General features: G+C 25.9%; 58 protein-coding genes, 2 tRNA genes and 1 pseudogene (2 of these 61 only partly in view). 31 read left to right on the forward strand and 30 right to left on the reverse strand.

Annotation, left to right across the window (positions count from 1 at the left end; all coding sequences use genetic code 11):
- Positions 1–39, reverse strand: partial view of a methylenetetrahydrofolate reductase [NAD(P)H] gene (gene metF / locus H0H57_RS00990; protein WP_185863976.1) — the 5' portion only. It extends 924 nt beyond the left edge of the window; the window shows 39 of its 963 coding nt (coding positions 1–39); the start codon lies at positions 37–39; its stop codon lies beyond the left edge, outside the window.
- Positions 40–53: 14 nt separating this feature from the next.
- Positions 54–1,322 carry a serine--tRNA ligase gene (gene serS, locus H0H57_RS00995; RefSeq protein WP_185863977.1) on the reverse strand — a complete coding sequence of 423 codons (1,269 nt, stop codon included), beginning with the start codon at positions 1,320–1,322 and terminating at the stop codon, positions 54–56.
- A gap of 74 nt (positions 1,323–1,396) precedes the next feature.
- Here serS and rsmA point away from each other — a divergent pair, with 74 nt between their 5' ends.
- From rsmA to H0H57_RS01010, 3 genes are read left to right on the forward strand one after another with little or no spacing between them, the layout of a single operon-like run.
- Complete coding sequence (gene rsmA / locus H0H57_RS01000) at positions 1,397–2,182, forward strand: 16S rRNA (adenine(1518)-N(6)/adenine(1519)-N(6))-dimethyltransferase RsmA (RefSeq protein WP_185863978.1); 786 nt, start codon at positions 1,397–1,399, stop codon at positions 2,180–2,182.
- Positions 2,182–3,042: a bifunctional 5,10-methylenetetrahydrofolate dehydrogenase/5,10-methenyltetrahydrofolate cyclohydrolase gene (locus H0H57_RS01005; RefSeq protein WP_185864075.1), complete on the forward strand. Its 861-nt coding sequence runs from the start codon at positions 2,182–2,184 to the stop codon at positions 3,040–3,042. The genes rsmA and H0H57_RS01005 overlap by 1 nt, the downstream gene beginning before the upstream one ends.
- Before the next feature lie 4 nt (positions 3,043–3,046).
- The gene (locus tag H0H57_RS01010; RefSeq protein WP_185863979.1) at positions 3,047–3,667 is read left to right on the forward strand and encodes a 7-carboxy-7-deazaguanine synthase QueE; all 621 of its coding nucleotides are present in this window, start codon (positions 3,047–3,049) and stop codon (positions 3,665–3,667) included.
- Here the strand turns inward: H0H57_RS01010 and hisIE are convergent.
- The 8 genes from hisIE to hisG are packed head-to-tail and all read right to left on the reverse strand — an operon-like array spanning position 3,664 to position 10,824.
- On the reverse strand, positions 3,664–4,248 hold the full coding sequence (gene hisIE, locus H0H57_RS01015; protein WP_185863980.1) for a bifunctional phosphoribosyl-AMP cyclohydrolase/phosphoribosyl-ATP diphosphatase HisIE: 585 nt from the start codon (positions 4,246–4,248) through the stop codon (positions 3,664–3,666). The genes H0H57_RS01010 and hisIE overlap by 4 nt on opposite strands.
- Before the next feature lie 6 nt (positions 4,249–4,254).
- Entirely contained in the window at positions 4,255–5,031 is a 777-nt protein-coding gene (gene hisF / locus H0H57_RS01020; protein ID WP_185863981.1) for an imidazole glycerol phosphate synthase subunit HisF, read from the reverse strand.
- 3 nt (positions 5,032–5,034) lie between these two features.
- Entirely contained in the window at positions 5,035–5,772 is a 738-nt protein-coding gene (gene hisA, locus H0H57_RS01025) for a 1-(5-phosphoribosyl)-5-[(5-phosphoribosylamino)methylideneamino]imidazole-4-carboxamide isomerase (RefSeq protein WP_185863982.1), read from the reverse strand.
- A gap of 11 nt (positions 5,773–5,783) precedes the next feature.
- Positions 5,784–6,374: an imidazole glycerol phosphate synthase subunit HisH gene (gene hisH / locus H0H57_RS01030; protein ID WP_185863983.1), complete on the reverse strand. Its 591-nt coding sequence runs from the start codon at positions 6,372–6,374 to the stop codon at positions 5,784–5,786.
- A 15-nt stretch (positions 6,375–6,389) separates the two neighbouring features.
- Positions 6,390–7,553, reverse strand: coding sequence for a bifunctional histidinol-phosphatase/imidazoleglycerol-phosphate dehydratase HisB (gene hisB, locus H0H57_RS01035; RefSeq protein ID WP_185864076.1), 1,164 nt, complete (start codon positions 7,551–7,553; stop codon positions 6,390–6,392).
- The gene (gene hisC, locus H0H57_RS01040) at positions 7,553–8,638 is read right to left on the reverse strand and encodes a histidinol-phosphate transaminase (protein ID WP_185863984.1); all 1,086 of its coding nucleotides are present in this window, start codon (positions 8,636–8,638) and stop codon (positions 7,553–7,555) included. Before hisC ends, hisB begins: the two co-directional genes overlap by 1 nt.
- 10 nt (positions 8,639–8,648) lie before the next feature.
- A complete protein-coding gene (gene hisD, locus H0H57_RS01045; protein ID WP_185863985.1) occupies positions 8,649–9,950 on the reverse strand; it encodes a histidinol dehydrogenase in 1,302 nt (433 codons plus the stop codon).
- A gap of 16 nt (positions 9,951–9,966) precedes the next feature.
- The gene (hisG, locus tag H0H57_RS01050) at positions 9,967–10,824 is read right to left on the reverse strand and encodes an ATP phosphoribosyltransferase (RefSeq protein WP_185863986.1); all 858 of its coding nucleotides are present in this window, start codon (positions 10,822–10,824) and stop codon (positions 9,967–9,969) included.
- Positions 10,825–11,001: 177 nt separating this feature from the next.
- Between hisG and H0H57_RS01055 the strand changes: the two genes are divergently transcribed.
- Positions 11,002–11,763: an exodeoxyribonuclease III gene (locus tag H0H57_RS01055; protein WP_185863987.1), complete on the forward strand. Its 762-nt coding sequence runs from the start codon at positions 11,002–11,004 to the stop codon at positions 11,761–11,763.
- 11 nt (positions 11,764–11,774) lie between these two features.
- Here H0H57_RS01055 and H0H57_RS01060 read toward each other — a convergent pair.
- Positions 11,775–11,847 (reverse strand) — tRNA-Lys (locus H0H57_RS01060).
- 66 nt (positions 11,848–11,913) lie between these two features.
- On the opposite strand from H0H57_RS01060, the gene H0H57_RS01065 reads away from it, so the two are divergent.
- Genes H0H57_RS01065 through H0H57_RS01080 form a run of 4 tightly spaced genes read left to right on the forward strand, consistent with a single transcriptional unit; the run spans position 11,914 to position 15,573 of the window.
- Complete coding sequence (locus tag H0H57_RS01065; protein WP_185863988.1) at positions 11,914–12,429, forward strand: shikimate kinase; 516 nt, start codon at positions 11,914–11,916, stop codon at positions 12,427–12,429.
- A gap of 7 nt (positions 12,430–12,436) precedes the next feature.
- Positions 12,437–13,786, forward strand: coding sequence for a tRNA lysidine(34) synthetase TilS (gene tilS / locus H0H57_RS01070; protein WP_185863989.1), 1,350 nt, complete (start codon positions 12,437–12,439; stop codon positions 13,784–13,786).
- Positions 13,787–13,846: 60 nt separating this feature from the next.
- Complete coding sequence (serC, locus tag H0H57_RS01075) at positions 13,847–14,911, forward strand: 3-phosphoserine/phosphohydroxythreonine transaminase (protein WP_185863990.1); 1,065 nt, start codon at positions 13,847–13,849, stop codon at positions 14,909–14,911.
- Positions 14,911–15,573, forward strand: a complete 663-nt coding sequence (locus H0H57_RS01080; RefSeq protein ID WP_185863991.1) for a YggS family pyridoxal phosphate-dependent enzyme — start codon at positions 14,911–14,913, stop codon at positions 15,571–15,573. The genes serC and H0H57_RS01080 overlap by 1 nt, the downstream gene beginning before the upstream one ends.
- Here the strand turns inward: H0H57_RS01080 and trpA are convergent.
- The 7 genes from trpA to H0H57_RS01115 all read right to left on the reverse strand — a co-directional run bounded on the left by trpA (position 15,566) and on the right by H0H57_RS01115 (position 21,973).
- Positions 15,566–16,339, reverse strand: a complete 774-nt coding sequence (gene trpA, locus H0H57_RS01085) for a tryptophan synthase subunit alpha (protein WP_185863992.1) — start codon at positions 16,337–16,339, stop codon at positions 15,566–15,568. The genes H0H57_RS01080 and trpA overlap by 8 nt on opposite strands.
- Positions 16,323–17,525: a tryptophan synthase subunit beta gene (gene trpB, locus H0H57_RS01090; RefSeq protein ID WP_185863993.1), complete on the reverse strand. Its 1,203-nt coding sequence runs from the start codon at positions 17,523–17,525 to the stop codon at positions 16,323–16,325. Before trpB ends, trpA begins: the two co-directional genes overlap by 17 nt.
- Positions 17,522–18,112, reverse strand: coding sequence for a phosphoribosylanthranilate isomerase (gene trpF, locus H0H57_RS01095; RefSeq protein WP_238784334.1), 591 nt, complete (start codon positions 18,110–18,112; stop codon positions 17,522–17,524). Before trpF ends, trpB begins: the two co-directional genes overlap by 4 nt.
- Positions 18,113–18,177: 65 nt before the next feature.
- A complete protein-coding gene (gene trpC, locus H0H57_RS01100; protein ID WP_185863994.1) occupies positions 18,178–18,975 on the reverse strand; it encodes an indole-3-glycerol phosphate synthase TrpC in 798 nt (265 codons plus the stop codon).
- Positions 18,975–19,973: an anthranilate phosphoribosyltransferase gene (trpD, locus tag H0H57_RS01105; protein ID WP_185863995.1), complete on the reverse strand. Its 999-nt coding sequence runs from the start codon at positions 19,971–19,973 to the stop codon at positions 18,975–18,977. The genes trpC and trpD overlap by 1 nt, the downstream gene beginning before the upstream one ends.
- Positions 19,966–20,556, reverse strand: coding sequence for an anthranilate synthase component II (locus H0H57_RS01110; RefSeq protein ID WP_185863996.1), 591 nt, complete (start codon positions 20,554–20,556; stop codon positions 19,966–19,968). Before H0H57_RS01110 ends, trpD begins: the two co-directional genes overlap by 8 nt.
- A 7-nt stretch (positions 20,557–20,563) precedes the next feature.
- On the reverse strand, positions 20,564–21,973 hold the full coding sequence (locus H0H57_RS01115; RefSeq protein WP_185863997.1) for an anthranilate synthase component I family protein: 1,410 nt from the start codon (positions 21,971–21,973) through the stop codon (positions 20,564–20,566).
- Between the two features lie 186 nt (positions 21,974–22,159).
- Between H0H57_RS01115 and H0H57_RS01120 the strand changes: the two genes are divergently transcribed.
- The 10 genes from H0H57_RS01120 to H0H57_RS01165 all read left to right on the forward strand — a co-directional run bounded on the left by H0H57_RS01120 (position 22,160) and on the right by H0H57_RS01165 (position 33,687).
- Positions 22,160–23,968, forward strand: coding sequence for a putative porin (locus H0H57_RS01120; RefSeq protein ID WP_185863998.1), 1,809 nt, complete (start codon positions 22,160–22,162; stop codon positions 23,966–23,968).
- A gap of 55 nt (positions 23,969–24,023) precedes the next feature.
- Positions 24,024–24,683, forward strand: a complete 660-nt coding sequence (locus H0H57_RS01125) for a glycoside hydrolase family 73 protein (RefSeq protein ID WP_185863999.1) — start codon at positions 24,024–24,026, stop codon at positions 24,681–24,683.
- A 49-nt stretch (positions 24,684–24,732) separates the two neighbouring features.
- Complete coding sequence (gene gcvH / locus H0H57_RS01130) at positions 24,733–25,131, forward strand: glycine cleavage system protein GcvH (RefSeq protein WP_185864000.1); 399 nt, start codon at positions 24,733–24,735, stop codon at positions 25,129–25,131.
- A gap of 18 nt (positions 25,132–25,149) precedes the next feature.
- Positions 25,150–27,390, forward strand: a complete 2,241-nt coding sequence (locus tag H0H57_RS01135) for a heavy metal translocating P-type ATPase (protein WP_185864001.1) — start codon at positions 25,150–25,152, stop codon at positions 27,388–27,390.
- 3 nt (positions 27,391–27,393) lie between these two features.
- Positions 27,394–27,543, forward strand: coding sequence for a cbb3-type cytochrome oxidase assembly protein CcoS (gene ccoS / locus H0H57_RS01140; RefSeq protein WP_185856946.1), 150 nt, complete (start codon positions 27,394–27,396; stop codon positions 27,541–27,543).
- 8 nt (positions 27,544–27,551) lie between these two features.
- A complete protein-coding gene (gene ccoN / locus H0H57_RS01145; RefSeq protein ID WP_185864002.1) occupies positions 27,552–29,747 on the forward strand; it encodes a cytochrome-c oxidase, cbb3-type subunit I in 2,196 nt (731 codons plus the stop codon).
- Between the two features lie 21 nt (positions 29,748–29,768).
- Positions 29,769–29,969, forward strand: coding sequence for a CcoQ/FixQ family Cbb3-type cytochrome c oxidase assembly chaperone (locus tag H0H57_RS01150; RefSeq protein ID WP_185864003.1), 201 nt, complete (start codon positions 29,769–29,771; stop codon positions 29,967–29,969).
- Positions 29,959–30,846, forward strand: a complete 888-nt coding sequence (locus H0H57_RS01155; protein WP_185864004.1) for a cbb3-type cytochrome c oxidase N-terminal domain-containing protein — start codon at positions 29,959–29,961, stop codon at positions 30,844–30,846. Before H0H57_RS01150 ends, H0H57_RS01155 begins: the two co-directional genes overlap by 11 nt.
- Before the next feature lie 62 nt (positions 30,847–30,908).
- Complete coding sequence (locus H0H57_RS01160) at positions 30,909–31,355, forward strand: FixH family protein (RefSeq protein WP_185864005.1); 447 nt, start codon at positions 30,909–30,911, stop codon at positions 31,353–31,355.
- 49 nt (positions 31,356–31,404) lie between these two features.
- Positions 31,405–33,687 (forward strand): NADP-dependent malic enzyme, encoded by a 2,283-nt coding sequence (locus H0H57_RS01165; protein ID WP_185864006.1) that lies wholly within the window; start codon positions 31,405–31,407, stop codon positions 33,685–33,687.
- Here H0H57_RS01165 and murI read toward each other — a convergent pair.
- The 3 genes from murI to H0H57_RS01180 form a co-directional block, all read right to left on the reverse strand.
- The gene (gene murI / locus H0H57_RS01170; RefSeq protein ID WP_185864007.1) at positions 33,679–34,485 is read right to left on the reverse strand and encodes a glutamate racemase; all 807 of its coding nucleotides are present in this window, start codon (positions 34,483–34,485) and stop codon (positions 33,679–33,681) included. The genes H0H57_RS01165 and murI overlap by 9 nt on opposite strands.
- 326 nt (positions 34,486–34,811) lie before the next feature.
- On the reverse strand, positions 34,812–35,054 hold the full coding sequence (gene rpsT / locus H0H57_RS01175; protein WP_185864008.1) for a 30S ribosomal protein S20: 243 nt from the start codon (positions 35,052–35,054) through the stop codon (positions 34,812–34,814).
- A gap of 12 nt (positions 35,055–35,066) precedes the next feature.
- A tRNA-Glu gene (locus tag H0H57_RS01180) sits at positions 35,067–35,138 on the reverse strand.
- Between the two features lie 254 nt (positions 35,139–35,392).
- Here H0H57_RS01180 and H0H57_RS01185 point away from each other — a divergent pair.
- Positions 35,393–35,869: a C40 family peptidase gene (locus H0H57_RS01185; protein WP_238784335.1), complete on the forward strand. Its 477-nt coding sequence runs from the start codon at positions 35,393–35,395 to the stop codon at positions 35,867–35,869.
- Here H0H57_RS01185 and H0H57_RS01190 read toward each other — a convergent pair.
- From H0H57_RS01190 to H0H57_RS01205, 4 genes are read right to left on the reverse strand one after another with little or no spacing between them, the layout of a single operon-like run.
- Complete coding sequence (locus tag H0H57_RS01190; protein WP_185864010.1) at positions 35,846–37,099, reverse strand: 3-phosphoshikimate 1-carboxyvinyltransferase; 1,254 nt, start codon at positions 37,097–37,099, stop codon at positions 35,846–35,848. The genes H0H57_RS01185 and H0H57_RS01190 overlap by 24 nt on opposite strands.
- A 5-nt stretch (positions 37,100–37,104) precedes the next feature.
- Entirely contained in the window at positions 37,105–37,434 is a 330-nt protein-coding gene (locus H0H57_RS01195) for a nucleotide pyrophosphohydrolase (RefSeq protein WP_185864011.1), read from the reverse strand.
- A 10-nt stretch (positions 37,435–37,444) separates the two neighbouring features.
- Complete coding sequence (locus H0H57_RS01200) at positions 37,445–38,422, reverse strand: transketolase family protein (RefSeq protein ID WP_185864012.1); 978 nt, start codon at positions 38,420–38,422, stop codon at positions 37,445–37,447.
- 16 nt (positions 38,423–38,438) lie between these two features.
- Positions 38,439–39,296, reverse strand: coding sequence for a transketolase (locus H0H57_RS01205; protein WP_185864013.1), 858 nt, complete (start codon positions 39,294–39,296; stop codon positions 38,439–38,441).
- A gap of 70 nt (positions 39,297–39,366) precedes the next feature.
- Between H0H57_RS01205 and smpB the strand changes: the two genes are divergently transcribed.
- Complete coding sequence (gene smpB, locus H0H57_RS01210) at positions 39,367–39,816, forward strand: SsrA-binding protein SmpB (RefSeq protein ID WP_185864014.1); 450 nt, start codon at positions 39,367–39,369, stop codon at positions 39,814–39,816.
- A 56-nt stretch (positions 39,817–39,872) separates the two neighbouring features.
- Complete coding sequence (locus tag H0H57_RS01215; protein WP_185864015.1) at positions 39,873–41,249, forward strand: OmpA family protein; 1,377 nt, start codon at positions 39,873–39,875, stop codon at positions 41,247–41,249.
- 29 nt (positions 41,250–41,278) lie between these two features.
- Here the strand turns inward: H0H57_RS01215 and tatC are convergent, their stop codons facing one another.
- Positions 41,279–42,079, reverse strand: a complete 801-nt coding sequence (gene tatC / locus H0H57_RS01220) for a twin-arginine translocase subunit TatC (protein WP_394798855.1) — start codon at positions 42,077–42,079, stop codon at positions 41,279–41,281.
- 76 nt (positions 42,080–42,155) lie between these two features.
- Here tatC and H0H57_RS01225 point away from each other — a divergent pair, with 76 nt between their 5' ends.
- A complete protein-coding gene (locus H0H57_RS01225) occupies positions 42,156–43,178 on the forward strand; it encodes a redox-regulated ATPase YchF (protein ID WP_185864079.1) in 1,023 nt (340 codons plus the stop codon).
- On the opposite strand, the gene H0H57_RS01230 is transcribed toward H0H57_RS01225, so the two are convergent.
- The gene (locus tag H0H57_RS01230; protein WP_185864016.1) at positions 43,171–44,259 is read right to left on the reverse strand and encodes a zinc-binding metallopeptidase family protein; all 1,089 of its coding nucleotides are present in this window, start codon (positions 44,257–44,259) and stop codon (positions 43,171–43,173) included. The genes H0H57_RS01225 and H0H57_RS01230 overlap by 8 nt on opposite strands.
- Positions 44,252–45,082, reverse strand: a complete 831-nt coding sequence (dapF, locus tag H0H57_RS01235; protein WP_185864017.1) for a diaminopimelate epimerase — start codon at positions 45,080–45,082, stop codon at positions 44,252–44,254. Before dapF ends, H0H57_RS01230 begins: the two co-directional genes overlap by 8 nt.
- Positions 45,083–45,167: 85 nt before the next feature.
- Between dapF and H0H57_RS01240 the strand changes: the two genes are divergently transcribed.
- A complete protein-coding gene (locus H0H57_RS01240) occupies positions 45,168–46,670 on the forward strand; it encodes a Do family serine endopeptidase (RefSeq protein WP_185864018.1) in 1,503 nt (500 codons plus the stop codon).
- An 8-nt stretch (positions 46,671–46,678) separates the two neighbouring features.
- On the opposite strand, the gene H0H57_RS01245 is transcribed toward H0H57_RS01240, so the two are convergent.
- Both H0H57_RS01245 and tgt read right to left on the reverse strand, forming a co-directional pair.
- Complete coding sequence (locus H0H57_RS01245; protein WP_185864019.1) at positions 46,679–47,761, reverse strand: LptF/LptG family permease; 1,083 nt, start codon at positions 47,759–47,761, stop codon at positions 46,679–46,681.
- 4 nt (positions 47,762–47,765) lie between these two features.
- Positions 47,766–48,890, reverse strand: a complete 1,125-nt coding sequence (gene tgt / locus H0H57_RS01250) for a tRNA guanosine(34) transglycosylase Tgt (RefSeq protein ID WP_185864020.1) — start codon at positions 48,888–48,890, stop codon at positions 47,766–47,768.
- An 84-nt stretch (positions 48,891–48,974) separates the two neighbouring features.
- On the opposite strand from tgt, the gene rsmH reads away from it, so the two are divergent.
- The 8 genes and pseudogenes from rsmH to murG form a co-directional block, all read left to right on the forward strand.
- The gene (gene rsmH / locus H0H57_RS01255) at positions 48,975–49,871 is read left to right on the forward strand and encodes a 16S rRNA (cytosine(1402)-N(4))-methyltransferase RsmH (protein ID WP_185864021.1); all 897 of its coding nucleotides are present in this window, start codon (positions 48,975–48,977) and stop codon (positions 49,869–49,871) included.
- A gap of 25 nt (positions 49,872–49,896) precedes the next feature.
- Positions 49,897–50,247: an FtsL-like putative cell division protein gene (locus H0H57_RS01260; protein ID WP_185864022.1), complete on the forward strand. Its 351-nt coding sequence runs from the start codon at positions 49,897–49,899 to the stop codon at positions 50,245–50,247.
- Positions 50,247–52,220: a penicillin-binding protein gene (locus H0H57_RS01265; protein WP_185864023.1), complete on the forward strand. Its 1,974-nt coding sequence runs from the start codon at positions 50,247–50,249 to the stop codon at positions 52,218–52,220. Before H0H57_RS01260 ends, H0H57_RS01265 begins: the two co-directional genes overlap by 1 nt.
- On the forward strand, positions 52,217–53,692 hold the full coding sequence (locus H0H57_RS01270) for a UDP-N-acetylmuramoyl-L-alanyl-D-glutamate--2,6-diaminopimelate ligase (RefSeq protein ID WP_185864024.1): 1,476 nt from the start codon (positions 52,217–52,219) through the stop codon (positions 53,690–53,692). The genes H0H57_RS01265 and H0H57_RS01270 overlap by 4 nt, the downstream gene beginning before the upstream one ends.
- A gap of 1 nt (position 53,693) precedes the next feature.
- Positions 53,694–54,878: a phospho-N-acetylmuramoyl-pentapeptide-transferase gene (gene mraY, locus H0H57_RS01275; RefSeq protein ID WP_185864025.1), complete on the forward strand. Its 1,185-nt coding sequence runs from the start codon at positions 53,694–53,696 to the stop codon at positions 54,876–54,878.
- 17 nt (positions 54,879–54,895) lie between these two features.
- Positions 54,896–56,259 (forward strand): annotated as a pseudogene (gene murD, locus H0H57_RS01280) (UDP-N-acetylmuramoyl-L-alanine--D-glutamate ligase).
- The gene (locus H0H57_RS01285) at positions 56,246–57,448 is read left to right on the forward strand and encodes an FtsW/RodA/SpoVE family cell cycle protein (RefSeq protein ID WP_185864026.1); all 1,203 of its coding nucleotides are present in this window, start codon (positions 56,246–56,248) and stop codon (positions 57,446–57,448) included. Before murD ends, H0H57_RS01285 begins: the two are co-directional and overlap by 14 nt.
- Positions 57,438–57,671: the beginning of an undecaprenyldiphospho-muramoylpentapeptide beta-N-acetylglucosaminyltransferase gene (gene murG / locus H0H57_RS01290; RefSeq protein WP_185864027.1), read on the forward strand. 876 nt of this gene lie beyond the right edge of the window; only the first 234 of its 1,110 coding nucleotides appear in the window; its start codon is at positions 57,438–57,440; the stop codon falls past the right edge of the window. Before H0H57_RS01285 ends, murG begins: the two co-directional genes overlap by 11 nt.

Raw genomic sequence — 57,671 nt, forward strand, 5'->3', positions numbered from 1 at the left:
ACTTTTCTTTGCTTTAGCTATATGCTCTATCACTTTCATAACATAAAAATTTTTTACTTGATATGATCAAATTCTGTGTAAGGAACCAAAACTTTGGGAATAGTAATTTTATTTTCAGTTTGATTATTTTCTAGTATAGCAGCCATAATTCTTGGTAAAGCTAAAGCGCTACCATTCAGAGTATGACAAAATTCTATGTTACCTGTAATAGTTTTATATCTAAGATGTAATCTATGAGATTGAAAATTAGTACAATTTGATATAGAACTGACTTCTAACCATTTTTTTTGTGCTATAGAATAAACTTCAAAATCATAAGTTATAGAAGAAGAAAATCCAAGATCTGGAGCACTTAAACGAACAAGACGAAAGGGTAAGTTTAAAGATTGTAAAATATTTTTTACATGTAAAATCATTTCTTTCAAAGAATAAGAAGAAGAATCTGGTGTAGTAATTTGAATAATTTCCACTTTTTCAAATTGATGCAATCTATTCAATCCTCTAACTTTTGAACCATAAGAACCTGCTTCTCTTCTAAAACAAGAAGTATAAGTTGTGGCTTTAATAGGAAGATCTAAATCGGTAAGGATTCTATCTCTATAACAATTCATAATAGGAATTTCTCCAGTTGGAATCAAATAAAAGTTATTTTTTTCTATGAAATACATTTGATTTTCTTTATCCGGAATTTGTCCTGTAGCATATCCAGATTTTTCATTAATAAGATAAGGTAAACTATATTCTTTGTATGAAGCTCGTATATTTTGATCTAGAAAATATTGAATTAAACTTCTTTGTAATTTTGCTCCTTTTCCTATATAAACGGTAAAACCAGAACCACATATTTTTGTACCTAAATTTGAATCAAATAAACAAAATTTTTTTGATAATTCCCAATGAGGTAAAGGATTTATGATGGAACAAGAAAATTCCCCTTCCTGAAAAAGAATCTCATTTTTTTCATAATTTTTCTTGATTTTTTCATCAGGAACATTAGGAATCTGATTTAATTTATTTTCTAAAATTTTAGAAATTTTTTCTAATTGAATATTGATTCTTTTTCTTTCTTTTTTTAGAAAAAAAGATTTTTCTTTTAAAGATTTGATTTGATAGTCATCATTATATGAACTGAAAATTTCACCTATTTTTTTGGATATCAAATTTTCTTTTTCCAATATTTTGTTGAGAACGTTTTGAGCTATTTTTTTTTTTTCGTCTAAAGTTAATACTTCATTTATTAGATGTAGTTTTTTAAAGTTCCGTTTTTTTAATCCCAATAAAACTTTTTCTTGATTTTTTCGTATAAAAGAAATTTGAAGCATATCATATGAAAAACTAAAATCGTACTAATTTACTACTATGCACACAAGATACAAATAATATTTTCTATATTTGCATGAGACAAATCATAAACTTTTTTTTGAAAAAAAAATTTGATCAATATTTTTTAAGAGACCAGAATATAGCAAAAAAAATTGTAAACTATCTTTCTTTTGAAAATTACAATACAGTTGTAGAGATCGGTCCAGGGTTAGGTGTTTTAACTCAATATTTATTGACTAATAATCCATATCATCATATTTTTTTAATAGAAATTGATGAAGAATTAGTTTCTTTTTTAAGAAAAAATTTTCTAATTTCTAAAAATAGAATTATTCACAGAGATTTTTTAAAATGGAATCCTGAGGAAATCAATTTACAAAATTTTGCAATTATTGGTAATTTTCCTTATAATATTTCTTCTCAAATCTTATTTCATATATTGAGATATAATCAATACATTCCAGAATGTATTGGAATGTTTCAAAAAGAAGTAGCAAAACGGATCACGTCACATCAGGGTAAAAAAACTTATGGAATTTTATCAGTTTTAGTTCAGACATTTTATGATGTAAAATACCTTTTTACTATAAGAGAAAAAGTGTTTTTTCCCATTCCCAATGTACAATCTGCAGTGATTTCTTTAAAAAGAAAAAATGAAAATACCAATTTCAATAAAAATATGTTGTTTCAATGCGTTAAAATGGCTTTTAATCAAAGAAGAAAAAAATTAAAAAATTCTTTACAATTATTTAAACATATTCCAAATTTTCAAAAAATACCATTTTTAAACAAAAGAGCAGAAGAATTATCTGTAAAAGAATTTCTTCAATTAACAAAAGAAATAGAAATTAGGAAATGATTACTCAATTATTAGATGGAAATCTATTGGCTAAAGAAATAAAAAATGAAATATGCAAGATTATAGAGAAAAGAATATTAAACAAAAACAAACGTATTCCTCATCTTGGGATTATTTTAACGGGAAATAATAATTCTAGCATAACATATGTTAATAACAAAATTAAAGAGTGCAAAAATATTGGAATCAAATCTTCTTTGATTCATTTACCTATAAATACTTCAGAAAAAGAATTATTAGAAAAAATAAAAGGAATGAATCAAAATCCATATATAGATGGTTTTATTGTGCAATTACCTTTAGAAAAACACTTGAATCAAGATAAAATAATTTTATCCATCAACCCTAAAAAAGATGTAGATGGATTTCATCCTGAAAATTTTGGAAAAATGGCTTTAGATATGAAAGCTTTTTTTCCTGCTACTGCATTAGGAATATTAACTCTTTTGGAAAAATATAAAATACAGATATCTGGAAAATATACTGTGATAATTGGAAGAAGTAGGATAGTAGGAAGACCAATTAGTATACTCATGAGTAGAAAACATAATCCTGGAAATAGTACAGTAACACTTACTCATAGTAAAACTCCCAACATAGAATTTTATACTAAACAAGCTGATATTATTATAGTAGCAGTAGGAATTCCAAGATTTCTTAAAGGAAAAATGATTAAAAAAGGAGCCATAGTTATAGATGTAGGAATCCATAATCATGAAAAAAAAATATTAGGAGATGTTGATTTCTACAGTGTTTATGGAAAGGCTTCTTATCTGACTCCTGTTCCAGGGGGAATCGGCCCTATGACTCGTATTATGTTACTTAAAAATACTTTAATAGCAGCATTAAATAACAGATAAATAAATGAATGAACAAAATCAATATCCTATAACAGAATCATTTTATTCTATTCAAGGAGAAGGACATTATTATGGAATAGCTGCATATTTCATTCGTTTCGGAGGATGTAATATAAAATGTGATTGGTGTGATACGAAAAAAAGTTGGAATATAAAACAAAAAGATTTCGTTCCAATTCATAAAATTATTGCTAATGTTGTTAACAACATTCATAAAGTTAAAACTGTTATAATTACTGGAGGGGAACCTACAATGTGGAATTTGTATCCTTTAATTAAAGAACTTAAAAAAAAAGGATATCGGATTCATATTGAAACTTCAGGATCTTATCCTATAAAAGAAAAATATGTGGATTGGATCACAATTTCTCCTAAAAAAATAAAACTCCCTATACAAGAAAATTACAAAAAAATAAACGAATTAAAAATTGTGATTTCGGATGAAAACGACTTTTCCTTTGCGGAAGAACAAGCTACTTATATTGAATCTCCTAATTGTTTTTTGTTTTTGCAACCAGAATGGAATAACACTTTCAGGATTCTTCCTGAAATAATTTCTTACATTAAAAAAAATCCTAAATGGAGAATTTCTCTTCAAATTCATAAAATGTTAAATATTCCTTAAGATTTTGAATGTCTATTCTCCAGAATATTAATAACGTCTTGTATTTCACATCCTTTTTTTTTCAAAAGAATAAGATAATGAAAAAGTAAATCTGCAGATTCATTTAAAAATAAATTTTTATTATTATCTTTAGATTCAATGATTAGTTCTACTGCTTCTTCTCCTAATTTTTGTGAGATTCTATTGACCCCTTTTTTTAATAATTGATATATATAAGAATTTTCTTGTTTTTTTTTAATTTTGTCCGATATTATATTTTCCAAATGAAATAAAAAATTTTTATTGTTTATTTCTTTCCAACACGTATCCGATCCTTTATGACAAATAGGTCCTGCTGGTTTTGCTTTAATTAATAATGTATCTTTGTCGCAATCTACTAATATCTCTTTGATAAAAAGATAATTTTTACTAATTTCTCCTTTAGTCCACAATTTTTCTTTAGATCTACTATAAAAAGTAACTTTTTTTTCATTAATGCTCTTTTTATAAGCTTCTTGATTCATATAACCCATCATTAATACTTTATCTGTATTTGAATCTTGAACAATCACGGGAATTAACCCTTTTTTAAAATTTATCATGTTTTTTTATCCGTTTGTATTTTTGACTGTAGTTCTTACAGGTATGTGAAGTTGATTTAAATAATATTTTAATTTTGGAATCTCTATTTCTTTATAATGGAATATACTGGCGGCTAAAGCAGCATCAGCTTTTCCTTTTTCAAAAATTTTATAAAAATCTTCTAATTTTCCAGCTCCACCTGAAGCAATAACCGGTGTAGAAATATTTTTGGATATCTTTCTAGTGATATCTAATGCAAATCCATTTTTTGTTCCATCATGATTCATTGAAGTTAATAATATTTCTCCTGCTCCTCTATTGGTTCCTTCCTTAGCCCAATCTAGGGTTTTAGTTTGAGTTGAAATTCTTCCTCCATTTAAATATACCCACCATTCATTTGATTCATATTTAGTATCAATAGCTAAAACAATACATTGACTTCCGAATCTTTTAGAAAATTTTTCTAAAAGATTCGGATTTTTAAAAGCAGCCGTATTGATCGATATTTTATCTGCTCCCGCATTTAACAAAAGTTCAATATCTCTTTCCTCTCTAATTCCTCCACCAACCGTAAAAGGAATATTAATATGACGGGAAATTTCCTTGACTAAGCTAATTAATGTTTTACGTTTTTCATTTGTTGCTGTAATATCCAAAAATACTAATTCATCTGCTCCTTGTTTTGTATACCAACAAACTAATTGTATTGGATCTCCAGCATCTTTTAAATGTTTAAAATTTATTCCTTTTACGGTTCTTCCATTTTTTATATCTAAACAAGGTATGATACGTTTAGCTAACATATTTTAATTTTTATTATTTCTTTTTTTTTTCCAATTTCTAAGATTGGATAATGATATTTTATTTTCATATATAGCTTTTCCAATAATGACTCCACCGCAACCTAAATCAAATAATTTGTATACATCATCCATATTCCTAATTCCTCCACTTGCTATAAATTCAATATTTGGAAACTTTTCAAGAATTTTTTCATATAAAAGAAAAGAAGGACCTGATAAAACTCCATCTTTAGATATATCTGTACAAAAAATTTTTTTAACTCCATGATTACTTTTTTCTTGTAAAAAATCAAAAAATGGAAAATCACTAAATTTAGTCCATCCATTGGATGCTATTTTATTGTTCTTAACGTCTACTCCTAATAAGATCTTATCTCCTCCATAAGTATCAATCCATTTTTTGAAAAGAAAAGGTTTTTGAAGAGCAATACTTCCCACAGTCACCATATGACCTCCGTTTTCAAACACAGTACGAATATCTTCTTCAGAATGAATTCCCCCTCCAAAATCTATAATTAGACGTGTATTTTTGGCTATTTTTTCTAAAATTTTCCAATGAACTACTTTTCTTTTTCTTGCTCCATCTAGATCCACTAAATGTAATCTAGATATTCCATGATTTTCCAATAAAAAAGCGACTTCTAATGGATCTTTATTATAAATTTTTTTTCTTTTAAAATCACCTTGTATTAATCGGACACATTTACCGTCAATTAAATCTATAGCTACTATAATATCCATTGTCATAAATTTTATAATCGGATAAAATTTTCTAATATTTTATGTCCTACATAAGAAGATTTTTCGGGATGAAATTGTACAGCATAAAAATTATTTTTTTGCAGTGCAGCACTGTAAGTGATTATATATTCCGTTTTTGCTGTTGTGTATTTTCCTAAAGGAACATAATAACTATGAACAAAATATTGATAACTCCCATTTGGAATATTTTCAAATAAAGGCCCTTTCAGTTTTTGTATTGTATTCCAACCTATTTGAGGAATTTTTTCATTTTTATCTATAGATTGAAATTTTTTTACAAATAAATCAAAAATTCCTATGCATGGAGTACTGCTTTCTTCTGAAAACTTGCAAAGTAATTGCATGCCTAAGCATATTCCTAATACAGGTTGTTTTAATTCATATAAAAGTAAATCCAATTTTTTTTCTTTTAAATATTTCATAGCAAAATTTGCTTCTCCAACACCAGGCAAAATAATTTTTTCTGCATTTTGAATCAACTCTTTGGAATCTGTTACCTTCGCTTGTATTCCTATTCTATCTAAAGAAAAAAGAACCGATTGTACATTTCCTGCAGGATATTTTATGATAATCGTTTTCATAATATTTTAAAATTTTTACAATATACCTTTCGTGCTAGGTATTTTAGTAGAAAAGTTTTTTTGCATTGCCATTTTTATAGCTCTTCCAAAACATTTAAAAATAGATTCTATTTTGTGATGATCATTTTTTCCTATAGCATGAATATGTAAATTACATTTAGCCGATAAAGAAAAGGATTTAAAAAAGTGAAAAAACATTTCAGTGGAAATTTTTCCTATTTTTTCTCTGAAAAATTTGACCTTCCATATCAACTGACTTCTTCCTCCAAGATCTAATGAAATTGTAGCTAAACTCTCATCCATAGGAAGAGAATAAAATCCATAACGCTCTATTCCTATTTTATTTTCCAAAGCTTGATAAAAACTTTCACCTAAAGTAATTCCGATGTCTTCTATAGTATGATGATCATCTACATAAAGATCTCCTTTTGTTTGAATATTCAAATCTATAGAACTATGAAAAGCTATTTGTTGTAGAAGATGATCAAAAAAACCCAGTCCTGTTTGAATATGAGATTTACCCTTTCCATAAATAGAAATAGTAATTTTAACATTTGTTTCTAATGTTGTTCGTTGATGACTAAATTTTTTAGTTGTGATAGATGATAAATATTCATAAATTTTTTTCCAACTATCTGTTTTTAAGGATATTATTTTTTTAAGATATTTTTTATCTATACTAGAATAGTAATCTTTTTCTTCTTTTGTTAAATTTTGATAATGATGATTATTTTTTATCCATATAGACTTACATTCTAGATTTTTAGCTAACAAAACATCTGTTAATCTATCTCCAATTACAAAAGATTTTGAAATGTTGTAAAAATCAGATTTTAAATAATTTTTAAGCATTCCGATACCCGGTTTTCTATTGGGTGATTTTTCTTCTGGAAAAGTCCTATCTATATGAACAGAAGTAAAATGAATTCCCTCAGTTTTTAAAATATTTAATATATGATTATGTATAGGCCAAAAAATTTTATCAGGAAATTGATCTGTCCCCAAACCATCTTGATTAGTTATCATAACTAAATCGTAATTCAATTCTTGCACGATTTTTGACAAAAAAAATATTACTTTGGGATAAAAATGAATTTTATCAATAGAATCAATTTGATAAGTGGGAGGATTTTCTTGTATTAAAGTTCCATCTCTATCAATAAACAATATTTTTTTCATCATATTTCTATTTTTTGAATGGAATATTTTCGAATTTGATCTATTAAATACTCATTTTCTTCATGAGTTCCTACTGTGATTCTTAAACAATTTTTACATAAAATGATTTTTGAACGATCTCTAACAAAAATTTTCTTTTTTATAAGATATTGATAAAGATTTTTTGAAGAGAAATTGATTTTCGCTAATAAAAAATTAGCAGAACTAGGATATACTTTTTGTATGATAGGAATTTTTCTTAAGGACTTTTTCATATATTCTCTTTCTGCAAGAATGTTTTTTAAATGAAAAAAAAATAAATCTCTATTTTCTAAAGCTTTTAAAGCTATTTCTTGAGAAAGAAGACTGATATTGTATGGATATTTTACTTTATTCATCCACCGAATGATGGATTCAGAAGCAATGGCCATTCCTATTCTTAATCCTGCTAAACCCCAAGATTTAGAAAGCGTTTGTAGAATGATTAAATTGGGATATTTATCAATTTCCATTGATAAAGATTTTTGATTTGAAAAATCTATATATGCCTCATCTAAAACAACAATTCCTGTAAATTTTTTTGTTATTTTTTCTATATCTTCTCTTTTTATATCATTTCCAGTAGGATTATTGGGAGAACAAATAAAAATAATTTTGCTATTTGGATTCAAAACTTTTTTTATTTTATCTAAATTTAATTGATAATATTTTTCTGTAAGAAAAATTTTTTTAACATCGACTCCATGAATTTTTCCACTTATTTCATACATACCGTAAGTAGGAGGAAAGATAATGGCGTGATCTACTTTTGGACGAGAAAAAATACGATAGACCAAATCAATAATTTCGTCACTTCCATTTCCTAAAAATATCTGAGATGGAGAAACATTTTTAAAATCTGATATTTTTTCTTTCAATTCCTTTTGTAAAGGATCCGGATATCTGTTATAAGAATTTAAAAAAGATAAAGGAGAACCAAAAGAATTTTCATTAGCATCCAAAAAAATAGAATTTTTTTCTTTATGATGTTCTGTTCTAGCAGATATATAAGGATCCAGACTTAAAATATTCTCTCTGATTAGAGAATTCAAATTAAACTTATTCATGCATTGACATTTAAAACTCATTTTTTAATCGAATATTAATAGATTTTTTATGTGCCAATAATCCTTCTTCAGAAGATAAAATATTGATGCATTCTGATAAATTTTTCAATCCTTTCTTAGATATTTTTTGAAAAGTGATTTTTTTTATAAAACTATCTATAGATACTCCACTATAAAATTTGGCATAACCATAGGTAGGAAGAACATGATTGGTTCCGGAAGCATAATCTCCTGCACTAACTGGAGAATAATTTCCTAAAAAAACAGATCCAGCGTTAGTTACTTTTTCCCCCCAATAAGAAGCATTTTTACAATTTATGATTAAATGTTCTGGAGCAATTTGATTGATTAGAGTCAAGCATTCATCTAAAGATGTAAGAACAATTATTTTGCTTTTTTTCAAAGATTTTTTAACAATATCTTGTTTTTTATCAATATCTAAAAATTGTTTTTTTAATTCTTTTTTCACTTTTTCTATCCAAAATTGATTGTTTGGAGTGACCAATAGAATATAACTATCTGGATCATGTTCTGATTGGGACAATAAATCAGACGCAACAAATTCTGGATTTGCTGTCTCATCAGCCATAATTGCTACTTCTGAAGGACCAGCAGGTATATCTATGGATACAATTCCTCTTTGGGATACAATTTGTTTCGCTATTGTAACATAAGAATTTCCTGGACCAAATATTTTATATACAGAAGAAATGCTTTCTGTTCCATAGGCCATAGCTGCAATAGCTTGAGCTCCTCCTACTTTATATATACGTGTAATTCCTACATATCTAGCTGTATAGAGAATAGACGGATGAATTTCTCCATTTTTATTTGGAGGACTACATAATATAATGTTTTTACATCCTGATAAAATTCCAGGAATTCCTAACATTAATACAGTGGAAAACAAAGGAGAAGAACCTCCTGGGATATAAAAACCGACTTTTTCTATGGGAATAATTTTTCTCCAACAAAAAACTCCTTTTGAAATTTCTATTGGAGTTTCTTCATGTATTTGTTTTTGATGAAAACATTGTATATTCTGATAGGCGATTTCAATAGATTTTTTGAAACAATTTGAAATTTGCATATCAGCTTTATTGAAATCTTCTTCTGTTACTTGAATCTGTTTTATATCTGTATGATCATATTTTCTTGTATAAGTTTTTAAAGCGACATCTCCGTAATTCTTAACATTATCAATAATAGGAGTAACTGAATTCTTTAAATGAGAAATATTTTGTAAGGTTCTATTTGAAATAGAATTCCATATTTCGCATGTGGGATGAATATATACTTGAATCATATCCATATTTCTATTTTATTATTTATAGTATAATTTTTTCTATCGGGAGTACTAATATATCTTGAGCTCCAAGTGATTTTAAGTTTTCTATTATTCCCCAAAAATCATTTTCATTGACGACAGAATGCACGGAACTACATTTTGTATTTGCTAAAGGTAGAATAACTGGACTTTTAATTCCTGGAAGATAAGATATTATTTTTTCTAATTTTTCATTAGAAACGTTTAATAGAATATATTTATTATTTTTAGCTTTTTTTACAGCTCTAATTCGGAATAAAAATTTTTCCATTATGATGTTTTGTGTAGAGTCTAAATGGAGATGTGAAGCCAATACTGCTTCAGATTGAAGAACCGTTTCTACTTCTTTTAATCCGTTCATAAAAAGTGTGGAACCACTACTTACTAAATCACAAATACAATCGGCTAACCCTATTCCAGGAGCGATTTCGACTGCTCCAGATATTTCGTGAATTTCTGCATTTATATATCTTTTTTTAAAAAATTCCCTAACCAAAAAAGGATAACTTGTAGCAATTCGTTTTCCATCCAAATCTTGGATATTATTATAAGATAAAGATTTAGGAACAGCTATAGAAAGTCTGCATTGTCCAAATCCCAAAGTTTCTTTGATTTTTATCCTTTTTCTTTTTTCTAAAAGAACATTTTTTCCTACAATTCCTATATCAGCTACTCCATCTTCTAAATATTGAGGAATATCATCATCTCTAAGAAAAAGGATTTCTAGTGGAAAATTAAGAGCCGTTGTTTTTAACTTATCTATTCCAATATTAATTTCAATACTGCAATCTTTCAGTAATTTGATAGAATCGTCATAAAGACGACCTGATTTTTGAATTGCTATTTTAAGTTTATCCATAATCCAATACAGGAAAAAATAATAAAAGCTTACTCTTGTAAGCTTTTGATTTTAGTAGATTCATGCATCTTAATGCATCACAACAAATATAAAAACTATTTTGAATATTTTATAATTAATATAATTAACCTTGTTGAATTACTTAGTCTATTTTTTTAAATTAAAAATTAAAAAAAAATGAAAATTATCAGTTATAATATAAATGGAATTCGATCTGGAATTAATAAAGGATTATTAAATTGGATTGAAACAAATCAACCAGATGTTTTATGTTTACAGGAAATAAAAGCTTTTCCAGAACAAATAGATACAAATATTTTTGAAAAATTAGGCTATAATCATTATTGGTGTCCTTCAAAAAGGAAAGGATATAGTGGAGTAGGGATTTTATGCAAAAAAAAACCTATTCATGTAGAATACGGAATAGGATTGAATTCTATAGATGAAGAAGGAAGAGTATTACGTATAGATCTAAAAAATCTATCAATAATTAGTCTTTATCTTCCTTCAGGAAATGATATGATGAAAAGACTGAATTTTAAATTTTTTTTTATGAAAAAATTTTTTTTACATATAAAAAAAATAAAAGATCAATTGAATAATCTTATTATTTGTGGAGATTATAATATTTGTCATCATGAAATTGATATTTATGATCCTATTCGGAATCAAAACATTTCTGGTTTTTTACCAAAAGAAAGAAAGTGGATGACTCATTTTATGAATTTAGGATTTATAGATAGTTTTAGAAATTTTGTTCAAAAAGCGCATCATTACAGTTGGTGGAGTTATCGTTATAACGCTAGAAAAAATAATAAAGGGTGGAGAATTGATTATGCTATGGTTAGTAATTCCTTAAAAAAAAAAATGAGAAAAGCTTATCTCCTTCCGGAGGTTAAGTATTCCGATCATTGTCCTGTTGTGCTAGATATTTGTTAATAATGAAATAATGACCTGACTGGGATTCGAACCCAGGACCCTTACATTAAAAGTGTAATGCTCTACCAGCTGAGCTATCAGGTCTTGAATATTTATTTTTATCAAATAGTGATTAATTAAAAGCAAATATACTATAATTTTTATGTTTTTATGAAAATCACTTTAATTGGATATATGGGAAGTGGAAAAACTACTATAGGAAAAATGTTATCCCAAGAATTAAATTTGAATTTTTATGATTTGGATGCTATTCTTGTTGAAGAAAGTAAAAATGATTCTATTTTTAATCTTTTTAAAAAGAAAGGAGAACTTTTTTTTAGAAATAGAGAACATTCTCTGTTAAAAACAATTTTAAAACAAAAAAATAAATACGTTTTATCGGTTGGAGGAGGGACTCCTTGTTTTTATAACAATATTTATTTGTTAAACAAATATTCAAATACATTTTATTTGAAAACGGATAGTTATACTTTATTTAAAAGGTTATTCTTAGAAAAGGAGACAAGACCTTTAATTTCTCATTTATCTAAAAATGAATTATTTATATTTATTATCAAACATTTATCGAAAAGATCATATTTTTATGAAAAATCTTTGGAAAAAATAAATGTATACGGAAAATCCAAATACGATATAGTTCAAGAAATTGTTAAATCTGTTAGTTGAAATAGTCATGAAAAAAATATCATATAATCATTTTTTTATAGATAAAATTAAAAAATATTTTTTTTCGAATTCTTTGAATAAAATGAAAAAGAAAGTCTGTGTGGCTGTTAGCGGAGGATTAGACAGCATGGTTCTTATAAATTTGTTACTTGATATTCCTGAAATCGAATCAGAAGTAGCACATTGTAATTTTTCGTTAAGAGATCAAGAATCTAATGAGGATGAATTTTTTATAAGAAATTTTTGTGATAAACAAAATATAATATGTCATGTAAAAAAATTTGATACTTTAAATTTTTCTAAAAAATATAAATTATCTATACAAATGGCCGCTAGAAAACTTAGATATGATTGGTTTTCAAAATTGTTAGAAACAAATTCATATGAATACATGGTATTAGGACATCATTTTGATGATTCTATAGAAACTTTTTTTATAAACGCTTTTAGGGGAACTGGAATTAAAGGATTATTGGGTATTCCCAAAAAAAATAAAAAAATTATTCGTCCTCTTTCTGATTTCAATAAAAAAGAAATTTTACATTATGCAAAAATAAAAAATATAAAATGGAGATTAGATCGTAGTAATCAAAATTTTAAATATTTAAGAAATAAAATTCGTTCAGTTTTATCTAAATTTTCTTCTTTTTCTTTTCACAATGGATTAAAAAAAACTATAAATCATCTTTATGATGAAAACTTTTTCATCGAACAAAAAATAGAAGAAATTCGTAAAGAAATTACAATAGAAAAAAAAGATGATCCATTTTTTTGGAAAATAGAATGTAAAAAGATAAAAGAATTGAATCCTTTGTCTTTTTATTTGTTTAAATTATTTTCTCCATATGGATTTAATGATATTCATAGTATGAAACATATGATTCATGCACAATCTGGAAAACAACTTATATCCAAAATCTATCGAATTATTAAAAGCAGAAATAATTGGGTTGTAATTCCCCATAAATCCTTATTAGAAAATATAAATAAGACTTATATAATCCCAAATCTAAAAATTTCTAAAAAAATGTTTTTACCTATTGATATCGAATTTTTTTTGAATCCAAAAAAAGAAAGTAAAAAAAATATGTGTTTAATAGATTTTAATAAAATTCAATTTCCATTATTATTAAGAACATGGAGAAAAGGAGATTTCTTTTATCCTTTAAAAATGAAAGGGAAAAAAAAATTAAGTAAATATTATAAAGAAAAGAAATTTTCTATTTTGAAAAAAGAACACACATGGTTATTAATTAACGGAAATGGATCTATAATTTTAATTCTAGGAAATCGTTTAGATGATAGATTCAAGGTTACAGAAAACACAAACAAAATATTAGGTATAACAAAAATATAATTGAGTTATTGTCTATCCATTTTACAATTTCAATTAGTATTTTTTTTAATTTTGATTTATATGAAAATACACAATTTCAATGCAGGACCTTCGGTTCTACCGAAAGAAGTTGTAAAAAAATCAGCTCAATCTATAATTAATTTTAATGGTTCGGGATTATCTTTACTTGAGATTTCTCATAGAAGTATAGATTTTTTAGAAATCATAGAAAAAGCTACTTTTTTAATAAAACGTATTATGAATTTAAATGACGATTATGCTATTTTATTTCTTCAAGGAGGAGCTACATTACAATTTTCAATGATTCCATACAATTTAATGAATCAAAAAGCTGCTTATTTAGATACAGGATTTTGGGCTTATAACGCGATTAAAGAAGCAAAAAAATTTGGAAAAGTAAAAGTTTTATTTTCCGGTAAAAATAAAAACTATACATATATATCAACAAATTATCATATACCATGTGATATGGATTATTTTCATTGTACATCTAATAATACAATAGTTGGAACACAAATGAAAATATTCCCTAAAACATCTATTCCAATAGTTTGTGATATGTCTTCCGATATTTTTAGTAGAAAATTAAATTTTTGTCAGTTCGGGTTAATCTACGCCTCGGCACAAAAAAATGTAAGTTCTGCAGGAATGACTATTGTAATTGTGAAAAAAAATATTTTAGGAACAATCAGGAAAAACATTCCTTCTTATATGGATTATAAAATTCATATACAAAATAATAGCATTTTAAATACTCCAAATGTTTTTTCTATTTATACTTCTATGTTGACTTTGAAATGGATAGAAAATAAAGGTGGTCTTTCTATTTTGGAAAAACACAATCAGAAAAAAGCTCAATTATTATATGATGAAATAGATCAAAATAATTTATTTGAAAATAAAATACATAAAAAAAATCGTTCTAATATGAATGTTACCTTTTTTTTAAAAGAAAAAAATTTAGAAAAAGAATTCAATAAAATGTGGAAAAAAGAAAATATTGTAGGATTAGATGGACATAGATATTTAGGGGGATATCGTGCTAGTATATATAATGCACTTCCATTAGAAAGTATTCAATTTCTCATTGAAATCATGAAAGAATTCGAAAGAAAATTTTCATAATGAATCACATAATAGAAAATAGATTTTTTGGCATAAAAAAAATAATTCCAAAAAATGTGAAAATTTTAGCCGTTTCTAAAAATCAAGATATTTCTTCCATAAAACAATTATATAGACTAGGACATAGAGATTTTGGAGAAAATTATATTCAAGAAATAGTGAAAAAATATAAAAAATTACCCAAAGATATTCGATGGCATATGATTGGAAGAATCCAAAGTAATAAATTAAAATATATAATACCTTTTATTCATTTAATTCATAGCGTACAAAATATAAAACAAATTAATATAATAAATAAAATAGCATTAAAACATAAAAAAACGATCAATTGTCTTTTACAAATCAAAATTTGTAATGATAAAAAGAAATCAGGAATCACTTTTCAAGAAGCTTCAAAAATATTGGAAAACAAAACTTTTAAAGAGATGAAAAATATAAAAATAATAGGAATAATGGGGATAGCTTCTTTTCAAGAATTAAAAAAAGTACATAATGAATTTTCATATTTACGTAAATTATATAATGAATATCAAAATAAGTACGGACATAACATTCTTTCTATGGGAATGAGCAGAGATTATAATATAGCTATAAAATATGGAAGTACAATTATTAGACTAGGTACTTTAATTTTTGGTAATCGAAAAAAAACTATCTAATAGATTTTATATATTTTTTTATACTTTCTTCCAATTTATTCTTATCCAATGATTGAATAAAAGAACTTCCAATGATTCCTCCATTAGCATATTGACATGATAAATCAAAAGTCTTTTTATCTTTTATACCAAACCCTATCAATTTTGGAATGTTGAAATACAATTTTTTGATACGTTTGAAAAATGATATTTGTTCTTTTCCAAAAGGATTAACATTTACTGTACCTGTAGTAGAACTAGAAGAGGCTATATATAAAAATCCATTACTGATTTGACTTAACATGAATATTCTATCGGAACTGGTTTTCGGAGTAATTAAAAATATCATAGATAACATATATTTTTCAAATATATTTTGATACTTATGTAAAAAAATTTCAACCGGAAGATCCGGTAAAATTAATCCTGAAACACCTGATTCTTTGCATCTTTTTAAAAATTTATCTTCTCCAAATTGATAAAATTGATTATAATATCCCATAAAAATAATAGGAACTTTTATTTTTTCCTTAATTTTTTCGATTTGATTAAATAATAAAGAGATATTCATTCCATTACTCAACGAAATTTGATTACTTTTTTGGATAATCATTCCATCTGCCAAAGGATCAGAATAGGGAATTCCTATTTCAATTAAATCTACAGAAAGATTTTGCAAAATTTTTATTATTTTTTCTGTACTATTTATACAAGGAAATCCTGCTGTAAAATAAATGCATAATATGTTTTTATTTTTATTTTTAAATAAATTATGTATTTGATTCATTATTTGAAAATTTAAAAAAGAATTTATCGTAAATATTAATATCTTTATCTCCTCTTCCAGATAAAGTCACAATTACTATATCCTTTTTATGAAATGGTATTTTTTTTAATGCAGCTAATGCATGGGCACTTTCTAAAGCAGGAATAATTCCTTCTGATCGAGTTAATTCATATCCCGCTTGTAAAGCTTCTTCATCTTTGGAATGCAAAAAATTGACACGTTTTTTTACAAAAAGATGAGCAAACATAGGTCCAATTCCTGGATAATCTAATCCCGGAGATATAGAATAAGCGGGAAAAATTTGACCATATTTGTCTTGTAGAATCAATGTCATACTACCATGTAATACCCCTTTTGATCCACAGTGAATAGCCGAAGCTGTTTTTTTTGTTCTAATACCTAAACCTGAAGCTTCTACAGCTATAAGATTAACGGAGTCATCATCCAAAAAATGATAAAAAGATCCTGCAGCATTGCTTCCTCCTCCTATGCAAGCTATCACATAATTAGGAGAAGAAGACCCTTCTATTTTTTCTAGTTGCATTTTAATTTCTTCACTGATAATAGATTGAATATCTGCAACCATTTGAGGATAAGGATGAGGCCCCACTGTAGAACCTATTAAATAATAACTTTCAGGATAATTAATCCAATAACGAATGGATTCATTAACAGCATCTTTGAGTGTTTTCTCTCCACTAAAAACTGGAATGACTTCAGCTCCAAGAGATTTCATTCGAATAACATTACTATATTGACGTTGCATATCTGTTTTTCCCATAAAAATTACACATTCTAAATGCATTAATGCACAAATCGTAGCTGTTGCTACTCCATGTTGTCCCGCACCTGTTTCTGCAACAACTTTTCTTTTTCCTAACTCTTTTGCCAGTAAAGTTTGACCAATCGCATTATTGATTTTATGAGATCCTGTATGATTTAGATCTTCTCGTTTAAGATAAATTTTAGCATTATATTGATCGGAATATTTTTTGCAAAAAAATAAAGGAGTTGGTCTTCCAACATAGTTTTTTAGCAATTTTCTATATAATTTTTGATATTTATTACTCGTAATAATTTTTTTATATTTACCCTGTAGTTCTGTTATATTATCATGTAACATTTCAGGAATAAAAGCACCCCCAAACTCTCCATAATATCCATTTTTATCAACAAAAAATTTCATAATGTTCTTATTTTTTTTATAAAGGCATTTAACTTTATATCATCTTTTTTTCCTGGAAAAATTTCAAATCTACTATTAACATCGATTCCAAATATTCTCGCATGAGAAAAATTTTTGATTGTATCAAAATCTTGTATTCCAATTCCTCCACTTAAAAAAAATGGAACTTGAAAAGTATATTCATAAAGTTTTTTCCAACAAAATTTTTTTCCACTTCCTCCATAATAAATTGTATTGCTATCAAATAAAAAATAATTACAAAAAGGAATATAATTCACAATTTTTTTAAAATCAAAAAAATCATTTATTCTAAAAGCTTTAATTAATTTCAATCCTTTTTTGAATAGTTTTTCACAATAAAAAGGACTTTCTGTCCCATGTAATTGAATAAAATCTAGTTGATTTTTTTTTTTTATTTTCAATATGTTTTCTTCTGATTCGTTTACAAAAACTCCTATTTTTATAATTTCTTTTTTTAGTTTTGGAATCACAAAATCAAAACCTACAAATCTAGGAGAATTAGGATAAAATATAAAACCCATAAAATCAGGTAATAAGTCAGAAATTTTTTGTATGTTAAATTTCATTCCGCATATTTTTATTTTTAATAGCTGGAATTTGATATTGATCTGATCAACCAATTTCATTTCATTCAATTCAATTTTTTTGATAAAGATTCTATAAAATATTTACAAATTTTTCCGGGATCCTTTTTTTTCATAAAATATTCTCCAATTAAAAAACCTTCAAATCCTTGCTTTTTTAATTTCAATATATGATTGATATCATTAATTCCACTTTCTGCAATTTTTACATAACTATTAGAAATTTTCGAAGATAAATTCAAACACCGATTATAATCCACAATAAAAGTTTGTAAATTTCTATTATTAATTCCTACAATATCAATATCCAAATTTTCTGTTATTTTATCTATTTCAAATTCATTATGAATTTCAATAATAACTTCTAAATCAATACTTTTTGATAATTTAGAGAAGTTATATATTTGGTTTTTAGAAAGAATTCCGGCAATTAATAAGATCACATCAGCTCCTATCGATTTAGATTCTATAATTTGATATTCATCAATAATAAAATCCTTTCTTAATATAGGAATCGAAACTATAGATCGTGATTTTTTTAAATTTTCATTTTTACCAAAAAAAAAATGTTGATCTGTAAGAATAGATATTCCACTCACTCCTGCAGATTCATAATCTTTTACTACTTTTTCTATTAATGCCGTATTATTAATAACTCCTTTAGATGGAGATTTGCATTTAAATTCGGCAATGATCCCCGTATGGCTACTCCTTATCTTTTTTACAAGAGAAAAGGTTTTTCTTTGAAAAAGAAAACTTTTTTCCAATTTTTTTATAGGGTGTATAATTTTTTTATTGGATACCTCTTTTTGTTTTACCGATACAATTTTTTCAAGAATATTCATTATAAGCTTAATAATTTTTTTAGAATATTCTTTGCTTTTCCACTTTTTAACGAACGTTTTGCTTTATCATAATTATTTTCAAGACTATCTTGATTTAACAAACATAATGCAAATGTGGCATTTGTTAAAACTACTTCATTTTGAGCTAAAGTTCCTTCTCCAGATAAAACGCTAATAAATATACGAATATTTTCTTCTGTATTTTTTCCTCCTTTTAATTCATATGGATTTACTTTAACCTTTTTTTTTCCTATTTTTAATTCTTCTATAGAATAAAATCGTTCCCCTTTTGGGGAATAACATTTTACATCACTAGTAAGCGTAATTTCATCGTAACCATCTAAACTGTGAATAATCGCATAATTATTTTTCGTATTTTGATACATATAATAATATATTCTTGCCAATTCTAAATTATTGACTCCTAATAATTGATTTTTTGGTTTTCCTGGATTTAACAATGGACCAAGTGTATTAAAAATTGTTTTAACTCCTAATTTCTTTCTTATTCCAGATATAATATTTAATACGGGATGAAATATAGGAGCATGTAAATAACAAATTCCTACTTTATCTAATTGATTTTTCAAATTTTCTTCTTTATTAGTAAAATGATATCCTAATCCTTTTAATATATTGGAAGATCCAGTAATAGAGGTAGAATTAAAACTTCCATGTTTAATCACTTTTTCTCCTGTTCCTGCTACTATAAAACATGCTAAAGTAGAAATATTAAAAGTATTTTTTCCATCTCCACCCGTTCCTACAATGTCAATAGCATTAAACTCTGTAAGATTAATTTTTATAGATAGTTCCATCATAGCTTGTTTAAAACCTACTATTTCTTCTAAAGTAGGATATCTCATATGATATATAGTAGCTATAGCTACAGCTTGTGTTTGATTAATTTTTCCTTTTGATAATTCTATCAAAAGATTTTTAGCTTCCTGTTTTGTCAATGTTTTTTCTACAAAAAGACTTTCTAATATTTTATTCATAATATATTTTTAAATTCAACCAATTATCTATAATTTTTTCTCCATATGGAGTTAAAATAGATTCTGGATGAAATTGTACCCCACACACATCATAAAATTTATGACGTAAAGCCATAATTTCTCCCTTATTTCCAATAGCTGTAACTTTGAGTTCTTCAGGAAAGTTATGTGGAGATATAATCCAAGAATGATAACGTCCAACTTTAATTTTTCTAGGTAATTGTTGAAACAAAATTTCTTGTGTATCCACAATTTTGATTAAACTAGATATTCCATGATAAACCTTTTTTGTATTTAGAAGACAAGCTCCAAAAACTTCTCCTATCGCTTGTTGACCTAAACAAATTCCAAAAATACTTTTAGTAGAATAAAAAGTTTTTACTAAAGGTTTCAAAATATGCGCTTCATCAGGGATTCCAGGTCCTGGGGAAAGAATAATTTTATGATATTTCTCTATATCAGAAAGTTTAATTTCATTATTTCTAGATACTTGTACAGGATTTTTTGTTAATTTTTTTACAGTATGTACAAGATTATAAGTAAAAGAATCATAATTATCCAAAATCAGTATTTTATTCATCATAAATACTTCATATATTTTTAGCTAGTTCTATAGCTTTAAATAAGGCCATTAGCTTATTATTCACTTCTTCCAACTCTTTTTCTTCTTTAGAATCAGAAACAATTCCTGCACCAGCTTGAAAAAATAAAGTATTATTTTTACTTACAAAAGAACGAATGACTATAGCCGTATTAATACAAGAATTATTTAATCCAAAAAAACCAATTGCTCCCCCATATATACCTCTATGTTGATTTTCAATTTTATCAATCAATTCCATCGCTTTATATTTAGGAGCTCCAGAGAGAGTTCCTGCAGGAAAAGTATCTCCAAATACTTTTATAATTGATAGATTTTTTTCTAGTTTTCCGGAGACTTTAGATACCATATGAAATACATGAGAAAAAACTTGAATTTCTTTAAATTCTTCTATTTTTACGTTAGAAGAATTTTTACTCAGATCGTTTCTCGCTAAATCTACTAACATGACATGTTCTGCATTTTCTTTTGGATTTTTTGCAAGATTTTCTGAAAGTTTTTTATCCTTTTCTTTATTTCCTGATCTTTTGATTGTTCCTGCAATTGGATTTATATAGGCAATTTGGTTATTAATAATGAGTTGTGATTCTGGAGAAGATCCAAATAATTTATAATTTCCATAATCGAAATAAAAAAGATATGGAGAAGGATTTATAAATCGCAAAGCACGATACACATTAAACTCATCTCCTTTAAATTTTTGTTGAAATTGACGAGATAATACTATTTGAAAAACATCTCCACGTAAACAAGCTTTGATTCCTAGAGATACCATCTTTTTGTATTCTACATCTGTTACATTTGAATAACGATTTCCAACAGATTTAAATGGAAAAGATAGAAAAATTTTTTTTTGAATCAATTCTATCAATTGATTTATGTAAGTTTTTTTTTTAAAATCAGAAAATTGATGTTCAATAACATATATTTCATGATGAAAATGATGGAACACTATCAAGTTTTTATAAAAACACAATCGTATTTTTGGAATATTATATATTTCTTGAATGGGAGCATGAAATTGAATATTTTCAAAATATTGAATACTATCATAAGATAGATATCCATATAAACCGGAATAAGAAAAAGTTGTATTTTCATTCTCAAACTTTTGAAAAAAATCCTCAATGAAAATTTGAATGTCTAACTTTTCGTTTAGAAAAATATGTTTCTGAACACAATTAGGATATGATATTCGTAATACATCTCGATCTAAAATCAGTTCAGAAATAGGATTAATACAAAGAATAGAAGAATTTTTTTTGGTAATCTGATAATCAAAAGATTCTAATAATAATGTATTAGGAAAAATATCTCTTAATTTGAAATATAATTCTATTGGTGTAGTACGATCAGCCAAAATTTTTTTATGAATAGTTCTAAAATTAAATTTTAACATGGCTTAGTGGGATTTTGATATGAGAAAAAAAATTGTCATAAAAACAATCCTAAAACAAAAATATTGCATAAACAATATTGAAGAATACACCATTTAAATGACATTTACATTATGCAAATATAAATAAACTTTTCCTATTTTTTTTTGATTTTAATTATCGATCATTCAATTTATCATTCAATTAATATGAAAATATTCATTTTTATTGTTTTTCTTTTTGTCTCTTTTGATAACATGGAAGAAAAAATGATGAAAATACATATTGATGAAAAAAAAACAGAAAATATGGAGTTTTATCATCCTACTTATCAAGATTATAAATATTGGACGGAAGAAAAAGACATAAAAAAATGTTTTTTAGAAAAATCTTTTTCCATAAAAAAATATCATTCTCATAATTTTTTGAAATCTGATGAAATCGGATTATTCAATAATGGAAAAGATTTGTTTGTTCCTATAGATGAAAAATTTCTTATAGAAAATTTTAATAAACAAATGCCTAAAAAAATGTTTTTTTTTAAGGATCCTTTTTTTTATCGTGAAAAAATTCAATATTTCGATGTTCGAACTCCTATTTCGGAAATTCTTTATATAAATGACTTTTTGAAAAAAGAAAAAACATTAGGTGTTTTTTTTTCTCAAAGTTTTAATGAAAAAATTAATTATTCTATAGATTATAGAAATTTTCATTTACATAACGAACCTGACTTAAAAAAAAGGAAAAATTTAGTACTAACTACTTTCAATTTTAAAGATCATCATAATGATTATAATTATAAATCTTGGGGTCATTATCTTTTACAAAAATTGGATACAGAAGAAAAAGAAGAATTTCCAAAATGGAATATTAGAAATTATAAAAATGCTTTCTTATCTCATAAGAAATTAATTCATAGTCGATTTTATATAAGTTTTATTCAAAAAATTTTGGATTTCAAAGAAAAAAACAGGTCATTTTTCTTGAAAACTTATATAGAATACGAAAAATATTTTAAAAATCATTCGTTTCAAAATTTTCAAAAAAAAATAAATCATTCTTATTTAAGAAATGGTTTATTTCTAATATTCAATCAAAAAAAAATCCATATAGAAATCGGATCTATTTTTGATAGAATACATTATCAATTATTTAATAATAATTATAATAATAAAAATAAATATATCAATGGGTTATCAATACAAACTAAAATTCATTATCCCATTAATAATATTTTCGAATTGTATTCAAACGGAAAATGGATTGTAGAAAATAATAATATTAAAAAGTCTTTATTTCAGACTAATGTTATGTTATATGCATTTTTATTTCCAAAATTTGAGATTCTCACTCAATTGAGTATTGATGAAAATGATAATGGGATTTACAATAATTTTATTCCTATTTATGTTTTAAAAAAAAATAAAGATTGTTATAATAATTATTATAATCATGAACGAAAAAAAACAATGAATTTTTCTTTAAATTTTGACAAAGAAAAATATTATATTTCCTTTTATGTTTCTAGATTGAATCATTTTTTTCAACATCAGGAAAAAAAAATGGAAAAATTTTTTTCATATGGATTTAATATCAAAACAACACATGATATATGGAAATTTCAATTAAATAATATTTTATTATATCAAAAATATAATTCTGATTCATTAATTTATTCTATTCCAAAATTTTTATCGAGAAGTACAATTTTTTATCAAGATAGTTACTTTCATAAAGCTTTATTTATACAAACAGGTTTTTCTTTTCATTATTTCAGTAAATTTTTTTATCCAAAACAAGATAATCTTTTTGATTTTCAGTCATTTTCTTTTGAAAAAGAGTGTTTTTCTCCTCCTCAAATTGGAGGAATTCCTTTTGTGGATTATTTTTTCAATTTTAAAATCCATAGAACTATGTTTTATTTCAAGATCCAAAATATAGGATTTTATGATATTTATAACCCTCATGATAATAAATTAGTTATTAAAACTGGTTTATTGTGGAATCTTTTTACTTGATAAAAAAAATTAATCTGTAAAAAAACGTAATTTTATTTGTCAAAAATGAATGAAAATGAAAAAGTTTTTTTATTTCGGATTATTTTTTTTGATGTCATTGTTTTCTTTTTCACAAAATTCACAAGAAAAAAATAAAGAAATAGAAAATGTAATTGAATATGTTAAAAAATATGCTGTTTTTGCTATTGAAGAAATGGAAAAATTTGGGATTCCAGCTAGTATTAAGTTGGGTCAAGGAATTTTAGAATCTTCTAGTGGAAAGAGTTGTTTATCCAAAGCAACGAATAACCATTTTGGAATTAAATGTGGAAAAAATTGGATGGGAGATATTTATTACCATGATGATGATCTTCCAAAAGAATGTTTTCGAAAATATAATTCTGTGAAAGAATCTTTTCATGATCACTCCAAATTTTTACAACAACCACGTTATTCTAAATTGTTTCTTCTTAAAAAAGATGATTATCAAGCTTGGGCTTCGGAACTTAAGAAAGCAGGTTATGCTACATCCTTAAATTATGAAAATTTGCTAATTGATCAAATAAAAAAATATGATTTATGGAAATTTGATCAAAGTACTTCTTTCAAGATAGAAAAAGAAATCAATCAATATTTAAATTACATAATGAAAAAAAATAAAGATTCTTTTTTCAGAAGATTGAGTAAAAAATTACGTTTTTTTATAGAATTTTTTTTTCAATACAAAAAAAATTGAATGGGGTGAAAAACAATCATTTTTGGTTGAGAATTAAAATTTATTGAATATGAATCCTAATAATTTAAGGTATAGTAAAAATCATGAATGGATAGGTATACCAAATGAAAAACATCAAGCTTATGTAGGCATCACTCATTTCGCTCAAAATGAGTTAGGAGATATTGTTTATTTAGATGTAGAAAATTCTATAATAGGAAGAACAATAAAAGTAGAGAATTCATTTGGAACAATAGAAGCGGTAAAAACTGTTTCAGATTTGTTTATGCCTGTTTCGGGATGTATTCTTGCAATTAATAATAAATTATTATCCAACCCAGAACTTATTAATAAAAGTTCTTATAACGAAGGATGGATTATTCAAATAAAAATTATAGAATTCAAAGAATATGATAAATTAATGTCCTCAAAAGAATATCAAAAATACATACAACAGGAATCCAATTAACCAATCAGGAAATACAATATGAAAAAACAGAACATTTTTGATTTTCTTGATGATGAAAAAATTTCAGAAAAAATCATTGATTATCATCATAAAAACATTACTACAGTTCGTTTTTTCATTCCTTCTATTCACTGTGTTTCTTGTGTTTTGATTTTGGAAAGTTTACCGAAACTATATAAAAATATTTTGAATTCTACTGTTGATTTTTCAAGTAAAAAAATTTGGATTACATATAATAATATTGAATTTAAATTGAGTGATATAGCTCAATTACTTGATAGTATGGGATATAAACCTTCTATTAATTTTGAATCTATAGAAAACAGAAAATCATTGGGTAGAAAATTAATAGGAAAACTAGCTATTTCTTTTTTTTGTTTCGGAAATATTATGCTTTTAGCTATTCCAGAATATGTTGGAGCTCTTAAAGAAGATATATGGTTTATGAACCATCGTAATTTTTTTCGCTATCTCATGATGATTTTATCTTTACCTGTCGTCGTGTTTTCTTTTACTGATCATATCAAATATGCTGTATTGGGATTAAAAAAACATGTTTTGAATATGAATGTTCCAATTTCTATTGGAATATTAGTTCTTTTTTTATGGAGTTGTTATGAGGTTTTCTTGGATTTAGGTTCGGGTTATTTTGATAGCCTTTCTAGTTTTTCATTATTTCTACTTATAAGTAAAATATTTCAAATACAGACTCATAATAAAATTCTATCTTTTGATAAAAATTACAAATCTTTTTATCCCGCTTTAATAACAAAAATACATAGTAATAAAAAAGAAGAAAAAATTATGCTTTCTTATTTGAAAAAAGGAGATTTGATTTTAATCAGAAATGAAGAAATTGTTCCTGCTGATTCTATATTAATGAAAGGGAATGCTATATTAGATAATAGTTTTATTACAGGAGAATCTGATTTGATCAGTAGTACAAAAATGGGAGAACGAATTTATGCTGGTTCTAAACAAAAAGGAGAAGCAATTCTGATAAAAGTAATCAAAAATATGGATCATAGTTATTTGAGTTTATTATGGAATAAGAATAAATCTAATCGTCTTCGTCATAAGAAATTATTTGATTTAAATTCAATCTCTACTAGATTCAGTCAATATTTTACTCCTATTATTTTGATAATTACGATTGTAACTGGAATATACTGGTCTTTTAGTCATGATGTTTCAAAAATTTTTCATACAGTTTTTTCCGTTTTGATTATTACTTGTCCTTGTGCTTTAGTTCTTTCTACTCCATTAATTTTCGGAAATATGATACGTGTTTTTTCCAAAAAGGGTTTTTATGTAAAAGATATTTTCACAATGGAAAGAATTTCGTCATCTAAAACTTTAATTTTTGATAAAACTGGAACTATAACTGATCCCAATAAAGAAAAAATATTTTTTGTAGGAAATATGAAAAATGAAGAAAAAAAAATGATAGCTTCTTTATTAAAAAATTCAAGTCATCCTTTAAGTCAAAAAATATTATCAGAATTATCGATAAAAGATTTTTATTTTATAAAAAATTTTAGAGAAATTATAGGGAAAGGATTAGAAGGGATCATAAGAGATGTACCGGTTAAAATTGGATCTTCCAAATATTTAGGGATTACAAATAAAATAATTAATGAAAATGAAATTAATCAAACTACAGTTTTTATTTCGATAAATCATAAGTTCGTAGGGTATTTTCTATTTAGGAATTATTATCGTGAGGGTATAGAAAAAATGTTTCAAAATTTAAAAGAATATAAAATTGTTATTCTTTCTGGAGATCATAATGATTTAGAAAAAAAATATTTAAAATCTATTTTACCAAAATCAAGTCAGGTTTTTTTTAGTCAAAGTCCAGAAGATAAATTAAATTATGTGAAAAAATTACAAGAAAAAGGAGAAACAATTATAATGTTTGGAGATGGAATTAATGATTGTGCTGCGTTAAATCAAAGTGAAGTAGGAATTTCTGTATCCGAAAATCCAACTAGTTTTTTTCCAAGTTGTGATGCTTTTATGCAATCCAATTGTATGAATCAAATTTTTTTATTTTTGAAAATATCCAAAGTATCTACAAAATTAGTATTCATAAATTTGATGATTAGTTTACTTTATAATAGTATAGGAATTTTTTTTGCAGTCACCGGAAATTTAAACCCTTTTATAGCCGCTATTTTAATGCCTTTAAGTTCTTTTTCTGTTATTTTTTTTTCGATGATATCAACTTGGATCGTTTCACGAAAATTAATATTTTAGTTTATGGATATAATAATTATTATGATCTTATCTAGTATTTCTTTAGGAGCATTTTTTCTCATATTTTTTTTAATTTGTCTTTATTCTGGACAATTTGATGATTATGAATCTCCTAGTATTAGAATTTTTATTGATGATTTTGAAAAAAATTAAATTTTCTGATGAAATTCAAAACATATTATTATAATAACAGTATTGTAAAAGCTTTTTTGTATGCTACTATGTTTTGGGCAACAATTGGATTTTTAGCTGGGTTATTTGTAGCTCTATTATTATTTTATCCTGAAATTCCTGAGATTTTTTTTGGTAAAAATCTGAAAGATACTCAAGGGATCATGGGGTTCGGTAGATGGAGAATGTTACATACAAGTACGGCTGTTTTTGCTTTTGTAGGAAATGTGATTTTCACTGGTTATTATTATGCTTTACAACGTTTATTAAAAACAAGAATTTACAGTGATCTCCTGAGTTGGATTCATTTTTGGGGATGGCAAATATTTATTATTTCTACTTGGATTACTTTTTTATTAGGAATTAATACAAGTAAAGAATACGCTGAACATGAATGGCCTATAGATATAGGAGTATTTTTTATTTGGATCATTTACGGAATAAATATGATTGGAAGTATTCTGAAAAGAAAAATTAAACATTTATATGTTAGCATTTGGTTTTTATTAGGAACATGGGTAGCTGTGGGTATGTTACATGTATTTAACAATCTTGAATTACCTATATCTCTTTTATCTTTTAAAAGTTATTCTATATATGCTGGAGTACAAGATGCTTTAATGCAATGGTGGTATGGACACAATGCTGTGGCATTTATTTTAACTACCCCTATACTGGGTTTGATGTATTATTTTGTTCCAAAAGCGTCTAATCAACCAATTTTTTCTTATAAACTTTCCATTATACATTTTTGGTCATTAATATTTATATACATTTGGGCAGGTCCTCATCATTTAATGTACACATCTCTTCCTAATTGGGCTCAAATGTTGGGTACTATTTTTTCAATTATGTTAATCGCTCCTTCTTGGGGGGGGATGTTGAATGGGTTACTTACTTTAAGAGGAGCTTGGGATCAAATGAAAAAAAATCCTATTTTGAAGTTTTTTGTAGTTGGAATTACATGTTATGGAATGGCTACTTTTGAGGGCCCAATGTTAGCAACGAAAACTCTGAATTCAATAGGACATTTTACAGATTGGGTCATCGCTCATGTTCATTTAGGTACTTTGGGATGGAATGGATTTATGGCTTTTGGAATTATATATTGGTTAACACAAAAAATGTGGAATACAAAATTGTATTCTATTTCATTGGCTAATATTCATTTTTGGCTAGGTGTTTCTGGTCTTATTTTATACATTTTTCCCATGTATTGCGGATCTATTTTACAATCTATCATGTGGAAGAAATTTAATCCTGATGGTACTTTAGCTTATAAAAATTTCTTAGATTCTGTTTTATCTATTATTCCATTTTATAAAATGAGATTTGTAGGTGGAATGATTTATTTTTTAGGTTTTGTTTTAATGATTTATAATATTTTTAAAACAATAAAACAAGGTTCTTCATTAGATAATGAAGAATTTCAATGCGATCCTTTTTATGGAAGTTCTGTAAAAGAAGATCAAGGGGATACATTTCACGGATGGTTAGAAAAGAAACCAATACAATTGACAATTCTTTCTTTTATAGCAGTAGCTATTGGAGGTTTTATAGAAATTATACCTACTTTAGTGATTAAATCGAATGTTCCTACAATTCATAATGTTAAACCTTATAAAGCTCTAGAATTAGAAGGTAGAGATTTATTTGTAAGAGAAGGATGTAACGCTTGTCACAGTGCACAAGTTCGTCCGTTTAGAGATGAAGTAGTTCGTTATGGAGAATATTCTAAAGCTGGAGAATTTGTGTACGATCATCCATTTCTTTGGGGTTCTAAACGAACAGGCCCTGATTTGGCTAGAGAAGGAGGAAAAAATCCTAATTCTTGGCATTTCAATCACATGTATAATCCTCGTTCTACTTCTCCTGGATCTATTATGCCAAGATATCCTTGGTTAATTTATAATGAATTGGATAGATCTAATACAGAAAAAAAAGTGAAAGCCATGATAAAATTAGGAGTTCCATATACTTTGGAATACATAAAAAATGTAAATCAAGATATGAATCATCAAGCGAGTCAAATTGTGTATGAAATTTATCAAGAACATCCAAGTTTGAGAAAGAAAATAGATCAACAAAAAAAAAGAGAAAAAGAAAAATTTATTCCATTAGAAAAAAGAGAAATTATAGCTCTTATTGCTTATTTACAACGATTAGGTAAAGATATAAAATCCTAATACGAAAATAAAAAAAAGTTCATGATAAGTTTTTTTAAGCAATACTTTACAGGAGAAAAAAATATAGGGATCTTTCAATCTGTTATGTTAATTTTGTTTTTATTGTCATTTGTTTGTTTAATATTTTTTGTGTTTTCAAAATCTAAGAAATATTATCATAAAATCAGTTTAATTCCTTTAGAATTAGAAAAAGAAAAAAAAAGGAAAGATTATGAGATCTAAAATTCCTTCTTTTATTCTGATTCCTTCTATTTTATCTGTTATCATATTCATGTTTTATGTGTTTTTTGTAAGTTATAATCATATATCTTATTTAGTCCATCCTATTACTATATTTTGTTTTATTATAATTACGGTATTATTGTATATTTTGGAATCTATCAATCATTTGATTTTTAGAATAAAATTGCAATTTCTTTCAAAAGAAAAAAGAAAAAAGATTTTTGAAGAAAATGAAGGAAATTATTTTTATAGACTTTACAGATTTATATTTTATGATTCTAAAAAAATCAATCATGATGAAGTAAAAAAAATAGATCATGGATTTGACGGAATTATAGAATTAGATAACAAATTACCTATGTGGTGGGTTCATCTTTTTTATCTAACAATTGTTTTTTCCGCAATTTATTTTTTTTCTTATTTATTCATAGATTTTTCTAATCCTTATAAGGAATATGATATAGCTTATAAAAATCAATTAAAAGAAATTGAAATTTTTGAAAAAAACACCCCACAAGTAACTATAACAAATGCATGTTTTCAGGAAAAATTAATCAATCATGGTAAAATTCTTTTCAAGGAAAATTGTGCAACTTGTCATCAATCGGATGGAAGTGGAAATATAGGTCCTAATTTAACAGATGATTATTGGATCAATGTAAAAGAAAAAGATTTATTTAAAAACATATATTCTGTAATATGGAATGGGAGCGATAATAATCCGACTATGCGTGCTTTTGGTCAATTAGGAGAAATTAAAGGAAATGATATTGAAAAAATATCCAGTTATGTTTATTTTATAAACCAAAAATATAAAAAACCTTTAATAGGAAAAGCTCCTCAAGGAATAAAAATAAAAAAATGGAATCAGATATAAGTCAAATTATCTTATCCATAGTTAATTTTCTTTTTTTTGATAAAAAACTCAAAGTTTGAATTATGAAAATGAAATTCAATTGGGATACTGGAATCGTGTTATCTTTAGTTTTTTTTATAATCTTTATCACTTATATTGCTTTCTTTTTTCCACATGTAGGAAGTCAACTTGTATCAGATAGATATTATGAAGAAGAAATGAAATATCAAGAAATTATAAATGAGAAAAAAAATGTGTCAAAACTTCCTATCAAAATCAAAGTTTTCATTTTAAATTCTGGAATTAAAATAATATTTCCTCCTGTTAACAATGATATTCATGGTTTTTTTACTTTATTTAGATCTTCTTCTAAAGATTTAGATTTTACGCAGTTTTTCAAACTTTTGAAAAATTCCAAAAAAATATTATTGATTCCTAAAAGATTTTTGAAAAAAGGATATTATAAACTGATAATTCGATGGAAAACAGATAAAAAATTTTTTTTTGAAAAAGATATTTTTTGGAATTAACATAGATAGATATTTTTATCTGTTTCAACATTTTAATATTTTAAACATAATGAGAAAAAATATAAGTAATCTTCGTGAAGAATCTTTAGATTACCATAGCCAATTTCCTTCTGGAAAAATACAAATAACCCCTACAAAAAAATATAGAAGTCAAAAAGATTTATCTCTTGCTTATTCTCCAGGAGTTGCTGAACCTTGCAAGGAAATTGCTCGTTCTTCTATAGAAGTATATAAATACACATCTAAAGGAAATCTTGTAGCAGTGATTACTAATGGATCTGCTGTATTAGGTCTTGGTGATATTGGAGCATTAGCCTCTAAACCAGTTATGGAAGGAAAAGCTCTTTTATTTAAAATATTTTCCGGAATTGATGTTTTTGATATAGAAATAGATGAATCTGATCCAGAAAAATTTATAGAAACAGTAAAAGCTATTGCTCCTACTTTTGGAGGAATTAATTTAGAAGATATCAAAGCTCCAGAAGCTTTCGAAATAGAAAAAAGACTAAAAAAAGAACTTAATATTCCTGTCATGCATGACGATCAACATGGAACAGCTATTATTTCAGGAGCAGCATTACTGAATGCGATTACTTATGTAGATAAAAAAATTCATAAAATTAAAATGGTAGTAAATGGAGCCGGTGCGGCAGCTATTTCTTGTGCAAGAACATATAAACAACTTGGAGTAAAACCTGAAAATATTTTGATGTTTGATAGTAAAGGGTTATTACATGCTTCAAGGAAAGATTTAAATAAAGAAAAAAAAGAATTTACCGTAAATACTTTTCCCATTAAAAAATTGGAGGATGCTATTTATAATGCAGACGTTTTCATAGGGTTATCTATAGGAGGAATATTAACGCCTAAGATGTTAAAAAGTATGGCTAAAGATCCAATTGTATTTGCTATGGCAAATCCTGATCCAGAAATCAATTATAATTTAGCTATTAAAGTACGTCCAGATGTGATTATGGCTACAGGAAGAAGTGATTATCCCAATCAGGTGAATAACGTATTAGGATTTCCTTATATATTTAGAGGAGCATTAGATGTTCATGCTAATGTAATTAATGATGAAATGAAACTTGCGGCAGTACATGCGATAGCTTCTTTAGCAAAAGAACCTGTTCCAGAACAGGTCAATATTGTTTATAATAAGAAAAATATTTCTTTTGGAAAAGAATATATCATTCCGAAACCTTTTGATAATCGTTTAATAACTCGTGTTGCTCCTGCTGTTGCAAAAGCAGCTATGGATTCTGGAGTAGCAAGAAATCCTATTTTAGATTGGAAAATTTATCAAGAAAAATTGCTTGATAGAATGGGTTATGAAACTAAAATACTTCGAATGATTCAAAACCGAGCCCGTACAAATCCTAAAAAAATTGTTTTTTGTAATGGAGAAGAATATGATATTCTTAAATCGGTTCAAATTCTTCACGAAGAAGGAATTGTTTCTATTTCCATAGTTTTAGGAAATGAAAATCGTATCAAACGTTTAATTCATGAAAATCATTTAGATGTTGAATTAGAAATTATAGATCCAGAAAAAGAAGAAAATATAAAAAAAGTAGAAGAATTTTCCAAAATTCTTTGGAAAAGAAGAAATAGAAAAGGGTTAACTTTATATGATTCAAAAATTCGTATGCGTACGAATGATCATTTTGGAGCTATGATGGTGGATCAAGGAAAGGCAGATGCTGTTCTTACAGGGTATTCTAAAAGTTTTTCATTAAGTTTACGTCCTTTGTTAGAAGTAATAGGAAAAGCTGATTTTATACACAACAAAACGGCAGGAATGATGATTTTATTAACAAAACGTGGACCTCTATTTTTAGCAGATACAGCCGTGATTCCAGATCCAACAAGTGAGGAGTTAGCTAGAATAGCTTTAATGGTTTCTCACGTGGTGCAAGGTTTCGATATAAAACCACGTATAGCTATGTTATCTTTTCAAAATTTTTCATCTAATCCTAAAATATCTTCTAAAGTTTCTCAAACAGTCTCTTTTTTACATAAAAAATATCCAGATTTGATAGTATATGGAGAAGTTCACCCTGATTTTGTTTTGAATGAATTTTTGTTATATAGAAAATTTCCTTTTTCTAAACTTGTTAAAAAAAGAGCAAATATTTTTATTTTTCCAAATTTAGAATCAGGAAATTTGACTTATAAATTTATTAGAGGATTAGGAGATGTTCAAACTATTGGTCCTGTCATGTTAGGAATGCGGAAACCAGCACATATTATGCAAAAGCAATCTAGCATAGAAGAAATAGTTAATCTAGCTACTTTGGCTGTAATAGATGCACAAATGAGATCAAATTAAAAAAATGTGTTTTAAAAACACATTTTTTCCAAAAAGAATTCGTACTTTTTTTTCAAAAAAAATGGGAATAGAGCTAGACGTATAAAAAATAGGAAATTTATTATAGATAGGATGGAAGCATAATAATTTTTCTTCACTTAATTTTTTTTTTATTTCTTGTACTACTATTTTTTGAATATCAATTAAATGAACTTTTCCATGAAAAAAATTTTTGATTTCTTGTTTCAAAAATAAATAATGAGTACAAGCCAATAATATTGCATCTATTGATTTTAAGTGATTTAAATAATTTTTTATAATAGGATTTATTTTTTTTATTTCCCAACCATTTTCTATAATAGGGGCTAATAAAGGAGTAGACATTTGAATGACATCTAAATGATGATAGTATCTTTTGATTTTTTTTGTATAAAAATTTGAATGTATCGTAGCAGGCGTAGCAATGATTCCTATTTTTTTATAAGAAAGAAAAACTGTGTTTTTTACAACAGGATCTATAACATTAAATATTAATATTTTTTTATGAAATTGTTTTTGAATCAGATCCAAAGCATTAGATGCAATAGAATTGCATGCTATGACTAAAGCTTTACATTTTTTTTCATAAAGAAAAGAAGCGATTTTCATAGAATTTTTTATAATAAATTCTTTAGATTTTTCTCCATAAGGCATATTTTTTGTGTCTCCAAAATAAATAAAATATTCATTAGGCATTTGAATTTTCATTTCTTTAGCTATTAAAAGTCCGCCAATTCCAGAATCAAATATCCCTATTGGAGATAATGGACTGATTTTCATATTTACATTAAATTAAATGGAAAACGAATTATAAAATCTAATACAGAAAATAAAAATAAAACCGGATGAATAATTTTTTTATGTTGATTTTGATATAATTTTTTGTAAAAAAGAAGAAATATAAAAAATACTAGAATCATCGTGATTGTATGTTCAATCAGATTGAAACAAATTTTTTTTTGTTTGAAAAGATTAACAATCTCAATTTTATTCAAAATTTGAACAAGGATAATAATGAATATTGATAAATATCATTTCATTCCCATGATGAAAACAATCATCAACAAAATCATGATATTTTATTATAAAAATTTATTCATTATTTATTAACTAATTAAAATTTTTTTACTCAATTTTTTTTTCAATCTAGCAGCTTTATTCACATGTATAATATTTTTCTTGGCTAATTTATCTATCATGGAAAGAACAATAGAATATTGTTTTTTGTTTTTATTATCTATTAACAATTTTTTAATAGCTGTCTTAGTACTTTTATACGCATATTTATTACGTAATCGTCTAGTATGATTCTGTCTAATTCTTTTTAAAGAAGATAAATGATTTGCCATAAAAAATAATTATAGCCCATAGGGGAATTGAACCCCTCTTTCCAGGATGAAAACCTGACGTCCTAACCAATAGACGAATGGGCCTTTGATCAAATAATAATTAATGATACAAATTAAATTTTTTTTATCTTTAATACAAGTATTTTGTTTTTGTTTATATTTGGGTATCTCTTTTCTTGATCTGTTTTTGTTTTAAACAATAAAAAAAGTTTATCATAAATTCTAAAATTCTTTTACTTATAATTTTTTATTATCATCTTATTTCTATTTCATTATATGGAAATGTGGAATGCAATAAAAAATATGAAAGAATTTCTTTCAGGAAAAAAAAACAAAATATGTATAGAAATAATTCAAAAAATTATTTTCAATTTTTGAATCAAAAACTGTTTTTTAAAGAACAGATAGAATGCATTATAGAAAAAGCTAAAAATTACATGTATACTCCATATAAATATGGAGGAAATAATACCAAAACTGGAATAGATTGTTCCGCTTTAATCAAAAATATTTTTGCCTCCTATCATATATTCTTACCACGTATTTCTTACAATCAAGCCCAAAAAGGTTTTTTTGTTCCCAAAAACAAAATAAAAAAAGGAGACTTATTATTTTTTTCAACAACAACAGGAATATCTAAAAAAATCAATCATGTAGGAATGGTGATCCATACGAGCAATAAAAATATATCTTTTATTCATGCATCTACATCCAATGGAGTGATTATCTCTCAATTATATAAAAAATACTGGAATCATAAATTCATTATGGCAAGAAGAATTTTTTTTTCTTCAGAAGAAAGAAAAATCAATTAAAAAACCTAAAGATTCTAAGTCCTTCCAAAAATTAGGATATGATTTTTCTACAACATTGGGTTTTTCTATTTTGATAAAATCATAGCATAATCCAAATGTAGAAAAAGACATTGCCATTCTGTGATCTTGATAAGTTCGAATTCTGATAAAAGAATCCATTTTTTTTCTATAAAAATCTGTTATTTTTAAACAAGATTTCGTAATTTTTGTTATCACCCCAAATTTTAAAAGCTCTTCTTTCAATGCTTGTAATCTATCTGTTTCTTTAATTTTCAATGTTTCTAATCCTTTTAAACTGCATTTAATGCCAATCGCTGCACAAGTAACAACAATAGTTTGAGCAAGATCTGGTGTTTTATTCAAATCTAATTCAATAAATTTTGGTAATAAAAAATTCAATTTTTTCTTTAATGTTATTACATTTTTATCAAAAATAGTAGATATTCCAAAATATTGATTGTATATATTACAAACTTCTTTATCTCCTTGCAAACTCTTATTGCTATATGAACGTAAAATAATATGGCTTTTCTTTGCAATAGCGGACATAGAATAATAGTAAGAAGCAGAACTCCAATCTGATTCTACAGAAAAACATTTTTTTCCCTGATTTTTGATGGGATAAATATGAATCATTCTTTCTTTCCAATCAGCTTTTATTCCGGCTAAAGTCAGTAAATCGAAAGTCATTTTTATGTAGGGAATAGATGTAATATTTCCTTTTAAATAAATTTTTAATCCCATTTTAAATTGACTAGATATTAACATAAGAGAACTTATATACTGACTGCTAATTTTTGCATTCATATCTATTTCTCCTCCTAAAATTTTTTTTCCAAAAATTTGTATTGGAGGAAAGCCTTCTTTTTCTAAATAATAAATTTCGGATCCTAGCTTTTTTAGAGCTTCTACGAGTACAAAAATCGGCCTTTCTTTCATTCTATCTGATCCTGTTAATATTACTTTTTTCCCTTCTTGTATAGAGAAATAAGAGGTTAAAAAACGCATAGCAGTTCCCGCATGATGAATATCTAATATATTAGAAGGACTAATTAAACTTTTTTTTAATATTTTTGTATCTTCACAATTAGAAAGATTTTCAATATGAATGTCATCTTTATAAATAGCTTTTAAAATTAAAAGACGATTAGATATACTTTTAGATCCCGTTATAGATATAGAACCATATAAGGCCCTCTTATTTTTGTAAATTTTAATATAAGAAGACATATTTTTTATTTCAATTTTTTATTTTTATGATGTCTGACATGATCTCTTCTTTTCTTTTTTTCTAATTTTCTATGAAATGATTTTTCCAAATCTATTCCAGTCTGATTTGCTAAACAAATTATAATAAATAATACATCTGATAATTCTTCTCCAAGATCTTCATTTTTTTTACAGTTTTTTTTTTTTGATTGTTCTCCATAATTTCTAGCAATAATTCTAGAAACTTCCCCCACTTCTTCAGATAAAAGAATTGTATTCGTTAATATATCAAAATAACGAATTCCATAATTTATGATCCAATTATGAACTAATTTTTGTAAATCTTTAATTTCCAATATCAATAACTTATTGTTTGTTTTTATTTTTCAAAACGAATTCTACATGATTTATAATAGATTCACGATCAATATCATATTTTTTTAAAAGTTCCATAGGCTTTCCACTTTCTCCAAAAATGTCGTTAACAGCTACTAAACTTTGAATAACAGACCATTTTTTATTCTTAACAGTGGTCAATACTCTGGCAATACTTTCTCCTAATCCTCCCCAATAATTGTGTTCTTCTGCAGTAACAATACATTTTGTTTTATTAATCGATTTCAAAATTGTATGTTCATCTAATGGTTTAATTGTATGAACATTAATAACTTCACATTCTATTCCTTTTTTTTCGTATAAAATCTTAGATGCTTCTAAAGACTCCCAAACTAAATGTCCTGTACTAACAATAGTAACATCTTTTCCCTCTGTTAATACTACCGCTTTTCCAATTTCAAATATTTGATCTTCATCTGTAAAATTAGCTACAGAAGGACGACCAAAACGTAAATATACTGGACCAAAATGATTAGATATGGCTATCGTTGCGGCATAAGTTTGATTATAATCACAAGTATTAATCACGGTCATACCAGGTAACATTTTCATCATTCCTATATCTTCTAAACTTTGATGTGTTGCTCCATCTTCTCCTATCGTTAATCCAGAATGAGAAGCACATATTTTTACATTTTTGTAAGAATAAGCAATGGACTGTCGTATTTGATCATAAACACGAGATGTAGCAAAATTAGCAAATGTTCCAGCAAATGGAATATATTCCCCAATACTAAGTCCAGCTGCAATTCCTATCATATTAGCTTCTGCGATTCCTATTTGAAAAAATCTTTCAGGAAATTCTTGTGAAAACTGATCCATAAACAAAGAAGTCGTAAGATCTGCACATAATGCGACTACTTTATGATTTTTTCTTCCCAAAAAAGTTAAAGCTTTTCCAAAACCGGCTCTCGTTTCTTTTAGTCCTTGATTTTCATATTGTCTCATAATAAAAAAATATATATTATAATGGATAGTCTCCTAAAGAAGTTTCAGGAAGTTGATGTAAAGCTTTCTTCAATTCTTCTTCATTGGGAGCTTTTCCATGCCATGCATTATTTCCCACCATAAAATCTACACCATATCCCATTTGAGTATATAATATGATTAAAATAGGTTTTCCTTTTCCAGTTTCATTTTGGGCTTTTTTTAAAATGTTAATCACTTTTTCAATATTGTTTCCTTCTAATTCTTCTAGAACTTTCCAATCAAAGGATTCGAATTTTTTTTTTAAATCTCCTAAAGGTAATACTTCATCTGTTGTCCCATCTATTTGTTGCCCATTATAATCTACAGTAGCTATATAATTATCTATTTTTCTAGAACCTGCATATAAAACTGCTTCCCAAATTTGTCCTTCATTTAATTCTCCATCTCCATGCAAACTGTAAATTATACTACTCAATTCTTTGTTTAGTTTTTTTGATAAAGCAGCACCAATAGATATAGACATTCCTTGTCCTAAAGAACCAGAAGAAATTCGTATTCCGGGTAGTCCTCCATGTACAGATGGATGTCCTTGTAAACGAGAATTTAACTTTCTAAAAGTAGATAATTCTTTAATCGAAAAAAAACCAGAACGAGCTAATATGCTATAATAAACAGGAGATATATGTCCATTGGATAAGAAAAAAAGGTCTTCTCCTTTCCCATCTATAGAAAATTTATTTGAATTATAATGCATGATCTTTTGATATAAAGAAACCAAATACTCTGTACACCCTAAAGATCCACCAGGATGTCCAGATTTTGCGTTATTTACCATACGTAAAACATCTCTTCTCACTTGAATACACAAATCTTTTAAATAACGTACATTCATTTTTTTCAATTTTTGTTTGTATATTTTTTTCGTGTTTGACTATTTCACAAAAGTAACAATTAATTTCATTATGAGTATTCTCAATAGAAAAGCAAGATTTAAATATCATTTTATGGAACATTACGTATCTGGAATACAATTATTTGGTACAGAAGTAAAATCAATAAGACAAAATAAGGCCAATATAATGGAAAGTTTTTGTCAAATGAGACATGGAGAGTTGTATTCTATCAATATGTATATAGCTGAATATAAATTTGGAACAAACTGGAATCACTCAAGTAGAAGAGAAAGAAAATTATTATTGAAAAAACAAGAATTAATAAAAATCAATAAAAAATTAAAAAATCCAGGTTTAACTTTAATACCCATAGAATTATTTTTTAATGATAAAGGATATATAAAAATGAAAATAGTTTTAGCTAAAGGAAAAAAAACATATGATAAACGTGAATCTTTGCGTAAAAAAGATTTTTTTAGGGAAATTCAGCAATCTTTTAAATTAAAAAATCGTATTTAATTTATTTTTGAAATCAAATCTTTATATTTGTTTAGATTTAAAGAAATTATAGTTTTATGAGAAACGTCAATTTTTTTATTATTGCTTTATTTACTTTTTTTTCGTCTGTTTTTTCCCAAGAAGATTCGAAAGAAAAATGGTTTATCCGAATAGGAGCACATGATATAAATTATTATCCGATAACGTCTCCTTTTGAAGGTTTTTTTCTAAAAAAGAATAATAGTTTTAATCCCGTTATTTCTAGCATAGAATTAGAACATCAGATCAAGAAACATATGGGAGTGTATTTAAATGCTTCATTAGGAATGGTAGACAATCCAAGATGGAAAATAGAAAATAACTTTTTTATGAAGTTAAGTCATGGAGTGAATTTATATATGTTACCTCATAACAAGCATAACAAGTTTGATCCTTATTTAAAATTGGGATTAGGTTATCATAAATTCAATAATTATCTCAATAGAGAATTGAGAATTTCAGAAACAAAATATTTTAAAACGAATAAAAAAAATTTTTTTCTATTAAATAGTGGATTAGGGTTTAATTTATGGATGGTTCCTAACTTTGGATTTAATGTTCAAAGCACTTATAATCAAATATTTGCAAAACAATCAGAAGATTATTTAAATTTTTGGAAACATAATGTAGGATTGATTTTCCGTTTTGGTGGAACCCTACAAATTCATAAACATGATCATAAAACGGTTGGAGAAACAGATCAAGATAATTTTTATTCCGTTCTTCCCATTAAAGAAAAAGAAGAAGAAAAAGAAAAAAAAATTTGTTGTAATAATCAAGAAGACTCAGATAATGATGGAGTTTTAGATCAGGAAGATTCCTGTCCAAATCAATTTGGATTAAAAAAATTTCAGGGTTGTCCAGATACAGATTTAGATAATATTCCGGATCAGGAAGATTCCTGTCCAAATCAATTTGGATTAAAAAAATTTCAGGGTTGTCCAGATACAGATTTAGATAATATTCCGGATCAGGAAGATTCCTGTCCAAATCAATTTGGATTAAAAAAATTTCAGGGTTGTCCGGATACAGATTTAGATAATATTCCGGATCAGGAAGATAGATGCCCAAACAAATTTGGAAAAAAAGAACATCAAGGATGTCCTCATGTAGTTTTTTATCCTATTTTATTCAATTTTGGTAAATTTTCATTATCTCCTCATTCTTTAACAAAAATTAATAAAATTGCTGAAATCATGATTAATATTCTTCCTAATTCTAAATTTTACATCAATGGATATACAGATCCGAATGGAAAATCCGATTTGAATAAGATTCTATCTGTAAAAAGAGCTTATTCCGTATTTGAAGCTTTAGTATCTAAAGGGGTAGATGCTTCTAGAATAGAAATTAGAGGATTAGGAATCGAAAAGAAAAAAGGACGATGTGTTGAAATCATAATCAAAAAGTCATAAAATCATAAATAAAAAAAGTCTCTTGATTTTCAAGAGGCTTTTTTGTTTGTCTGAAAAGAGATATATACACTTACTTGATAAAGTATTAGAAGAGGAATTAATACGATGATTGTACTTAAAATATCTCCAGGTGTTATAGCAGAAGCTATAACTAACAGGATCAGAAAAGCATGTTTTCTGTATTTTTTTAAAAATGAATAAGATATTAATTCCATTTTAGTTAGAAAAAATATAAGAAATGGAAATAAAAAAAGAATCCCCATAGAAAACACGGAATGAACGATTAAAGAAATATAATCTGATAAATCAAATATATTTTTCGGAATATAACTTATTCTAAAAGAATATCCAAAATGAATTAAAAATGGACATAATACAAAATAACCGAAAAAAATACCTAATAAAAACAAAAAAGTAACCATGATCAATATCCATAGAGAATATTTCTTTTCTTCATCCGAAAGAGCCGGTTTAATAAATTTCCAAAATTCATAAACAACATAAGGAAATGATAAAATGACTCCTCCTATGAAGCAAGTCCATACATAAATATTGAATTGACCAAATATTTGTCTATTTTGTATTTCTAAATTTTTATCTAAAAAAGAAACGGAGTTCAAATGTATACCTAAAAATGAATTTGCTAATTTGTAAAAAACACGGTAAGTAATGAAATCTGTTTTTGCGGGACCAAAAATAATGTAATCAAATATAATATATTTATTGTTCATTAAAATAATCATTGCAATAATGATTGCACAAAGACAATGAATTATATGTTTTCTTAATTCCTCTATATGTTTCCAAAACGGCATTTTATTTTTATTCATTAAAATTAAATTTTATAAAAAAATAATATATTTATTTTCAATAAAAATTGTAATTTTCATGTTAAATTTCATATACATGAAATGTGGAATTATAGGACTTCCCAATACGGGAAAATCAACATTTTTTAATCTGATTTCCAACTCAAAAGCTTTATCAGAAAATTTTCCTTTTTGTACCATAGAACCTAATTATGGAATCACAAAAGTTCCAGATAAAAGATTATACGAATTAAAAAAAATCATTAATTCTCCTACTACAAAAATTATTCCATCTGAAATAAAAATAGTAGATATAGCTGGATTAATTAAAGGGGCGCATAAAGGAGAAGGTTTAGGAAATAAATTTTTATCTCATGTTCGTGAAACAAATGTCATCATACACATGATTCGTTTTTTTCGTGATAAAAGTGTCCTTCATGTGGAAGGATCTGTAAATCCTATTAGAGATAAAGAGATTATTGATATGGAATTACAGTTTAAAGACATAGAAACGATAGAAAAAAAATTAGAAAAAACTATTAAAAAAAATCAAGTCAATAAATCTACACATATACTGAAAAAAATTTCTTCTTTTTTAAAAGAAGGAAAAAATATTAGAATGTATCCCTTTCAAGAAAATGAACAAGAATATATAAAAGATTTACAGTTACTCACTGTTAAACCTGTTCTTTATATATGTAATCTAGACATAGATGATAAAAAATTAGATCAAAAAACTAATTTGCATATAGAAAGTATGAAAAAAATGGTAAAAAGGGAAAATTCTACTTTAGTAATTTTATCATTAAAAAAAAATTGTATAGAACTTGATCAAGTGTTGAAAAATACCTATAAATTACTAAACTTACAAAGTTTTTTTACGATAGGAAAAAAAGAAATTCGATCTTGGTCTATTCCTAATCCATGTACAGCTTATGAAGCGTCTTCAGTGATTCATACAGATTTTAAAAAAGGATTTATTCGAGCAAAAGTTATTCATTATAATGATTTTATAAAACATAGATCTGAAGAAAATGTGAAAAAAGCAGGAAAAATATTATTAGCAGGAAAAAATTATCTCATTCAAGATGGAGATCTTATTCACTTCCGATTCAATTAATAAAAAACTGATTTATATTATTATTAATTTCTTGTAAAGTTTCAAAAATAAGTAATATAGTTAGTTCTACATCTTTTTTATGAACCATTTCTACTGTAGTATGCATATATTTAAGAGGAATGGAAATTAAAGCAGACAATACTCCCTTATTGGAATAAGCGAAAGCATCTGTATCTGTTCCTGTGCTAGATGATACCAAACGTTGAAAATGTATTTTTTTCCTATTAGCAGTATTAATCATCAATTCTCTAATACTTTTATGTATTGAAGGAGCATATCCAATGACAGGTCCTAATCCACATTTGATATCCCCTTGTATTTTTTTATCAATCATAGGACTACAAGTATCATGTATGACATCGGTAACAATTGCCACATTGGGTTGTATAGTTTGAGAAATCATTTTTGCCCCTTTAAAACCCACTTCTTCTTGAACTGAATTTACTATATATAATCCAAATTTTAGATTTATCCCATTTTCAATTATAATTTTTGCTACTTCTGCTATAATAAACCCTCCTATTTTATTATCTAATGCTTTAGATACAAAATAATTTTGATTCATAATAAAAAACTTATCAGGATAAGTAATCATACAACCTACATGAACCCCCATATTAATTGCTTCAGTCTTATTGGAAACACCAATATCTACAAATAGATTCTCTACATTAGGATATTTTTCTGATGAAGGTTTTCTTGTATGAATAGCAGGCCATCCAAATACTCCATGTATAAATCCTTTTTCCGTATGAATGATTACTCTTTTAGATGGAGCAATTTGATGATCGGTACCTCCATTACGAGATACATATATTATTCCTTCTTCTGTGATATAATTAACGTACCATGATATTTCATCAACATGAGCTTCAAGAATCAATTTGTATGGAGAATTAGGATTAATAATTCCTACTGCTGTCCCATATAAATCAGTTTGTATTTTTTCTATATAAGAACTAATATGGTTTGTCCATATTTGTTGTCCTTCATTTTCATTTCCTGTTGGGGAACATTTATTCAAATATTTTTCAAGAAATTGAATAGATTCACTATTAATTGAATATGAATAATTACTCATTTTTTTTCGATTTATAAAAATCCTCCATAAGGATGGATCCTTTAAATATAAATTTAACATTTCCGGTTAAATGAATATCAAAATATTCATTTTTTGTTTTTTTTAATGAAACCCATAATTTTCCTCCAAGAGTTTGGACTAAAATTTCTCCCACATCATTTTTTATTTTATTTGTTTCACATGCGGCGATGACAGAGGCAACAACTCCTGTTCCACAAGATAAAGTTTCGTTTTCTACTCCTCTTTCATAAGTACGAACTTGTAGCATATTATTTTTAAGTATTTTTACAAAATTCACATTGACTCCTTTTTCCAAATAAGGACTTTGAAATCTAATTTTTTTTCCTTCTTGATATATGTTTTTTTCATTGATTTTTTCTACAAATAAAATATGATGTGGAGAACCTGTATTTAAAAAAACGTATTTTTTATGAATTTCTATTGTATTTTTATCTATATCAAGAAGTTTTATAGAAACCAAATTATCATTATTCCTTATAAATCCATCATGATATCCATCTATAGCTCGAAAATGAATTTTATTTTTTTTTGGGATTCCTAATTGATTCGCAAAAGAAATTGCACATCTCCCCCCATTTCCACACATTGTGCTTTCTTTTCCATCAGAATTACAATATTTCATATAAAAATCACTTTTATATTCATCATCATTTTGAATCAAAATAATTCCATCGGCTCCAACTCCAAAATGTCTATCACACAATTTTTTAAATAAAAAAGGATTTTCTATTTTTTGTTGTCTAGAATCTAGGAGTATGAAATCATTTCCAGTTCCTTGATATTTATAAAAATTCAATTTCATAACAACGAATTTAATATTATTTTTTAAACTGTAAAATTATTTATTTCCATATATTTGTTTGTGTGTAATCACTAACAAAATATAAATGAAGAAAATAGTTTTTTATATTGTACTGAGCAGTATTATGAGTTCAATAATAACTATTGCTGCATATAAACAATACGCTAAAGAAGACCCTTTACTTTTTCCATATACTTCAAAAACAAGGCTTACCTCATCAGATTCTTCCTCATTGGTTAGTTCTGCTGGTTTTCCTGATTTTACTAGAGTCGTATCAAAAACCATACATGCAGTAGTCAATGTTAAAAATTATTCAAAAAAATATAACAATCAATTTGATCCATTTGATTTCTTTTTTGGATTTCCTGATGATTTTGGAAACAATAGAGAAAAAAAACCTCAAAGAAATGAGATTCCTGGACTTCATGGATCTGGAGTCATTCTATCCCCTGATGGATATATTGTGACTAATAATCATGTCATAAAAGATGCAGAAAAAATAGAAATTACTCTTAGTGATCAAAGAACTTATAAAGCGAAATTAATAGGAACCGATCCTAGTACCGATATTGCTTTATTAAAAATTAATGAAACAAATTTACCCTTTATTTATTTTTCGGATTCTAATAAAGTACAAGTAGGAGAATGGGTTCTAGCGATAGGAAATCCTTTTGATTTAAACTCTACTGTTACAGCCGGGATCATAAGTGCAAAAAATAGAAGTTTGGGGATATTAAGAGGAGAAACACTATCATCTTCTTCTATTGAATCTTTTTTCCAAACAGATGCAGCGGTCAATCCTGGAAATAGTGGAGGTGCTTTAATTAACACAAATGGGGAATTAATTGGAATTAACACAGCCATTTCTTCAGCTTCAGGAAATTTTATAGGATATAGTTTTGCGGCTCCTTCTAATTTGGTAGCAAAAGTGATCCAAGACATAAAAAAATACGGAACCGTACAACGTGCATATTTAGGAGTGAGAGGAATGGATCTTTCTAAAACAGAATATTTAAAAGCTTATAATAAAGAAACACATCAAAATATAAAATCACAACAAGGTTTTTTAATAGGAGAAATATTTGAAAAAAGTGGAGCGTCAGATGCAGGACTTAAAAAAGGAGATATCATAAAAAGCATAGATGGAAAACCTATACAAAATGTTGCAGATCTTTCATTTATTGTAGGGACAAAACATCCAGGAGATAAAGTCAACGTGAATATTATACGTAACAAACAAAAGATAATTTTTCACGTTATTTTAAAAGATTTACAAGGAAGAACAAAAATAAGAACTAAAGAAGAAATGACTCCATCTGAATTATTAGGCGTAATATTTGAGCCACTTAGTCAAGAATATAAAAAAAATTTTGGAATTGGTTATGGTATTAGAATAAAAGAGATCAGATCAGGTCGTTTAAGTGCTATCGGTTTGGAAGAAGGAGATATCATTTTATCTATTAATGGAGTCAATATGAAAAAACCTAATGATGTGGATAGAGTTTTAAAAAAATACTCAGGAGATGTGACCATAAAATCGATAAAACAAAATGGACAAGTATATATAGCAGGATTTGAAATGAATTAATTCATACTTTATTTACTTCTATTCCAATAAAAGAACAAGGTAATGATTCCATAAATAACATTGGGAAGCCAAACAGATAAATAAGAAGGAATATAATCTTTGTTGGAATATATTTTTGTGATTTCTATAAAAAAAATATAAAAAAAAGCTAATATAATTCCTATAATCATGTTATAAGCAATTTCTCCTTTTTTTTTTCTTGTAGATATAGATAAACCCAAAATTGTGAATATTAAAGTAGAAAAGGGTAAACTTGTTCTTTGATAATATTCATTTAAATGCATATTTATATTTTTTTTGTCTCCTTCCATATTAATAAATTTTTTCAACTCATGAATATTCATAGTTTCTGCTATATATTCTTCCGGTAAAAATTGTTCCGGTTTTATGGGTAGTCTTATAATTTTATAATTTCCCATAACAAAAAAATCACGATTTTTCTTGATTGTAGTTTCTCTGTAATCAAATAGAATATATATGTTATATTTTTTATACCAATATATGATTTTAGATTTTAGAATATATGTTATATTTTTTCCATTAAATTTTTGATATACACATTTTTTTCCTATATTTTTCTTTTTTGAAAAATTTTGAATAAAAATATATTCATTTTTTGAAATTTGAGTACTGATCGTTTGATTTTTTTCATATTTATTTTTATGTCTTGGACTTAACATATATTGATAATGAAATTGATTTTTCTTTTTGTTAGCTATAGGTAAAAAATAATAATTGATGATTAAAGCTATAATTCCTATCATAATAGCTGAGACCAAATAAGGAAGTGTCAATCTTCTAAAACTAATTCCGCTTGATAGAATCGCTGTGATTTCTGAATGATGGGTTAATTTAGATGTGAAAAAAATAACAGACAAAAAAACAGAAATAGGAGAAAAAGTGTTAATTAACCATATGGACCAAAAAGGATAATAAAAAATTAAAGCTTCTTTAATAGATCCTTGATTATTTTCTAAACGATGCATCCGTTGAGATATGTCTATAACTATAGATAAGATCTGTAGAGAAATGGTAATAAATATGAAAGTCACAATGAAATTACGAATTATATAACGATCAATAATTTTCATAATATTATAAACGTTCTTGTAACAAAGGAATCATAGATTTTTTCCAATAAAAGAATTTATTGTGCATGATATGAATTTTTGCTTCTTGAAGAAGATGAAAATAAAAAGAAAGATTATGGATAGAAGCAATCTCTTTTGCTAAATTATCTCTAGATAAAAAAAGATGTCTAACATAAGATTTACTATACAATTGATCTACAAAAGAGTTCCCGAATTCATCTAAGCAGGAATAGTCTTTTTCCCATTTTTTGTTTTTGATATTCATGATTCCTTTCCATGTAAATAGCATTCCATGACGTCCATTCCTTGTAGGAAGAACGCAATCAAACATATCTATTCCAAGAGAAATTCCTTCTAAAATATCTGTAGGACTCCCCACTCCCATTAAATATCGCGGTTTTTTTTTAGGTAAAATGTCTGTTAATAAATCAGTAATGCTATGTGTTTGTTCTTTTTCTTCTCCTAAACTTAATCCCCCTATCGCATACCCTTCCGATTTTAACAATGAAATTTCTTCTGTAAAAGATCTCCTTAAATCCGGATAAATACTTCCTTGTATAATCGGAAAAAAACTTTGCTTATAATTATATATTTCTGGATTTTTTTCTAAATAAGAAGAACATTTTTTTAACCAACTATGTGTTTTTTTTAAGGATTTTTGAGCTTCTGTATGACTACAGGGAAAAGGGGGGCAATCGTCGAAAGCCATAATAATGTCTCCACCTATAAAACGTTGAATTTTCATAGATGTTTCAGGAGAAAAAAAATGAAAAGATCCATTTATCATAGATTTAAATAGAACTCCGTCTTCAGTAATTTTATTTGATTTTTTCAATGAAAAAATTTGAAAACCTCCACTATCTGTTAATATAGATCCCTTCCAATTTAGAAAAGAATGAATTCCTCCGGCTTCATGTAAGACTTCAATACCGGGTTGAAAATGTAAATGATAAGTATTTCCAATAATTATTTTATACATTTTATAAAGTTCATGTGTTGGAACAGACTTTACATAGCCTTTTGAAGCAACTGGCATAAAAATAGGAGTTTCGATTTTACCATGATCTGTTTCTAAAATTCCTATTCTTGCTTTGGAATAACTATCTGTTTTAATTAAGTTGAATTTCATTTGAAAAAGATTTTAACAAATTAAACGATATATGTAACATATAGTAGTTATAAAACATAATTTCGTACTATTTATTTATAAAAAATGAATTCTCAATATCACCATAAACCAGTTCTTCTAGAAGAAAGTATAGAAAATTTAATTACAAATCCAAACGGAATTTATGTAGACACTACATTTGGTGGAGGAGGACATTCTGATGCCATTCTAAAAAAATTAAATCAAAAAGGAACTCTAATAGCTTTGGATCAGGATCAGGAATCAATCAAAAGAAATTTGATTATAGATAAACGTTTTCATCTATTTCACAATAATTTTATTCATATACGTGATATTTTGAATCAAAACCGGATTGATAAAGTATCAGGAATATTAGTGGATTTAGGGATTTCATCTTTACAAATAGATAATCCTATAAGAGGTTTTTCGAATAGATCCAATTGTATTTTAGATATGAGAATGAATCAGAAATCTTTGTATTCTGCTCAACATGTTATAAATGAATCTTCAAAGCAAAAATTATTTCATATATTTTATGAATATGGAGAATTTAAAAATGCAAGAAACATTGCAGAAAAAATATTTAAAACACGTTTAAAAAAAAATATAAAAACGGCTTTGGATTTAGTTCATCTTTTTTTTATAAAAGGATCTTTTAAAAAGAGAAAAAGATTTTTTGCTAGACTTTTTCAGTCTATACGAATAGAAGTTAATAATGAAATAAATGTTTTAAAGGATTTTTTATTAGAATCTTCTAAAATCCTATTACCAGGAGGTAGAATAGCCGTGATTTCATATCATTCTATAGAAGATAGAATCATTAAATATTTTTTTAAAAAAGGAATTATAATAGATAAAATCAATTTTAAAATTCTTCCATTCAGAATGATCCATAAAAAAGTAATTAAACCAAGTTTTCAAGAAATCATAAAAAATACACGATCTAGAAGCGCTAGATTAAGAATTGCAGAAAAAACTTAAATCATAAAAAAAATAATATCATAAAATGAAAACGAATATACCAGATATCCTGAAAGGAAAATTTTTAGTAAAAAAAGATGCTTATCGTAGTTGGAATTTTATTGTTTTTATTACTGTACTATCTTTAATTAGCATTACCAGTTCACATATGATGGACCGAAAAATTCGACAAATCACTAAAATTAGTGAAGAAATCAAGGAATTAAAATCTGAATATGCAGATTTACACAGTAAATGTATGAAAATGCAATTAGCCTCTTTTATAAGAAAAAAATTAGTTAATGGATTAAAACATTTAGAATCTCCTCCATACGAATTAGTCATAATAGAAGAAGATCATAATAAAAATATGGATGAGACACAATCAAATCAATAATGAAACGGAAAAGATATATTTTATTATATAAATCTTATTTAGTTGGTTTTTTCTTCATATTTATTGCTGCATTAATTATTTTCAATTTATTCTATATTCAAAATTATTCAGAAGGATACAAAAAATCTGTTTTAAAAAAAACGATTAGAACCAATTTAATTAAAGCTAAACGTGGAAATATTTATGCGTCAGATAATAGTATTTTAGCAATGTCTGTTATAAGATATGAAATTCACATCGATTTTAGGTCCATATCTGAAGAATTATTTCAAGAAAATATTTATTCTTTATGTAATGCTTTGGAACTTTTATTTAAAAAACCGAAATTTTTTTTCTATAAAAAATTTCAATACGAAAAAAAAAAGGGAAGTAGATATTTCTTATTAGCAAAGAATTTAGATTATCCACATTTTAAAATATTACGAAAATTACCCATCTTCAATAAGGGACAAATACGAGGTGGGTTCATTGTAGAAAAAAAAATATGTAGAATTCACACATTAGAAAATATTGGAAAAAGAACATTAGGATATGATGATCATAGAGGAAAAGCAGGATTAGAAGGGGCTTTTAGCAAATATTTGAAAGGAAAAGATGGAAAAAGATTAGAACAACGTATTAGCTTTAAAATATGGAAACCATTGAAGTCAAGAAACGAAATTAATCCAGAAGATGGAAAAGACGTTTATTCCACTATAGATATATCTTTACAAGATATAGCCTATCATGCATTACTTCAAGAATTATTCATTTCTCAGGCAGATCATGGATGTGTTATTTTAATGGATGTAAAAAGTGGAGAAATTTCTGCAATGATCAATCTGGAAAAAACAAAAAAAAAAACTTACGAAGATTTAAAAAATTTTTCAGTATGGGAAGGAAGTGAACCTGGGTCTACTTTTAAAACAATGTCTATTCTTGCCGCTTTAGAAGATAAAAAAATAGATGTAGATATGATTGTCAATACCAAAGGCGGAGTCATGAAATTGAGAGGAAAAGAAATACGAGATAGTCATTATAATGGAAATATTGAAATGAATCCAAAACAAATTTTAGAATTATCTTCAAACGTAGGAATAGCAAAAATTATTTATGATAATTATAAAGAAAATCCGGAACAATTCATAGAACATTTCCGTAAATGGAAATTGGATAGAAAAATAGGAATTGACATACCGGGAGAAAGCATGCCTTTTATTCCAAAACCTGGAAAAAAAAATTGGAGTAGCATTACCTTGCCATGGATGACTTTTGGATATAATATTAAACTAACTCCTTTACAAATACTCACTTTTTACAATGCTATTGCAAACCATGGAAAAATGATTAAACCTCTATTGATTAGAGAAATCAAATATCATGGAAAAAGTATAAAAAAATATACAAAACCTATCATTATGAATCCTTCTATAGCTAGAAAATCTTCTTTAATTAAAATTCAAAATATGTTAGAAGGAGTAGTCAAAAATGGAACCGCTAAAAAATATTATAATCCAGAATATCCTTATGCGGGAAAAACAGGAACAACACAGTTAAATTATTGGATGAAAGGAAAACCCTTATCTTACAACAGTTCTTTTGTAGGATACTTTCCTGCTAAAAATCCAAAATATTCTTGTATTGTAGTCATTTCAAAACCAGAAAAAGGGTACTACGGGATAGAGGTCGCCGTTCCTGTATTTGACAAAATTGCTAAATCTATTTATCCTAGAATAGAAAGAAAAATACTTTTAAAAAAAAAAGAAATTCAAGAGAATTTACTAAATCAAATTATAGAATCAAGAAATTTTTTTATTGATAAATGGATAATGCCTAATGTTGTCTCTGTTCCTGGAAAAGAAATTATCCCTATATTAGAAAACAGGGGTTTTCACATTCAATATGAAGGAATAGGAAAAGTGTTGACTCAATCTATTCAACCAGGAACAAAATTGAAAAAAAATCAGATTATATTTTTGAAACTAGAAGAATGAAAAAACTATTAAAAGATGTTTTAAAAAAAATATATGTGTTAAAAATAATAGGAAAAAATCCTTTTAAATTGATAGAAGGAATTTCTATGAGTTCTAAAATAGTGAAGAAAAATATGATTTTTGTAGCTATAAAAGGAAAAAGAACAGATGGACATAAATTTATTATAGATGCAATCCAAAAAGGTGCAAATACTATAATTTGTGAAAAAAGTTCTTCCTTCATCCCTATTCATAAACATATCACTTATGTATTTGTTTTAGATTCTATGGAAGCTTTAGGAATTATATCGTCTCATTTTTATGATCATCCTACAAAAAAAATAAAATTAATAGGAATAACCGGAACAAATGGAAAAACCTCTGTAGCTACGATCCTTCATCAGTTATTTTCTAAAATGGGAGAAAAAAATATTCTTATTTCTACTATGGGAATAAAAATTTTATCCATAAAATATCCTACTACACATACAACTCCGAATATTATTGAAATTAATAAATATTTAAATATTTCAATACAAAAAGGGTGTAAATACGCTTTTATGGAAGTAAGTTCACATGGAATCCATCAAAAAAGAATTGCAGGATTATTATTTCAAGGAGGAGTTTTTACGAATATTACACATGATCACTTAGATTATCATAGATCTTTTGATCATTATTTATCTACTAAAAGGTTTTTTTTTGAAAATTTATCTAAAAAAGCTTTTGCATTAATCAATTCCGATGATGAAAATTCGCATCAAATCATAAAAAAAACTTTAGCTAAAACCTATTTTTATGGTATAAAAAAAAATTCCAATTTTAAAATTCAAATTTTGAAAGAAAACATGAATGGAAATCAATTACTAATTGATGGTCATCAAATTTATACCTATTTGATAGGAAAATTTAATATTTATAATCTATTAGCTAGTTACGCTACAGCTATTTTATTAGGAAAAAATAAAGAGAACATTCTGAAACAAATAAAATATGTAAAACCCATAAAAGGACGTTTTGAGCAATTTTTATCCAATTCAGGTATTCATATTATTGTGGATTATGCCCACAATCCAGATGGATTAAAATCTATTTTAAATAGTCTTAAAATTATAAAAAAAAATAATGAAAAATTAATTTGTGTCATAGGTTGTGGAGGAAATAGAGATATAAAAAAACGTTCTTTAATGGGAAAAATTGTTTATGAAACATGTGATATCTCTATTTTTACATCCGATAATCCTAGAGAGGAAAATATCAATATCATATTCAATGATATGAAAAATTTTAAATCATATCTAAACAAAAAATCTATTTTAACGTTTGTAAAACGAGAAGAAGCGATTCAAACGGCCATTCAAATGGCAAAAAAAAAAGATATTATTCTAATAGCTGGAAAAGGACATGAAACTTTTCAAGAAATAAAAGGAATACGTTATTCTTTTAATGATATGAAAATTGCTAAAAATTTGTTAAAAACTTACAATAAGTAAGATGATTTATTTTTTTAATAAATACTTAATTATAAATTCTATTTTTTATAGAGCTATTATCGCTTTTTTTTTATCGTTTTGTATAGCTTTTATTTTGTATCAAAAAATTATATGTTGGAATCAAAAAAATAGTATGATAGGAGAAAAAATACGAGATCTTGGACTTTTTGGTCAAAAAGAAAAAGAAGGAACCCCAACTATGGGAGGTATTGTTATGATATTTTCTACGTTAATTTCTACAATATTGTTCTCTACTTTAAATAATGTATATGTATTAATGTTGATCATGACCACATTGTATATGGGTTGTATTGGATTGATAGATGATTATATTAAAATAAAACATAATAAAAAAGGACTTAGTATAATGGGAAAAATATTTAGTCAAATTTTATTAGGAATTTTTATTGGAATCACTATGTACTTTAACACAAACATTTCTATTCAAAAACAAAAAATAGAATCAAAAAATTCACATTTTTTGAAAAAAAAAGAATATGGGTTCAATACCACTATTCCCATTTTATCTTCCATATATCATAATCATGAATTTAACTATGCTTATCTTTTGAGTTGGTATAATCAAAAATGGAAAAAATATGCATGGATTGTTTATATTCCTATTGTTATTGGAATTATTACGTTTTTATCCAATGGAGCTAATTTAACGGATGGAATAGATGGATTAACAGCTGGAATTTCTTCTATTATTTTTTCTCTATTTTCTTTATTATCTATAATTTCCAGTAATAAAATATATTCCTTCTATTTTCATTTTATATATATTCCTCATTTAGAAGAAATCATTATATTTTCTTTTTCTTTTTTAGGATCTTTAATAAGTTTTCTTTGGTATAATACTTATCCAGCTCAAATTTTCATGGGAGATACAGGAAGCTTAACTATAGGAGGAGTCATCGCAACACTAGCTATTATAAATAGAAAAGAATTAATATTGCCTATTTTGTGTGGAATTTTTTTTATAGAAAATATTTCTGTAATCATGCAAGTATTGTATTTTAGATATTCTAAAAACAAATATGGTATAGGAAAAAGAGTTTTTTTAATGGCTCCTTTACATCATCATTTTCAAAAATTAGGATATCATGAAAATAAGATTTTCAATCGTTTTATTATCATACAAATGATGCTTTCTATGTTAGTATTTCTTTTATTAATTATATAAAAAAATATAAACAAACAATGAAAAAAAAATTTATAGTTGTATTAGGTGGAGGAGAAAGTGGAGTAGGAGCAGCTTTATTAGCTAAGAAAAATGGATTAAAAACATTTTTATCGGATTCTGGAATTATTATAAATAAATACAAAAAAATTTTAATAAAGAATAAAATTCCTTTTGAAGAAAAAGGACATACAGAGAATATTATCATTCAAAATGCTATTAAAGTGATAAAAAGTCCTGGAATTTCTAGAAATAATCCTTTGATAAAAAAAATCAATTATTTAGGGATTCCTATACAATCCGAATTAGAATTCGGTAAAAGTTATATAGAAAATTCTTATGTTATTGGAATTACAGGAAGTAATGGAAAAACAACGACCTGTTCCATTATTTATAAAATACTTAAAAAAGAAGGAATGAATGTAGAAATAGCAGGAAATATTGGACAGAGTTTTTCTAAAAACATTATAAAAAAAAAGATATTTATATATTAGAAATGAGTAGTTTTCAATTAGATGATTGTTTGAATTTTCGTTCAAATATTGCCGTATTATTAAACATAACAAGAGATCATTTAAATAGATATGATAATAATATTGAGAATTATATTGATTCCAAATTTCGAATAGCAACTTTTCAAAAAAAAGAAGATATTTTCATTTATAATCATGATGATCCTATTATAAGAGAGGGAATAAAAAAATATGCCATTGCATCTCATTGTATTCCTTTTTCTATGAAGGAAGAATTGCATGTTGGAGCTTATATAAAAGCTAACAAAATATTTATTCGAAATCGAAAAAATCAAGAAATATATTTTTTAAATGTAAAAGATATTCCTTTAATAGGAGATCATAATCTCTATAATATTATGGCTTCATTAATTATATCCGAAATATTAAACGTAAAAAAAGAATCAATAATTTCCATACTATTAAAATTGAAATCAATAGAACATCGTATGGAAAAAATATCAAATATAAATGGAGTACAATTTATTAATGATTCTAAAGCCACTAATGTAAATGCCGTTTTTTATGCATTAAAAAGTATAAATGCGCCTATTATATGGATAGTAGGAGGAGAAGATAAAGGAAATAATTATGTAGAATTAATTCCTTTGGTTAAAAAAAAAGTAAAAGCCATAATTTGTTTAGGAAAAAATAATGAAAAAATTATAAATTTTTTTAAAAATATCATTGATATCATTTTGGAAACAAAAAACATTAAAAAAGCTGTTTATATGGCTTATATATTATCCTATCAGGGAGATAATGTTTTATTTTCTCCTGCTTGTTCTAGTTTTGATCTTTTTAAAGATTATAAAGAAAGAGGAAATCAATTTAAGCAAGAAGTAAGAAAACTAATTTATGAAAGTTTATGAAAAAATCAATCTGTTTTTAAAAAAATATATAAAAGGAGATAGATATTTATGGGCTTTCATCTCTTTACTGGCTATATTTTCATTTTTACCAGTTTATTCTGCTAGTACAAACTTAGTTACTACATATGGAGATACGAATACTGTATTTCGTTATTTATTTAAACATACTGTTTTGTTGTTAGTCGGTTTTTGTATCCTTTTTTTCACTCAATTTATAGACTATAAATATTTTTACAAAATGTCTATTCTTTTCATGCCTATAATATTCATTTTATTAATTTTTACAATGAGTCAAAGAAAAGAATTAGATGGAGTAAATGCTTCTCGTTGGTTACATATTCCTATTATCAATATAACTTTTCAAACTTCCAGTATCGCTGGATTAGTTCTTTTCATTTATTGTGCAAGATATTTATCTCAAAAAAAGAAAGAACGAATCAACTTGAAAAATTCTTTTTTTTCCTTGTATTTACCAATATTTTTGATCATTGGACTGATTTTTCCATCGGATGGATCTACTGCTGCTATTATTTTTATATCCGTTTTAATTTTACTTTTTATAGGAGGAAACCCATTGACAAGTGTTATAGGATTTTTTTTCATGGGTTTTTTATTTTCAGGAATATATATTTATTCTGTTATAAAATGGGGAGATAAAAAACCTATAAATAGGGTTTATACATGGAAAAGTCGTATAGAAAAATTTTTGGATCATGAATCTGAAGAAAATTATCAAATAAAACAATCTAAAACGGCTATTGTTTTAGGAAATAAATTGGGTCGTGGTCCTGGAAAGAGTGTTTTAAAAGCTTTTCTTCCTCAATCTTCTTCAGATTTTATCTATGCTATTATCATAGAAGAATATGGATCTGTTGGAGGTGTAATTCTTTTATTCATTTATATACTAATTCTCATGAGAATTATGATAATAGCGACGAAAGTACAAAATTATTCTTGTTCTTTATTGGTTCTTTCTGTAGGTTTTCCTGTTATTAATCAAGCACTTATTAATATGGGAATTGCTGTGGGTTTATTTCCAGTCACAGGACAAACTTTGCCTCTGATTAGTGCTGGAGGTACTTCTATATGGGTTACTTTTTTAAGTTTTGGGATCATATTAAGCGTCAGTCGACTGATATATTCTTCGAATGACACACCCACTAAAATTATAACTCATCATGAATCATAAGATTTCAACCCCTAAAATAATTATTGGAAGTGGAGGAACCGGAGGACACATATATCCGGGAATAGCTATTGCTAACGAACTTAAAAAAAAAATTCCAAAAATTGATATTTTGTTTATTGGATCTAAAAATCATATGGAAATGCGAGAAATACCAAAATGGGGTTTTTCCATTGAAAAAATTTGTATTTCAGGTGGAAAAAATAAATTTTTTTCTCTATCAGCT

Origin of the sequence: Blattabacterium cuenoti (genome assembly GCF_014251755.1) — a bacterium.
Taxonomy (GTDB): Bacteria; Bacteroidota; Bacteroidia; order Flavobacteriales; family Blattabacteriaceae; genus Blattabacterium; species Blattabacterium cuenoti_AN.

What these genes read in the sequence shown, in the direction of transcription:
- serS (WP_185863977.1), bottom strand. Translation starts at nt 1,322, where the DNA reads ATGCTTCAAATTTCTTTTATACGAAAAAATCAAGAAAAAGTTTTATTG.
- rsmA (WP_185863978.1), top strand. Translation starts at nt 1,397, where the DNA reads ATGAGACAAATCATAAACTTTTTTTTGAAAAAAAAATTTGATCAATAT.
- H0H57_RS01010 (WP_185863979.1), top strand. Translation starts at nt 3,047, where the DNA reads ATGAATGAACAAAATCAATATCCTATAACAGAATCATTTTATTCTATT.
- hisIE (WP_185863980.1), bottom strand. Translation starts at nt 4,248, where the DNA reads ATGATAAATTTTAAAAAAGGGTTAATTCCCGTGATTGTTCAAGATTCA.
- hisF (WP_185863981.1), bottom strand. Translation starts at nt 5,031, where the DNA reads ATGTTAGCTAAACGTATCATACCTTGTTTAGATATAAAAAATGGAAGA.
- hisA (WP_185863982.1), bottom strand. Translation starts at nt 5,772, where the DNA reads ATGGATATTATAGTAGCTATAGATTTAATTGACGGTAAATGTGTCCGA.
- hisH (WP_185863983.1), bottom strand. Translation starts at nt 6,374, where the DNA reads ATGAAAACGATTATCATAAAATATCCTGCAGGAAATGTACAATCGGTT.
- hisB (WP_185864076.1), bottom strand. Translation starts at nt 7,553, where the DNA reads ATGAAAAAAATATTGTTTATTGATAGAGATGGAACTTTAATACAAGAA.
- hisC (WP_185863984.1), bottom strand. Translation starts at nt 8,638, where the DNA reads ATGAATAAGTTTAATTTGAATTCTCTAATCAGAGAGAATATTTTAAGT.
- hisD (WP_185863985.1), bottom strand. Translation starts at nt 9,950, where the DNA reads ATGGATATGATTCAAGTATATATTCATCCCACATGCGAAATATGGAAT.
- hisG (WP_185863986.1), bottom strand. Translation starts at nt 10,824, where the DNA reads ATGGATAAACTTAAAATAGCAATTCAAAAATCAGGTCGTCTTTATGAC.
- H0H57_RS01055 (WP_185863987.1), top strand. Translation starts at nt 11,002, where the DNA reads ATGAAAATTATCAGTTATAATATAAATGGAATTCGATCTGGAATTAAT.
- H0H57_RS01065 (WP_185863988.1), top strand. Translation starts at nt 11,914, where the DNA reads ATGAAAATCACTTTAATTGGATATATGGGAAGTGGAAAAACTACTATA.
- tilS (WP_185863989.1), top strand. Translation starts at nt 12,437, where the DNA reads ATGAAAAAAATATCATATAATCATTTTTTTATAGATAAAATTAAAAAA.
- serC (WP_185863990.1), top strand. Translation starts at nt 13,847, where the DNA reads ATGAAAATACACAATTTCAATGCAGGACCTTCGGTTCTACCGAAAGAA.
- H0H57_RS01080 (WP_185863991.1), top strand. Translation starts at nt 14,911, where the DNA reads ATGAATCACATAATAGAAAATAGATTTTTTGGCATAAAAAAAATAATT.
- trpA (WP_185863992.1), bottom strand. Translation starts at nt 16,339, where the DNA reads ATGAATCAAATACATAATTTATTTAAAAATAAAAATAAAAACATATTA.
- trpB (WP_185863993.1), bottom strand. Translation starts at nt 17,525, where the DNA reads ATGAAATTTTTTGTTGATAAAAATGGATATTATGGAGAGTTTGGGGGT.
- trpF (WP_238784334.1), bottom strand. Translation starts at nt 18,112, where the DNA reads ATGAAATTTAACATACAAAAAATTTCTGACTTATTACCTGATTTTATG.
- trpC (WP_185863994.1), bottom strand. Translation starts at nt 18,975, where the DNA reads ATGAATATTCTTGAAAAAATTGTATCGGTAAAACAAAAAGAGGTATCC.
- trpD (WP_185863995.1), bottom strand. Translation starts at nt 19,973, where the DNA reads ATGAATAAAATATTAGAAAGTCTTTTTGTAGAAAAAACATTGACAAAA.
- H0H57_RS01110 (WP_185863996.1), bottom strand. Translation starts at nt 20,556, where the DNA reads ATGATGAATAAAATACTGATTTTGGATAATTATGATTCTTTTACTTAT.
- H0H57_RS01115 (WP_185863997.1), bottom strand. Translation starts at nt 21,973, where the DNA reads ATGTTAAAATTTAATTTTAGAACTATTCATAAAAAAATTTTGGCTGAT.
- H0H57_RS01120 (WP_185863998.1), top strand. Translation starts at nt 22,160, where the DNA reads ATGAAAATATTCATTTTTATTGTTTTTCTTTTTGTCTCTTTTGATAAC.
- H0H57_RS01125 (WP_185863999.1), top strand. Translation starts at nt 24,024, where the DNA reads ATGAAAAAGTTTTTTTATTTCGGATTATTTTTTTTGATGTCATTGTTT.
- gcvH (WP_185864000.1), top strand. Translation starts at nt 24,733, where the DNA reads ATGAATCCTAATAATTTAAGGTATAGTAAAAATCATGAATGGATAGGT.
- H0H57_RS01135 (WP_185864001.1), top strand. Translation starts at nt 25,150, where the DNA reads ATGAAAAAACAGAACATTTTTGATTTTCTTGATGATGAAAAAATTTCA.
- ccoS (WP_185856946.1), top strand. Translation starts at nt 27,394, where the DNA reads ATGGATATAATAATTATTATGATCTTATCTAGTATTTCTTTAGGAGCA.
- ccoN (WP_185864002.1), top strand. Translation starts at nt 27,552, where the DNA reads ATGAAATTCAAAACATATTATTATAATAACAGTATTGTAAAAGCTTTT.
- H0H57_RS01150 (WP_185864003.1), top strand. Translation starts at nt 29,769, where the DNA reads ATGATAAGTTTTTTTAAGCAATACTTTACAGGAGAAAAAAATATAGGG.
- H0H57_RS01155 (WP_185864004.1), top strand. Translation starts at nt 29,959, where the DNA reads ATGAGATCTAAAATTCCTTCTTTTATTCTGATTCCTTCTATTTTATCT.
- H0H57_RS01160 (WP_185864005.1), top strand. Translation starts at nt 30,909, where the DNA reads ATGAAAATGAAATTCAATTGGGATACTGGAATCGTGTTATCTTTAGTT.
- H0H57_RS01165 (WP_185864006.1), top strand. Translation starts at nt 31,405, where the DNA reads ATGAGAAAAAATATAAGTAATCTTCGTGAAGAATCTTTAGATTACCAT.
- murI (WP_185864007.1), bottom strand. Translation starts at nt 34,485, where the DNA reads ATGAAAATCAGTCCATTATCTCCAATAGGGATATTTGATTCTGGAATT.
- rpsT (WP_185864008.1), bottom strand. Translation starts at nt 35,054, where the DNA reads ATGGCAAATCATTTATCTTCTTTAAAAAGAATTAGACAGAATCATACT.
- H0H57_RS01185 (WP_238784335.1), top strand. Translation starts at nt 35,393, where the DNA reads ATGTATAGAAATAATTCAAAAAATTATTTTCAATTTTTGAATCAAAAA.
- H0H57_RS01190 (WP_185864010.1), bottom strand. Translation starts at nt 37,099, where the DNA reads ATGTCTTCTTATATTAAAATTTACAAAAATAAGAGGGCCTTATATGGT.
- H0H57_RS01200 (WP_185864012.1), bottom strand. Translation starts at nt 38,422, where the DNA reads ATGAGACAATATGAAAATCAAGGACTAAAAGAAACGAGAGCCGGTTTT.
- H0H57_RS01205 (WP_185864013.1), bottom strand. Translation starts at nt 39,296, where the DNA reads ATGAATGTACGTTATTTAAAAGATTTGTGTATTCAAGTGAGAAGAGAT.
- smpB (WP_185864014.1), top strand. Translation starts at nt 39,367, where the DNA reads ATGAGTATTCTCAATAGAAAAGCAAGATTTAAATATCATTTTATGGAA.
- H0H57_RS01215 (WP_185864015.1), top strand. Translation starts at nt 39,873, where the DNA reads ATGAGAAACGTCAATTTTTTTATTATTGCTTTATTTACTTTTTTTTCG.
- tatC (WP_394798855.1), bottom strand. Translation starts at nt 42,079, where the DNA reads ATGAATAAAAATAAAATGCCGTTTTGGAAACATATAGAGGAATTAAGA.
- H0H57_RS01225 (WP_185864079.1), top strand. Translation starts at nt 42,156, where the DNA reads ATGAAATGTGGAATTATAGGACTTCCCAATACGGGAAAATCAACATTT.
- H0H57_RS01230 (WP_185864016.1), bottom strand. Translation starts at nt 44,259, where the DNA reads ATGAGTAATTATTCATATTCAATTAATAGTGAATCTATTCAATTTCTT.
- dapF (WP_185864017.1), bottom strand. Translation starts at nt 45,082, where the DNA reads ATGAAATTGAATTTTTATAAATATCAAGGAACTGGAAATGATTTCATA.
- H0H57_RS01240 (WP_185864018.1), top strand. Translation starts at nt 45,168, where the DNA reads ATGAAGAAAATAGTTTTTTATATTGTACTGAGCAGTATTATGAGTTCA.
- H0H57_RS01245 (WP_185864019.1), bottom strand. Translation starts at nt 47,761, where the DNA reads ATGAAAATTATTGATCGTTATATAATTCGTAATTTCATTGTGACTTTC.
- tgt (WP_185864020.1), bottom strand. Translation starts at nt 48,890, where the DNA reads ATGAAATTCAACTTAATTAAAACAGATAGTTATTCCAAAGCAAGAATA.
- rsmH (WP_185864021.1), top strand. Translation starts at nt 48,975, where the DNA reads ATGAATTCTCAATATCACCATAAACCAGTTCTTCTAGAAGAAAGTATA.
- H0H57_RS01260 (WP_185864022.1), top strand. Translation starts at nt 49,897, where the DNA reads ATGAAAACGAATATACCAGATATCCTGAAAGGAAAATTTTTAGTAAAA.
- H0H57_RS01265 (WP_185864023.1), top strand. Translation starts at nt 50,247, where the DNA reads ATGAAACGGAAAAGATATATTTTATTATATAAATCTTATTTAGTTGGT.
- H0H57_RS01270 (WP_185864024.1), top strand. Translation starts at nt 52,217, where the DNA reads ATGAAAAAACTATTAAAAGATGTTTTAAAAAAAATATATGTGTTAAAA.
- mraY (WP_185864025.1), top strand. Translation starts at nt 53,694, where the DNA reads ATGATTTATTTTTTTAATAAATACTTAATTATAAATTCTATTTTTTAT.
- H0H57_RS01285 (WP_185864026.1), top strand. Translation starts at nt 56,246, where the DNA reads ATGAAAGTTTATGAAAAAATCAATCTGTTTTTAAAAAAATATATAAAA.